The organism is Yoonia sediminilitoris (assembly GCF_003058085.1).
Lineage (GTDB): Bacteria > Pseudomonadota > Alphaproteobacteria > Rhodobacterales > Rhodobacteraceae > Yoonia > Yoonia sediminilitoris.
This window is the reverse complement of record NZ_QBUD01000008.1, coordinates 112,300-168,344: the sequence shown is the minus strand read 5'-3', so window position 1 is coordinate 168,344 and position 56,045 is coordinate 112,300. Positions and strand designations below refer to the sequence as shown.

Here is a 56,045-nt window from a genome sequence, read left to right as displayed (position 1 = left end):
TGCACCTCAGGCCATCGGGCTGCCATTTGTTCCGCAAACGAGGCTGGCAAATCGCGGGTCATCACGTTGATACTCAGTGAGGATTTTGTATTTGCACAGACGCTGGCAACTGTTGCAAGCAATTGATCCGCGAGTCGCGAATCTACTGCCAACGCGATGTTCAAATTATTTTCGCGTGGTTGCGGGCCGAAGGTACGCAAGGTGCCAAGAATATCGGTTGCTGCCTGTTTCACATAGGTGTCACGCTTGGGAAGGACTGGCGCATTCTCGATGCGTTGTTTGGCGAGAGAGACATCTTCGGCGCACACATCGCGCCAAATACTGCGTATTTTGTCCTCGGGTTGACCTGAAAACAGGGGCGTGAGCACAGCTTGAAGCTTGTCTTCAATTGGCTTGCGGATATCGGCGAACGCATTTTCATCCAAGTTATCAAGGCCATCAAAACGGATATCGGCACCGAAGCGCGGTCGAAAATCAACTTTCAATCCGATAGAGCGGCAGGGTAAATAGCAGTGCAGCCTGGAGGTGATGATCTTTCCGAACTTCCGGTAGCCCTCAAGCATTTCATCCGCCACATCGAGTCCCCTGGCCATCGAGAAATCGCGCACGCCATCATAAAGTTGTTCGAAACTTTCAATTTCTGCCTTCTTTTCGTCTGGCGTCAGCGTCGCTTCGACATTGGCGGTGGGCTTGAAACTACTGTCCTTGTGCGGTCCAAAGACAAGACCAACCGTAGTCGTCAGACACCCGGAAAAAAAGGCTTCGACACCGTATTCTTGAAGACGATAAACCGTCGTCCAATCGCGGCAACCAATTGGTTCGAAACGCTTAAGGTACTCAACGGCTTTCTCGGTGAGAAAGTTATTATGGTTAATATGAAAGGAAATGAAAATTGGCCGAATGTCATCGGGATAAGGGAAATCAAAATCACCGCGGCCATTTGCATGCATGAACCAGCCATTTGAGATCATCCAAGTCGGCTTGAGATAGTGGCGACCCGAGGCGTAATCTCGATCGACCGGAACGACAGAAACCGTGACAGGCTTTTCCCCTTTGATGCTGTTCTTTTCGTCGACGCGTGCCTGCAGACTGGTAAGTTTTTTGGTCAGAGCGGGGTCTTCGGATTGAAATGTTATATTTTGATGCCGGGCGACATTGGCAAAGGCGGCCAGTGTCTGCACGTAGTCTCCGGCATTCGACGACGTGCGGTCCCGGTCCAACAATTTATAATCCATTAGTCCGATTTGGACGCCGCAATGCTCAATACCTACTGGCGTGGCACGCGCGCCGTGTGACGTGCGGATCCAATCAAGTTGCGCATGGTCATTTTCGTCGAAGAAATCTCTAAGAGCTTCAGTTGAAGGCAGCTTTTCGACGATAGCCATGGCATCAGAGATACGCATGACCTTCATTAAGGATTGCGCCAATTGGAATGCGGTAGCGAAGTCGGACTGTTCCATGAGATTATCAGCTATACGAATGACCGTATCCGCTGCATCATCTTGACCACTGGCCAGCAGACAATCCGCGAATTCGATAGAGGCTAGCTCAGTGAGTTTTCTTTGGTCCTGCGTGGAAAAATACCCCAAGGCAGCCTTTTCAAAACCCGTTTTTGCCAGAAAAATGCCCATTATGATCGCGCCGATTGACTTCGTCTCTTCTCTCGACATCAAAGCCTGACCAAAAGTCTGCGCTTCAGAGAGGTGGCCGACGTCCAACATATGACGGACACCTGCAACCGACGCTGATTCGAATGATTGTCCTTTGAGAAGGCCCGTCGTCAGTGCACCAAAGCGATCCTTACGCAATTCATTGCGCTGACTGTGGTAAAGGTCCCTATGTTCGCGCGCTCGGTCGCGATCAAGCCTTACGCGCGCTAAGTCATCCTTTGTGCGTGCTAAGTTACCCTTTACGCGTGATAAATCCTCCCGCAGGCGCCGCTTGCTTGCCTTGCGCCCCAACAATCCAGGAAAAACCTTCATTTAAATCTGTCCTCTTGTGATTTGACTGTTTCTTGCTCGCTTTGTTTGAATTGCCTGATCGGGCCACTAGTACAAGGGCAGTCAGCGCCCTTTCACAACTTTGCGGTGAGTAATCGTTGTTTTTTGTCCAACTGGACTTGAGCTGGTGTATTTGCTCATCTTTGTCAACTGGGGTATGGGTGGCTGAGAAAGAGTCTTTTCGACGTTGGATTGTGCCCAAGAAAAAGCCGACATCGATTTTTGACCCTATCGAATAAGCGTGCAGCGGTTTGCATAGAATTTCGAATTACTTGCTGCGATGCCCCAGACAACATTGTCCCATGCGCGAGCGCTTTATTGGAGGCGACCGATAGCATCACTGTGCAGGGCGCTATTGGCCGCGCCAGTGACTTTGGCGGGGCTCGGCATTGTCTTAGGTTTCAAAACACTCACGCTTTTACGTCTTGCTTTGTGGTAAGGTTGCGCGCTGCTTGATCTGCTGTCCTTTGATGCAGATTGTATCGTAGTTTGCATCGCTCGCTACAATCGGCAGGGTTGGAACCTCCCGACGCCCAGACAAAGTCAGGGTAGATAATCCGTCGGGTCGACGCTCTTGAGCCCCCGACGTACTTCGAAATGCAACACGGGCCTGTCTGCGGCTTTGACCTTGGCAATGGATTGACCGCGCGAAACCTGATCGTCTTTTGACACGCTCACACTATCGATGTTGGTGTAGACGGTCAGCAGGCCATCACTGTGCTTGATCACGACGATGTTGATCCCGCTGGTATTGCTGGTCACGGCGGCGACGGTGCCCGCGTCTGCGGCTTTCACAGTGGCACCAGCAGGTGCTGCGATATCGATACCTTCGTTCTTGCCGGGCGCATAGGCGCCGATGATGCTGCCCTCGGCAGGGCGGACAAAGCGCGCGTTTGACGATGCAGGTGAGGCTGTGGGCGTTCCAAGGTCCGGTGCGGCTGGCACGGCTGCGGCAGGCAAGGGGGCTGATGGTACTTCGTTAGGCAGCGGTGTCGCCGCGCTTGGGGGCAGGGGGGTCACCGTGCCCTCGCCCGGTTGCGTCACATTTGCCGCCGGAACAATGGCCGCAGCGGGGGCAGATGCGCCGTCCTGGGGCACAAGCAGGAACTGTCCCTCACGCACTGTGAATTCAGAGTTCAGCCCGTTCCATTCCGCGATCGACTTGACCGGCACCTTGTAGAGCCGCGAGATCGAATAAACTGTTTCACCGCGTTTGACCTGATGGCGGATCGGCTCTGGTACCGCAGGGGCTGCCGCGACAGGTGCGGCAACCGGATCAAGTGGTGTGGCCGTGATCCGGCCGCTTGCGTCTGCGCGATCCAGCGCGCTGGTGGCCACGGCAGAAATATCCAGACCGGTCCCGCCCGCGACAGGCGTGGCATTCGCATCAGGCAGGGGATTGGGCAGGGCGATAATCTCGTCCCGGCGCAGAACCACATCGGGTTCAATCCCGTTATATGTGGCCAGTTCATTGGCATCGAGACCAAGGCGAATAGCAATGCCCCTGATCGTGTCGTCCCGCTGCGCAACGACAACCTGATAGGTGGGATAGGTGATGACCCCGCGTTCGTCAGGGCGCGGCCTGCCTGGCAGGTTTTGCACGGCGCGGCTGGTATCAAAGCCATTCACTGTATCACGCAAATCGAAATCGAAAGGTTCTTCGCATGCTGTGAGCGCTATCAGGGCTATACCCGTCACGACTGCACGCTGTGCCTTGGTCCGCCTGTGGGACATGTTACCGCTCCTCTTGCCAAGTCGCCCCTTGTTGCCGGGGTCGTACCATATTTTGTGGCAGTTTACTCCTGTCCGAGCCCTTCTAGCAAGGGTACAAAGCGCACAGGGCGAATTTCATCATATTCCAGGCCGGTTTCGGTGCGTGTCACGCGGATCAGGCTTTGCACCGTGTCTGACTGACCGACCGGCAGAACCATGATCCCGCCCACACGCAATTGCGCCAAAAGCGGGCCTGGAGGGTCCTCTGCGGCGGCTGTCACCAGAATACGGTCAAACGGCGACTGGTCTGGCAGCCCGTGGCTGCCGTCGGCGGTGAAGGTCGTGATATTGCTCAGGTCCTGCTCTTCGAAAATGCGTTTCGCGGACTGCACCAGCCCCTTGAAACGGTCAACAGTATAGACGCGGCGCGCGAGCTTGCTGAGGATCGCAGCCTGATAGCCAGACCCGGTGCCCACTTCCAGAACCTTGTCACGGGGGGTGATGTTCAGCGCCTGCGTCATCAACCCGACCACAGAAGGCTGGCTGATCGTCTGTCCGCAGGCGATGGGCAGGGGCATGTCCTCATAGGCACGCTCTGCAAACAAGCCTTTGACAAAGGCCGCCCTGTCAATCTTTTCCATAGCTGTCAGGACACGTGCGTCCGTGACCCCTTTGCTGCGCAACTGGTACAGGAATTGCATCTTGGTTGCCGCGTCATAAGTCACCCAAGCGTATCCTCAAGCGTTGCGACCATATCGTAATCGGTCAGATCAGCCCGCATCGGGGTGATAGAGATATAGCCGTCAAGGTTGGCCGCGGCATCGGTGCCCGGATCAGTGGGTTCATGCTGTGGCCCGCCCCGGACCCACAGAAAACGGCGGCCTGTTGGCGATGTCTGCGCTTCGGCCCGGAAGCGGGTATTCAGGCGGAACCCTTGGGTCGTTGCAGCTATCCCCTTAACCCGCGCGGCGGGCACCGGCGGAAAGTTCACATTGTAGAACGGCATATAGTTGGCCGTGTCCCACAAGTCATCGTGCATCAGCGCGCGCACGGTGCTGGCCCCATGTTCAACCGCTGCTTCAAAGGGGTTCTCCAAGGTGTTGTTGTCAGGTCCAAAAAACTGAGACAGCGCAATTGATTTGACGCCTTGCAATGCACCTTCGATAGCAGCACCGATGGTGCCGGAATAAAGCGTGTTTTCAGCGGCGTTGTTGCCTTTGTTGACCCCGGACAGGATCAGGTCGGGCGGCCCGTCGGGCATCACGTCATAAAGGCCCGCCATGATGCAGTCGGCCGGTGACCCTTCGGCGGCGAAACGACGTTCGTCCAGTTGCGCAATCATCGTAGGTCGGGTGTAGTTGATGCAATGGCCGACACCCGATTGTTCAAACGCCGGCGCAACCGTCCACACGCCACCGTCATCGCCTGCAATCTCTTGGGCGATCCGTTGCAGGACTTTCAGCCCCGGTGCGGCGATGCCGTCGTCGTTTGTAATCAAAATGCGCATGAAAGGCCCCTATGTCGTTATCCCGTTCCTAAGCGAGGGGCCAAAGGGCGGCAAGCGCGGCCCACATCATCGCATGAGGTTGCACAAAACCGTAGAAACTGGGCAACGGTACTGAGGTGCAAAGCCAAAAAATCAGTCGCTGCGCGCACTGGTGTTGCCGGATTAACCGATAATGTCGGGCAGCAAACGCGCCGCCTCTGTGGCGGGGTCCGTCAGGGCGCTGCGGTCCTCACCGGGATAAAACCGGGCGCGCACGGCAGTTGGCATTGGCTCAGGCGACAGGATGCTGACCTTGGGTCCGGTTTTGAGGCTTTCTGCCTGCCAACTGCGGGCCAACGCGATTTGCGCGCCCTTGGTTGCCCCGTAAGCCCCAAAGAATTGTTGGCCACCGCGCGGGTCGTCAAAGAATACGGCCTGCCCGGTCTGGCCCAACAGGGGGGCAACATAGCCGATCAGCCGTGCGGTGGCGTCGATATTGATGGAAACGGATTTGGCAAGGTCTTTGGGGCCAATATGACCCGCAGGGGCAAGTGGGGCTGCATGTATCGCCGTATGGAGCCACAGATCCAATGTGCCCCAGCGGTCATAGATGCCCCGGCACAACTGCTGCATGGCCGCGTCAACGGTGATATCCATCGGGGCAAGTGTCGCCTGACCACCGTTGGCTTGAATGGCATCGTCAAGCTCTTCCAACGCGCCTACGGTTTTGCCCACCGCGATGATGTGATGTGTCGGGGCCAACGCCTTGGCCAGTGCTGCCCCAAGTCCGCGCGATGCGCCTGTAATCAATGCTGTCTTTGTCATGTGCGCGTGATGTGCCGAACCGCCGCCAAGGTCAAGTGCGTTAGCGGGTTGCCACCGTGAGTTGATAGGTCGTCCCGCGGGCATCTGTCATTACAACCACGTCACTGCCAATCGCTGTGATCGTGATGCCAAAAACCTCGGACCCTTGGGTGACGCGCGCGACCTGCCCGCGGCCAGAGCGGAGGAGCGCCGCAGGGCCATCCTGCGCCTGCATCAGCCCGATCACAATCAGATTGCGTGGGTCAACCGCGTTGGGGATCGTCGCTTTTTCGGCCACGAGGGCCGGTGTCTGCTCTTCTGCCATTTCAGGAGTACCGGTTAGTTTCTCTTGCTTCAGGGGCGGCTTTGACAGGTATTCGCGGCCATGAAAAGAGCAATGCCAGACCGTCAGGGCCGGATTGCGATCACAATCTCGCGGGTCAGGCGGGGGTGTCTGCGATCAATGTGCCGTCTTCCCTGTAGACGGCGGTTTTGAGCGGCTTTTCCAGCAACGCCATCACAGCTTCGGACGGGCGGCAAAGTGCCACGCCTTTGGGTGTGCAGACAATCGGGCGGTTCACCAGTACCGGATGCGCGACCATGGCGACAAGCAAAGCATCATCACTGACAGCTGCATCCAGCAAGCCAAGTTCTGCGGCTGGTGATCTGCCGGTGCGCAATGCTTCGCGCGGCGTCAGGTCGGCTGCTGCAAAAAGCCCCTGCAATTGCGGGCGGGTCCAGCCAGCTTGCAGGTATTCAATGATCGTCGGTTCTGTTCCGCTGGCGCGAATAATGGCCAAGACATCGCGTGACTTGCTGCAATCGGGATTGTGATAGATGACGGTGGTCATATGCAGCGTGTGATGCGGCCCATCCTATTCGTGTTACTCTGCCGCTGTACGCGGCTGAAAGCCCTGTTCGATCATGTCGGACGGGGCCACCGGGTATTCGCCCGAGAAACAAGCGTCACAATAAGCGGGCGAAGCGTTGTTGCGGCCTTCCGCCTCGCCCACAGCCCGATAAAGACCGTTGAGCGAGATGAAGCGCAAGCTATCTACGCCCAGATGCTTGCGCATCTCATCTTCGGACATGGTTGCAGCCAGCAGCTTTTCGCGTTGGGGCGTATCGACGCCGTAGAAACAGGGCCAAGCCGTGGGTGGGCTGGCAATGCGGAAATGCACTTCGGCGGCACCGGCATCAAGGATCATTTCCTTGATCTTGCGGCTGGTGGTACCGCGCACAACGCTGTCGTCCACCAGAATGACTCTTTTATCCTTGATCAGTGCCCGGTTGACGTTCAGCTTCAGGCGCACACCCATGTTGCGGATCTGTTCGGTCGGTTCGATAAATGTCCGGCCCATGTAGTTGTTGCGGATGATCCCCATCGCATAGGGAATGCCTGATTGCAGCGAATAGCCGATGGCCGCAGGGGTGCCGCTGTCGGGGACCGGGCACACGATGTCCGCGTCAACAGCCGCTTCCTTGGCCAGTTCGCGCCCGATGTTTTCGCGGGTCTCATAGACTGACCGGCCACCCAGAATACTGTCGGGTCGGCTGAAATAGACATGTTCAAAGATGCAAAAGCGCGATTTTTTTGTTCGGAAGGGGAAGTGGCTTTCGACACCTTTGTCAGTGGCGACCACCATCTCACCGGCTTCGATTTCGCGGATGAATTCCGCTCCGATGATATCCAGCGCACATGTTTCCGACGCCAGCGCCCAGCCGTCGCCGATCTTGCCCAGTACAAGTGGGCGCACGCCCAATGGGTCGCGGCAACCGATCAGTTTGGTGCGTGTCATCGCCACGATGGAAAATGCACCTTCGACCTTGCGCAAGGCTTCTTCCATGCGGTCGGGGATTTGCCGGCCCATGGAGCGCGCCATCAGGTGGATGATGCATTCGCTGTCAGATGAGCTTTGAAAGATTGAACCGCGTTCGATCAGTTCGCGGCGCAGGGCGACGGCATTGGTGATATTCCCGTTGTGGGCAATGGCGGCCCCACCCATGGAAAACTCGCCAAAGAACGGCTGCACATCGCGCATCGCCGTTTGGCCCTTGTTACCCGCCGTGGAATAGCGGACGTGGCCGATCCCGATGCTGCCGGGCAGTTCTTCCATGGTATCGGCACTGGTGAAGTTGTCGCGCACCAACCCCATGCGGCGGGCCTGATTGAAGCCTGTTTTGGGGTCATGCGTGACAATCCCGCCTGCTTCCTGTCCGCGATGTTGCAGCGCATGCAGGCCAAGGGCCACGAAATTGGCCGCATCTGTCACGCCGACAACGCCAAAGACGCCGCATTCCTCCTTGAGCTTGTCATCGTCAAAGGGATGGGCGGGGGGCATCTGAGGGGACAAGAGGGCAGCTCCGAATCCAATGGGTCTGGTTGCCCCCGTCTTAGTGGGTCCGGGGGCGGGTGTCACGAAACTATCATGTTTCTTTTGGACAGCATGGTGTCGCAGGCAGCGGTCGGACCGGCGCTTTGGCCTTGTTCCTGTCCTTTCAGCGCCCAAGACCGAAGGGCGCTGTTCGGTGTTACTTTTTGCCTGCTCTGACTCGGACGCTGGGTTAGTCGGTCGCAGGTGTCTCTGGTGCTGCCGGCGCATCGGTTGGTGCGTCACAGCTGGCCATCATGTCCTCAAACCGTTGCTTGAGCCAGCCAAAGGCCTCTTCAGGGTCTTGCTCGTCAACCTGACCGGACAGTTCCGAAAAGGCGACCGCAGAGCGGCTGTCGTCGATGATCGCAACCTGTTGGTCGGCGAAGACATTGTCGTAGACAACAAAGGCAATCGCCACCAAGACAATGCCGCGCAACACACCAAAAAAGAACCCAAGCGCCTGATCAACGCCGCCCAATGCTGATTTCTGCACAACGCTGGAAAACAGCGGGGTAAAGATCGAGATCACGACAAGTGCAACAGCAAAGACCGCAGCAAAGGAAATGATCACGGCAATTTCGCAGTTGCCACCGATGAAATCCCCGAGGATCGGGACTTGCTTGATCAGTGGCTCAACCTGATCTGCAAACAGATAGGCCAGCACTGCGGCACCGATCCAGCCAAGGATCGCGAGCGCTTCGCGCACCAACCCGCGACTATAGGCCAGTATGCCTGACAAAATGATGATGCCAGCAACACCCGCATCGACCAGCGTAAAGCCTTCCATGGTTTATCTCCTGCCGTGAGCCTTAACGGGCCCCAAATACTTCTTCGACGAACCCGGCCAAATCTGTTGCATTACTTAGTGTCAGGCCGGCGACCGCTGGCTGTTTGGCCTGTTGCGGTATGATCGCTGTGGTAAAACCAAGTTTCTGCGCTTCTTTCAATCTATTTTCGGTCTGCACCACCGGACGCAACGCACCCGACAGGCTGATTTCCCCGAAAACAACCGCCTCTTTGGGCAGGGCTGCATCTTCGCGGGCGGATACCAAAGCCGCCGCCACGGCAAGGTCTGCGCCCGGCTCTGTGATACGCAAACCCCCTGCCACGTTGAGATAAACGTCCAATCCGGCAAAGGGCACACCGCACCGCGATTCGAGCACGGCAAGGATCATGGCCAGCCTGCCACCGTCCCACCCGACCACAGACCGGCGGGGTTGGCTGTGTGGCGAAGGTGCCACAAGTGCCTGTATCTCGCACAGCATGGGGCGCGACCCCTCAACGCCGGCAAACACCACCGACCCCGGCGCAGGGGTGCCGCGTTCGGACAAGAACAGGGCCGAGGGATTCTTGACCTCGGCCAGCCCTTTGCCAGTCATTTCAAAGACGCCGATTTCGTCGGCAGGGCCAAAACGGTTCTTGACCGAACGCAAGATGCGGAACTGGTGTCCGCGTTCGCCTTCGAAATAAAGCACCGTATCGACCATATGTTCGACGACGCGGGGGCCTGCAATCGCGCCCTCCTTGGTGACATGGCCCACCAGCACGACGGCCATGCCGTTGCGCTTGGCAAATGTCGTCAACTCATGCGCCGATGACCGCACCTGACTGACGCTGCCCGGTGCGGACTCTACCGTATCGGCCCACATGGTTTGAATGGAATCGATGATCGCAAGATCGGGTTTTTCGATATCAAGCGTGGTCATGATATCGCGCAGATTGGTTTCAGCGGCGAGCAGGACAGGACTCTTCTCAAGCCCCAGACGCCGCGCGCGCATTTGCACCTGTGCGTTCGACTCCTCACCCGAAATATAGATAACTTTCAGACCATTGCGGGCAAATCTTGCAGCGGCTTGCAGCAGCAATGTTGACTTGCCGATGCCCGGATCACCGCCGACCAGCAACGCAGAGGCTTTGACCAGCCCGCCGCCCAGCACGCGGTCCAGCTCGCCGACGCCTGCTTTTGTGCGCGGCGGTTCGGCCTCTTGCGTGTCCAGATCAGTCAGCGGAATCGTCTTGCCACGCATCCCGCCAAGGGTTTTCCCCTTGGGGCCGGTGGACAGCGCCTTGCTTTCGGTAATTGTATTCCACGCCTGACAGGCATCGCATTGCCCCGACCATTTCTTGTGCGCGGCGCCACATTCAGAGCAGGAAAAGGAAAGGTTCTTGGCCATGTTCACCTTTTGGACCAATGGCCGCCATTAGGCAATGGGTTGATCCGATTTTGCCGTTGGTGTGAGCGCCGAGATCGCGATGGATGCCAGAATACAAGCCGTGAACATGTAAAGCCCCCAGGCTGTTTCCACCTTACCAATGCCCACGCCCTTGGCCACAACGATATAAAGTGCAATCAGAAACACATCAGCCATGGCCAGTTTCCCCAGCCACGACAATATCGGTAAAACCTTGTCTTTCAACAGATTAAAATGGATCAGAGCCAGCCCGATTGTCTTGAGGTAGGGGGCAAAGAGCGCAAATGCCGTGACCAGCAGTGCCAGTGCGACGTCACTTTTCCACAGGCTTTGCATACCTGATATGACACTGATTTCGCTCAGCCCGAAAAGCGGCAGAAAACCCGCGCGCATCAGCGGCGCAAACCACGCCACCGGAAACAAGATCAAAAGGGCAAGATTGGCAAAACGTAGAATGTTGAACATGGATCGTCCCGAAAACATGCGCTTTGTTGGCTTAAGGCCAGAAAAATGCGACGGCTACTTGCCGTAGGTGCGCCGATTGTAGCGTGCGCCCAACTGGGTCAGCACTTCGTAGCCGATTGTTTTGGCTTGCTGAGCCAGATCATCGACGCCTTGCTGGGGCCCAAGCAAAGTAAGCCTGTCAGGGGTTTGGGCCAGATCGGTCACATCAATGGTCAGCAAATCCATCGACACGCGCCCAATCAGCGGGCAGGGGGTGTTGCCGTGGAACAGCGTGGCCTTGTCAGACAATATGCGGAAAATTCCGTCGGCATAGCCGCCCGACACGGTAGCCACCTTGGACGGGCGTGTGGCCTGCCAACTGTTGCCATACCCTACGACTTCGCCGGTTGCGACTTCGCGCACCTGAACAACCGGAAAATCCAGTTCGACGACAGGGTTTGCGTCGGCAAAGGGTGCGCCACCATAAAGTCCGATGCCGGGCCGTGTCAGATCAAAATGATAGTCAGGACCCAGCAGAATCCCGCCCGTCGCGGCCAGCGAACGGGGCGCACTTATCCCGTCCGTCATCTTTTTGAAGTTCTCAAGCTGATGCGGGTTCATCGGATGGTCGGGTTCATCGGAACAGGCCAGATGCGACATCACCAGCGTCGGGTTCTGGGCAAGGGCCAGTTCGGCGACGGCAGCCCATTCCTGCATTTCCATGCCCAGCCGGTTCATGCCGGTATCAAGCTGGATACCGAACGGGTGGCCGGGCAGAGCCTCGAAATGCAGGGTCAGCTGGTCAACGGAATTCAGCATCGGTGTCAGGTTCAGGTCACGAATCAACTCCGTGTCACCCTTCATATGGCCGGAAAAAACGTTGATCTGGGGCTTTGGGCCCAGTGCCTCGCGCAGGGGCACCGCCTCTTCGGCGACGGCGACAAAGAATTTGCGCGCACCCGCCTTGAACAGGGCCTTGGCCACATTCGCAGCGCCAAGCCCATAGCCGTTCGCCTTGACGACTGCCGCCGTCTTGCAGGCGGTCCTGTCATCCAGCGCGCGCCAATTGGCGACGACGGCATCAAGGTCAATTGTCAGACGTCCGGTTCCCATGCGCACCTTTTGGCAGGGGGCGCGGGATCGGGCAAGAGGTTAAAACGGGCGGGCCACGCAAAAGGATCAGAACTGCTGATCGTCGGCCTGCTGCCATGCCTTTGCAAGATTGCCGAAACGGGTAAATTCAGCGGTAAAGGCCAGTTCAACAGTGCCGATAGGGCCGTGCCGCTGTTTGCCAATGATGACCTCGGCCTTGCCATGCAGGTTGGACATCTTTTCCTGCCAGCTGGCGATGGCTTCCATGTTGGCATCGTCAGGCTTTTCTCGCTCGACGTAATATTCGCCGCGATAGACGAACATGACTACATCGGCGTCCTGCTCGATCGAGCCGGACTCACGCAGATCAGAAAGCTGCGGGCGCTTGTCCTCCCGGCTTTCGACCTGACGGGACAATTGCGACAGGGCGATCACCGGGATGTTCAATTCCTTGGCGATGGCCTTGAGCCCCATCGAGATTTCCCCGATTTCCTGCACCCGGTTGTCAGAGTTGCCGCGCACCAGCTGCAGATAGTCCACAATCAGCACGTCGAGCCCATGGGTCCGTTTGAGCCGCCGCGCACGGGCGGCAAGCTGGCTGATCGGGATAGCGGCGGTGTCGTCAATATACAGCGGGCAGGATTCCAGTTGCTTGGCGGCATCCACAAAGCGGCGGAACTCCGTTTCGGTCATGTCCCCTTGCCGGATTTTGTGCGACGAAATTTCAGAGGCTTCGGCCAAGACACGGCCAGCCAGCTGTTCGGCGCTCATTTCCAGCGAAAAGAACCCCACAACACCGCCGTCAACAGCCCCTTCGCTGCCATCCGCCAACTTGCCCTTCTGATAGGCCTTGGCGACGTTAAAGGCGATGTTGGTGGCAAGCGATGTTTTACCCATGGATGGGCGGCCGGCAAGGATCAACAGGTCGGATTTATGTAAACCGCCCAGCTTTTTGTCTAAATCGGCAAGGCCAGTGGATACGCCTGCCAGCCCGCCTTCGCGCTGGTAGGCCGTGTTGGCCACATTCACGGCTTCGGTCACTGCGCGCAGGAAACTTTGAAAACCCTGTTCGGTGGTCCCCTGTTCGGCAAGCGAATAAAGCGCCTGTTCGGCCTCGACGATCTGTTCTTTGGGCTCTGACTCGACATCAACCTTTGCAGCCTTGTCGGCAATCGACCGGCCCACCTGAATCAACTCGCGGCGGACAGACAGATCATAAATCATCTGGGCATAGTCGCGGGCTGCAAAGGCGGAAATTGCGGCACCGGCCAGTCGGGCCAGATAGGCAGGCCCGCCAAGCTCTTTAAGCCCCTCGTCATCCTCGAGGAAAGTTTTCAGTGTGACAGGGCTGGCAAGCGCGTTCTTTCCGATGCGGCTGGCGGCGGTCTCGAAAATGCGGGCATGGACCGGGTCGTAGAAATGCTTGGGGCCAACGATCGAGGCCACACGGTCAAAGATGTCGTTGTTGGTCAGGATCGCGCCCAACAGTTGCTGCTCGGCCTCGGTCGAGTGGGGCATCAGGTCGGTCGCGGTCGCTTCGACCCCGGTTGCGTTGAATGCAGAAATTTCGTTCATGTCTCTCTCACCTCAACTGCCGAACCCGACTGTGCCATAGCAGACTGCCCGCGCGTTCCGCTATCTTAGTATTATTGGGGATCGTCTGCGGGATAACTCTGTGTATAACCGGAACTGGGCTTTCAGGCTACCATATCTAGCATGTGATTTGGTAGATTTGCGCATATTTTGAAGAGCGTCAGGATTCGCACTTAAACTTGTACACAGGCCATGAAAAAATATTTCAGGCGGCTTTCCAGCCATCCGGATCATTCAGGTATGTTTCCACCGAGGCCAGAGTGGATGCGTCAAATGCTGCCCGGGCCTTCGCCTCGGCCAGAACATCCCACCAGGTACACAGATGTATGAGCTGGACGCCATGGTCTGCCAGCGTCTCATGAACGCCTTCAAAAATATCGTAGAAAAAGATCACGGCCGTGGCGTTGCATGTGGCGCCTGTGTCACGGATCGCATCGACAAACGACAGTTTTGATCCGCCGTCCGTGGTCAGGTCCTCCACCAGAAGGACCCGCTGCCCTTCCGTCATGACCCCCTCGATGCGGGCATTGCGCCCGTAGCCTTTGGGTTTCTTGCGCACATAACTCATCGGCAGGACCAGGCGTTCTGCCACGAGTGCGCCAAAGGGAATACCCGCCGTTTCGCCCCCCGCGATATTGTCAAAGGCTTCAAAACCAGCCTCGCGCATGATGGTCACACTGAGAAAATCCATCAAGGTCGCGCGGATGCGGGGGTAGCTGATCAGCTTGCGGCAATCCACATAAGTCGGGGCCTGTTTGCCCGAAGCATGGGTGAACGGCTCTTTGGCATTAAAATCAATGGCACCAATTTCAATCAGCATTCCCGCCGTGAGGCGGGCCATTTCTTCCTTGCTGGGAAATGAAGTTGGAATCATCGTAATACCTTATTGCTTCTTATGGCCAAAAATATCCCCCCCGGAGGGTCCGCATCATCAATCCGCGACCCGCCAGTGCAGGTCAAAAGCGGGATCAAACACTGTCACGGGACCGTCGGCGGTGGGTATCGAATCGGGATAGGAAACAGGATCCCCCTTCAAAAGGGTGATGGTCGCGTCATTCGGGGGCAGACCATAAAACTGCGGACCGTTGAGCGATGCGAAAGCCTCCAGCTTTTTCAGCTTGCCTGCGGCCTCGAACACTTCGGCAAGGCACGACATTGTGTTGGGGGCTGTAAAAATGCCTGCGCATCCGCAAGGCTGCAACTTGGCAGGGTCGGTATGGGGCGCGCTGTCGGTGCCCAGAAAAAAGCGTTTGTCACCGGAAATCGCGGCCTCGACCAGCGCCACCCGATGGGCCTCCCGCTTGGCAACGGGCAGACAATAGTAATGCGGCTTGATTCCCCCGGCGAGGATATCATTGCGGTTAATGATCAGATGGTGGGTGGTGATGGTTGCAGCCAGGTTCTTGCTGGTGTCGCGGACATAATCGACCGCATCCTGTGTGGTGACATGTTCCATCACGATCTTCAGGTCGGGGACCTTCTTGCGCAGCGGCTTGAGAACCTTGTCAATGAACACCGCTTCGCGATCAAAAATATCGATGTCTGAATTGGTCACTTCGCCATGCACACACAGGGGCATGCCGATATCCGCCATCTTCTCAAGCACGGCGCGAACCTTGTCAAAATCGGTCACGCCAGAGGCCGAGTTCGTCGTAGCCCCTGCAGGATAAAGCTTGACCGCGGTCGCAATGCCGTCCGCATGGGCCTGTGCCACGTCCGCAGGGTCGGTGTCCTCGGTCAGATAAAGGGTCATCAAAGGTGTGAAAACGGCACCATCCGGGACAGCGGCCATGATCCGTTCGCGGTAAGCCTGCGCCTGCTGTGCCGTGACAACGGGGGGCACCAGATTGGGCATGATTATCGCCCGGGCGAAATGGCGGGTTGTTTCAGGCAGAACCGCCTGAAGCATTGCGCCGTCGCGCAGATGCAGGTGCCAGTCGTCGGGGCGTCGAATTGTCAGTTCTGTGATGTTCTTATCGGGCATGTAGAAACCGTTACACCTTTGCGCGGCCGGAGGCCAGAGGTCCTGCGCGCCACTTGCAGATGTCGCGATGCGCCCCAATATCAAAAGATATGGTGGTTACGAAAAGGAGAACAGGATGCTTGGCTTTTTGATCGCCGCTGTGGCGGGCTATCTGACGCCGCAACTCGAAGATTCGGTCGGAGACCCGATCGTGAAAATGCTACGCCGATATATGGCGGTAGACCCCGGCGAAAAGAGGCTTGTGACGTTCATGGTGCTTCTTCTGGCGGTTGCGGTACTTGCCATTTTTGCGCACTCCGGATCACCCTTCTGGCTGATCCTTGGCGCCATTGTCGGATATTTCGGACCCCGCTTGTTCAATGCGGGCAAAAAACAGATCGACGCAGGCAATGGTAAACCGTGAGAGCCGCGCGCTAAAGTTCAAGCGATGGTTGTTCATTCAATCGACGCAGTGTGTCTTCAAAGAATGCCTGTTTGCCACGTAGCAACATGTAGGAACAGACCAGCTTGGCCAGTTTGCGGTGTCCTTGTTGCAAGAGGCTTGTGACGACTGCAGATGCGTAGCCCTCGTCATATTTCCGTGCACGCAGCAAATGGTTGAAACGGCAACGGTCCAGCTTGTGATCCATTGCAAGACTGATCATGACGTCGTGGATTTCCATCCGTTCGAAGGCCTGTTCAAGCTGTCCCCCCATGAACCGGCAGGGTAACAGGGTGACGTTGGGATTGCGAAACAGAACCGCATGCATCGCATCCAGCGATTGGAGCGGATCATAAGCGATAAACACGTCAGACGCTGCCTCGATCATATCTGGCGCGTATCCATAACGGGTGGAAAAGCTTTGGCGGCGCTGGTCGAAAAAGCGCTTGTCCCAACCGGTGATCGCAGGGTCCAGCGTGGCTTGGGGGCGCACGGCCAAAACAGTTGCACCGGGCGCGGCCACGGAAAATGCAGCTGCCGCATAGCCTGCGGCACCTGTGCCGTGAAACAAGATATGCTCGAAACCGTCAAAGAAGCCGTCGTCGCTTAACCGATCAAATAGATCATAGACTTCGCGATCACGAAACCAGCTGTTGCTTACTGAAAACAGGGCCAGATGAGACCAGCCATCGTTGCGCGCAAAGGCAAATCCGCGCGGTTCCGCATCCTTGTTGTGTGCGATGATTTGATCGACATTTTCAAATGTCACGAACAGTTTGTTGCCTGCTTCGAGAAACCCGGCAAAATGCGCCGGTCCGAGATGCTCGAAAAAGCCGTGTTCGTCACAGATGTCATCGATTTGCGAAAACCAGTCGTTTTTGTCGAGACCCTCAAGCGACGTCTCCAAAGTCAAGTGATTGAGTACCATGTTTACCATTTCTAATCAGGGCGCGTTGCCCGAAACTGTTGCCTTCCTAGTCAAGATTTGCGGCGAAATTACGCGCAGCAGGCCGCGGATTTGTTGCGGAAATTGCGTTAAAACCTAACGATTTCCCGGTTTTGTTCACGCTTTGAATTCAATGATGTCACAATAGGACCAGCGCTGCCATTCCTTGGTTAATTGTGAAGCCCCGATTGGTCCATGTCACCACGCGTTCCCGTTGGGGGGAAAACCATCTATGCTGCGTTGCTGCCAGTGGCTCTTAGCCTTTGGTCGCAAACCGCCACTGCGCGGCTTGACGCGAGCGCCGCAGGATGCAGCTATGCCTGCTAAGGAGAATTCTATGGTATTTGCTGATATTGATGCGGTTCAGTCCGCGCTGGCGAAACAAGACTATGTATGTGGGCGGGCCTTGGCGACGGTGGTCTTTCTGTCGCTGCGCTTGGGACGCCCCCTGTTTCTTGAAGGCGAGGCAGGGACAGGTAAAACCGAAATTGCCAAGGCCATCGCCGCCAGTCTGGGCCGGCGCCTGATTCGCCTGCAATGTTACGAAGGGCTGGATGCCGCATCCGCTGTCTATGAATGGAACTTTGCCGAGCAGATGATCGCCATCCGTGCCGCAGAAGCCGCAGGCGGTGCCGACCGCGATATTTTGAAGACGGAGCTCTTTACCGAGGAATACCTGATTGAACGCCCCTTGCTTGAGGCGATGCGCCCGCAAGACGGCGGTGCGCCGGTCTTGCTGATCGACGAGTTGGATCGCACCGATGCCCCGTTCGAGGCGTTTCTGCTGGAGGCGCTCAGCGATTTTCAGGTCACGATCCCTGAACTGGGCACCATCAAGGCACCGGAACCACCGATTGTCATACTGACATCAAACCGCACCCGCGAGGTGCATGATGCCCTGAAGCGCCGTTGTCTATACCACTGGGTGGATTATCCTGACTTCGAGCGCGAGATCGAAATTCTGCACGCCCGCGCGCCCGAAGCCTCTGAAGCCTTGTCGCGTGAAGTCGTGGCATTCGTTCAAAAACTGCGCACAGAGGACCTGTTCAAGAAACCAGGCGTGGCCGAAACCATCGACTGGGCGAAATGCCTGCTAGCGCTGGACGTTATCAACCTGTCGCCTGCCGTCATCGCCGATACGCTGGGCGCGATCCTGAAATATCAGGACGACATCCAGAAACTCGAAGGATCCGAAGCCAAACGGATTCTGGAAGAGGCGAAGGCAGGGCTGGAGACCGTCTAGTGGTTGAACTCGCTGCCCTTGAACTGCCCGACGATCCCAAGCTGGCGCAGAACATCACCCATTTCGCACGCGCCCTGCGCAAGGCAGGTCTGCCGATAGGGCCGGGCAGGATCATTGACGCGATCCGCGCGGTCGAGGCGACGGGTTTTACCGAACGCGCTGATTTTTACTGGACGCTGCACGCCTGTTTTGTGTCCAAGCCCGAAGAACGTGCAACCTTTGGCCAACTCTTTCGCCTCTATTGGCGCGATCCGCGTTATCTGGAACAGATGATGTCATTCATGTCACCCATGGTGCGCGGCGTCGCCGAGGAACGCACGGCACAGGCTGCCGAGAAACGCGCTGCAGAAGCATTGCTGGACGGGCAGGAACGTGACTTGCCGACACCCGAGGAAGATGGCGAAGAAGTTGAAATTTCGATTGACGCCTCGCAGACGATATCCACGCAGGAAAAGCTCCGTTCGCTTGATTTCGAGCAGATGAGCACGGCGGAAATGGCGGCTGCAAAACGTATTCTGGCCAGCCTGCGTCTGCCGGTGCCACCGATTCTGAGCAGGCGCACGCAAAACCTGCCCGGGCGTCTGCCCGATTGGCGCGCCACCATGCGCGGTGCCATGCGTCATGGCGGCGAAGTCACTGATTTTGCCACCAAACGCCGTCGCATCCGCTATCCCAATCTGGTGGTGCTGTGCGATATTTCGGGGTCCATGTCACAATATTCGCGCGCCGTTCTGCATTTTCTGCATGCTGTCGCCAACCGCGAGGGGCAGGGATGGGCGCAGGTGCATGCCTTTACCTTTGGCACGCGCCTGACCAACATCACCCGCCACCTGCGCACCCGTGATGTGGATGCGGCACTCAGCGCGGCGGGGTTAGAGGCGCAGGATTGGGAAGGCGGCACGCGCATCGCGGAATGTTTGGCCTCCTTCAACCGCGACTGGTCGCGCCGGGTGATGGGGCAGGGGGCTGTTGTGTTGCTGATCACTGACGGGCTGGACCGGGACACAACGGCCGATCTGGGCCGTGAGATGGAGCGCCTGAAACTGTCGTCGCGACAGTTGATCTGGCTGAACCCGTTGCTGCGCTGGGATGGGTTTGCGCCCAAAGCCAAGGGGATCATGGCGATGCTGCCGCACTGCTCCAGCTTCCGGGCTGGACATAATATCACCTCGCTTGAGGGTCTGGCCGATGCGCTGGCCCGCCCCCACGACAGCGGTCAAAAGGCGCGCCTGATGGCGATGATGCAGGGCTGAGGCATGTGCCGCTGGATCATACGACTGCGGGCTGGCCCCTTCTCCAACATCGTGATCTTGCCTATATGAATGGCGTGGCGGCGGTGAATGCACGCTGTCTTACAGGGATTGGAATGCAGTTATGACAGACATAATCACTGACCTGCCTGCCTTGGCGCTGGACTGGCATCGCGCCGGACGCGGCGTGGCGATTGCAACCGTTGTGCAGACTTGGGGGTCGGCCCCGCGTGCGGTGGGCAGCCAGTTGGTGATCACCGCCGATGGCGCGATGGAAGGATCCGTTTCGGGCGGGTGCGTGGAAGGGGCTGTGATCACAGAAGCCATTGACGCGCTTGAGGATGGTAAACCCCGTGTGCTGGAATTCGGCGTCAGCGACGATGAAGCCTTTGCCGTCGGGCTGGCCTGTGGCGGCGAAATCAAGGTTCTTGTCGAACCTGTCGGCACGGCCCTGCCAATTGCATTACTGGAAGAGCTGGTTGCGGCGCGGGCGCAGAAAACACCCGTGGCCTATGTCACCGATCTTGTTAACGGCAATCCCCGACTGGCCCCGCGCGACAGCTATCCTGACCGTTTCCGGCTGGACCGGTCCGGCGTTGAGGAGGACGGGCGCACCTTTGTGGCCGTCCACAATCCCCCGTTGCGGATGATTATCGTGGGGGCGGTGCATATTGCCCAATTCCTCGTCGTCATGGCGCGTGCCTGCGGCTATGCGCCCACGCTGATCGACCCGCGCGCTGCGTTCGGGTCACAAGACCGTTTTCCCGGCGAAACCATCCTTGAGGATTGGCCGGACGAGGCGATGGCAACGCTCAAACCCGATCACCGCACCGCCGTTGTCACCCTGACCCACGATCCCAAGCTGGACGACCCCGCAATTCAGGCGGTTTTGGCGTCAGAGGCTTTTTATCTGGGGTGTCTTGGGTCCAAAAGAACACACGCAAAGCGGGTCGCGCGGTTGGAAGAGGCAGGGTTTGATGCCGCACAGATTGCCCGGATACACGCCCCCGTCGGGCTGGATATCGGCGGTCGCAACCCTGCCGAAATTGCAGTCAGCATCATGGCCGAAGTGACCCAGTCCCTGCGGAAAGCCCGATGAAATTCGGTGGCGTCCCGGTGGGCGAGGCGGAAGGGACAATTCTGGCCCACTCTATAGCACTGGGCAAATCGCGACTGCGCAAAGGGCACCACCTGTCCGCGGATGATCTGCAAGCGCTCGCCGCCGCCGGGCATGAGATGATTACTGTCGCCCGGCTTGGGCCGGATGATTTGGATGAAGACCAGGCAGCCGCGACGCTTGCAGAGGCACTGGCGCAACCCGATCTGAGGCACAGCAATGCCGCCACGGGGCGCGTCAATCTTTTTGCGACCGGGCCGGGGGTAGCCGTGATTGACCGGGCTGCGATAGACCAGTTCAACGCCGTCAACCCGATGATAACAGTCGCAACAGTACCGCCCTTTCACAGGGTTGAGGACGGCGCAATGATCGCTACGGTCAAGGTGATTTCCTACGGCGTGCCGCAAATCGATGTGGCAAAGGCATGCGCGGCGGGAAAGGGCGCGCTGGGTTTGCTGCCGCCGCGATATCAAACCGCCACCCTGATCGAGACGCGCACCGACAAAACCCCCTCGTCAAAAGGACGCGCCGCTCTGCGCGGGCGGCTTGACCGGCTTGGCGTCGCTCTTGATGATCGGGTTGTCGTGGCGCACAAGACCGATGCATTGTCAGAAGCGATCAGGGCGGCGACAGGACAGGTGATCTTTGTGCTGACTGCCTCAGCCACGTCGGACCCCTGCGATGTGGGGCCCGAAGCATTGCGGCGGGCAGGGGGCACCGTGACCCAGTTCGGCATACCGGTTGATCCGGGAAACCTTTTGTTTCTGGGGGCATTGGGTGAGCGGCCCGTGATTGGCCTGCCCGGGTGCGCGCGTTCACCCGCGCTGAACGGGGCAGATTGGGTGCTGGAGCGCGTCATTTGCGGCCTCGACCTTGGCCCGACTGATTTTGCGGCAATGGGGGTGGGCGGCTTGCTCAAGGAAATTCCGACCCGGCCCAAGCCACGCGGCGATATATAACCGCTCCATAAAAAAATGCGCAGGAGAGCCTGCGCATTTCATTCATCCAGACATGCCGTGTGACTATTTGGGCAGCGGCCCAATCAGCATAACCATCTGGCGGCCTTCCATCTTGGGGAAGTTTTCGACGCGGCCGGTTTCCTTGGTATCCTCAGCGACGCGTTCCAGCAATTCGCGCCCCAGCTGCTGGTGCGCCATTTCACGTCCACGGAACCGCAGGGTGATCTTTACCTTGTCGCCGTTTTCGAGGAATTTGAAAACATTGCGCATTTTCACATCATAATCGTGCTGGTCGGTGTTCGGACGGAACTTGACCTCTTTGATTTCGATGATTTTTTGCTTCTTGCGCGCTTCGGCCTCTTTCTTCTGCGTCTCGTATTTGAACTTGCCGTAGTCCATGATCTTGCAGACCGGCGGCTTGGCGTTGGGCGAAATTTCGACGAGATCAAGTCCTGCCTCATCAGCCATCACCATGGCACGAGAAGGTGATACAACACCGACGTTTTCTCCGTCGGCGCCGATCAGGCGGATTTCATCTTCGCGAATGCGCTCGTTTACCCGGGGGCCGGTGTCGCGCTGCGGCGGCGCGTTGTGGGGTCTGCGTCCTATGATCTTTATCCTTGAATCACTGCGTGTTTACGGGCCCAAGTTAGACGGCTGTCCGCCCCGCTTCAACCCGGAAAACGGGCTGTATTTGGCTTGGTCTGGCGCTGCCCCGCGCTTTCCCTTGTTGGTGATGTCTTACATCCCTGTGGGCAGCCCCCCGAGGGGCTTTTATGGCCATGGAAAGGGTTTCTCAAATGAGAGCAATTGCGATTATTCTCATTGCCGCCGCGTTGGGCTATTTCGGGTATTATTATACCGTTGAGGGGCGCAGCCCGTCGGCGGCCATCGGTGAGCTGACCGGGGAAACAGCCCGTGCCGAGGCAGAAGCGCAAAGGGCCGCAGTATGACCCGCACACTACACATGAGCTCAATCGCGACCTGATACGCTGCTTTGGTAGCTATCGAGCTGTTTGATGAGTGCCTGACCATTCGGAACACCTTCACGTGCCGAGAATTCATCCCAAATCGCTCCGAATGGCATATCCTTGAACTCTTCCGTGACCGTTAGGCGCGTCGTGTAGTCCAGCGCGCTTTCCGCGGATTTCAGCGTGTCGAGAGGCATCAAGAGCGCACGCAGCAGGGCTTTTTGCATGTTGCGGGTGCCGATCACCCAAGCTGCGGTCCGGCTGATTGTGGCGTCGAAGAAATCGAGCCCGATGTGGGTGCAGCCCAGCAAATCTGCGCTGACAAGTTCCTGCGCCATTTGAAGGATATCGTCGTTCAGCAGGATGACGTGGTCGCTGTCCCAACGCATCGGTCGCGAGACATGAAGCAAAATTTCGTCAAGCGAGAGCGCAACCGAACTGAGTTTGTCAGCAATGTTCTCGGTCGGATGGAAATGGCCCATGTCCAGGCACAACAGGGTCCCTTTGCGGATCGCATAGCCCATGTAGAATTCATGACTGCCGACGGTGCAGGCCTCGACGCCAATCCCGAAGAGCTTGCTTTCCACCGCGTCCAACAGCTGTGCCTTGTCCTTGGGCGTGGCCAGCATGGCATCAAGCGATGCCTCCAGCCGCCTGCGCGCCGACATCCGGTCAATTGGCGTGTCCTTGTATCCGTCGGGCACCCAGATGTTGTTGACGCAGGGCGAGCCGAGCGCGACCCCCATCTGTGCCGCAATGTCGCGGGACCGCTTGCCATGTTCGATCCAGAAATCACGAATGCCATCGTCAGGATGACTGAGGGTCAAATTGTCGTCTGCTTTGGCATGCGCAAAGAACGTCGGGTTGAAATCCAGTCCGATGCCTTGCTCCCTGGCCCAATCAACCCACGGCGCGAAATGCCGAAATTCGATCTCGTCCCGGTCCGGGTTTTCATCCGTATCCAGATACATCGCGTGAAGGTTCAGGCGGTGCTTGCCCGGGATCAACGCATAGGCGAATTCCAGATCGGCCCGCAATTCGTCGGGTGTTCTGGCGCGGCCGGGATGGTTTCCGGTCGCCTGAATACCACCACCAGAACTGCCGGTTTTCGGTTCAAACCCGACGACGTCATCGCCTTGCCAGCAATGCATGGAAATCGGATTTTTTTTCAGGCGATCCATGGCGGCTTCGGTATCGACACCCCAGTCGGCAAATGCGGCTTTCGCTGTTTCATAGCTCATGGGTCTTTTCCTATCGCGTGAAGGCTTGGACGTTGCCTGCATCCACATTGATGATGTTGCCGGTCGACTTGGCAGACGTGTCTGCGGCAAAGAAGTAGCAGGCCTCGGCGACGTCTTCGGGGAGGACAGACCGTTTGAGCATGGACCGCTGGCGATACATCTCTTCCAGCCCGTCCTTGTCGGTGCCATAGGTGCCCGCGCGCTGTTCCAGCCAGTCACCCTCCCAGATCTTGGAGCCCCGCAGGACAGCATCGGGATTGACAACATTGACGCGGATGCCCGCCTCGGCGCCTTCCAGGGCCAGGCACCGTGCAAGATGTATTTCGGACGCTTTCGCGGTACAGTAGGCCGCAGCATTCGGCGAGGCGGCAAGACCGTTCTTGGATGCAACAAAGACGACCGAGCCGCCCATGTCCTGCACCCGCATCAGCTTGAATGCTTCGCGGCTGACCAGAAAGTAGCCGGTGGACAGGATATCCATGTTCTTGTTCCACAGCGCCAGAGAGGTTTCCTCGATCGGGGCAGAGGATGCGATTCCGGCGTTGGATACCAGAATGTCGACGCCGCCGAATTCGACCGAAGTCGCGGCAAAGGCCGCCGCGACAGCGTCTTCGCTGGTCACGTTCATGACAACACTTCGGACAACGTCGGCACCGAAACGGCCCGACAAACTGTCATTCGTCGAAGCCAGCGCATCCTCGTTGATGTCGGCCAGAACCACGCAGGCCCCTTCGCGCAAGTAGCGTTCCGCAGTCGCCGCACCGATGCCGCCCGCCCCTCCGGTGACAAGTGCCACCCGGCCTGCAAGCGACTTGGGTTTCGGCATGCGTTGCAGTTTTGCTTCTTCGAGCAACCAGTATTCGATGTCGAAGGCCTCTTGCTCGGGCAATCCCTGATATTCACTGACCGCCGAAGCTCCGCGCATCACGTTGATCGCGTTGACGTAGAATTCGCCGGAAATGCGGGCCGTTGCCTTGTCCTTGGCAAAGGTGATCATGCCAACGCCGGGCACCAGATAGACCACTGCATTCGGATCGCGCAGCGCCGGGCTGTCGTCATGTTTGCAGCGCTCGTAGTAGGCTGCATAGTCTTTGCGGTATGCGGCAATCTGGTCAGGCAGCCCGTCCATGACGGCGTCAATGTTACGGGTCGCGGGATTGAACGGTACCACCAGCGGGCGGATCTTCGTGCGCAGGAAATGATCGGGGCAGGATGTACCCAAGGCTGCCAGCGTCTCCATGTCCTTGGCATTGACGAACTCAAGCACCACGTCGCTGTCGTTGAAATGGCCGACCATGTGCTGATTACCGGACACGAACCCGCGGATCGCGGGCATAAGCCGGGCGGCGACCGCACGACGGTCACCGGCAGACAGGCTCTTGTGGATGGCTCCGCCAAAGGGTGCGACATCCTTGCTGCGCTCGGCCAGCCATTTTGTCGCGACGTTGATCACGTCAATGGTCTGGTCGTAGCACTCTTTTGCGGTGTCGCCCCAGGTGAAAAGACCATGGCTTTCGAGAACCACGCCGTCCGCATCCGGATTTTCGACACAAAACTTTTCGAGCCACAGACCAAGCTCATATCCGGGCTTCTTCCACGGCAGCCAGCCGATACGGTCACCGAAGATCTCTTTCGTAAGGTCTTTGGAGTTCTTTGACGCGGCGATCGCAATGATTGCATCGGCGTGGACGTGGTCCACATGTTTGCGCGGCACATAGGCGTGCAGTGGTGTATCGATTGAGGCCGCGCGCGGGTTCAGTTTGAAGGTGCAGTGCGGCAGGTAGCCGACCATCTCATCTTCGAAATCGACCCCGCGATAGAGCGGCTTCAGCGCCTGCAGCTTGTCCATATAGAGGGTGGCAAAACCGTCCATCTTGATCGAGCCGATGTCGCCGCCGGAACCCTTGACCCAGAGCACCTCAACCTGATCGCCGGATAACGGGTCGGTCTCCATCACCTTGGCAGAGGTGTTGCCACCTCCATAATTGGTCACACGCTTATCAGAGCCGAGGATGTTCGAGCGATAGAGCAGTAATTCCGATTCGCTCATCCCTTTTGCGACGTCATCATCCCAACGGCTATCAAGCAGCTGAGTTTCCAGTGATTTCAACATGTTCCCTCCCTGTGGACACTCTTCGCCCGTCAATACATTCGGCCCAAATACTGATCAGAGCGCGACACTTTGTCAATCATTGATAGTCAAAAGCAATCATAAAGCGACTCTATATGACAATATTTTACTGTTAATGATTGACATTTGATCCGCATCCCTGCAAGTTCGCATCGTAGGGGAGGACGTTGAATGCACGAAAAAGAGCGCCACACGATTATCTTGTCCGCAGTCGAGGAGCGCCCCGTGGTCACGGTTGTCGAACTGTGCAATCTGACTGGCGCATCCGAAGCCACAACCCGGCGCGATATCGCAACTCTGGATCAGGAAGGTCAGCTGCGGCGCGTGCGCGGCGGTGCAGAGGCGTTGAACCCGCCACAGTTTGTCGGTATTGCGGGTCGCCCCTTTTCAGTCAACGAAACCATGCGGATCAATGAGAAGCAGGCGATTGCTGCGGCTGCGGTCGATCTTTGCAGGGATGGCGACGCAATCATCATCAACGGAGGCACGACCACCTTTCAGATGGTCCACCCACTGGCCAGTCGCCGCTTGCAGGTCTTTACAAATTCGTTCCCGATTGCCGAGCACTTGCTCAAGCATTCCAAGAACACAATTTTGCTGTCGGGCGGCACGATCTATCGGGAACAGAACATCATCCTGTCGCCATTCGACAATGACGTGACCCGGAACTTTTGCGCCCGCCGCATGTTCATGGGCGCTCAGGGCCTTGGGCCCTTGGGGTTGATGGAGGCCGATCCGCTGCTGATCCAGGCAGAGCAAAAACTCATCGGGCAGGCCGACGAGCTTGTCGTACTGGCGGACAGCACGAAATTCGAGCAACGCTCCAGCCTCGTTCTTTGCCCGCTGAACCGGATCACGACGGTCATCACGGATGACCAGATATCAGACAAGGCGGCAGCCATGTTGGAGGCCGCAGAAGTGACGCTGATCGTCGCCCAATCGGGGGGCGCTCAGAGAAACGTGGCCTCGTAGGGGGCTTAAACCGCGAACGTACTTTAGGGAGGATTTCAATGAAACGTCGCACTTTTACAAAACTCACCACAGGCCTTGGCCTTGCAGCCAGCTTGTTTGGCACAACCGCCATGGCGCAGGACGACATGCGCATCGCACTGGTCGTGAAGGCCTTGGGGATTGGCTTTTTCGAGGCTGCCGCAGAGGGGGCTGAAGAGGCCGCCGCCGAACTGGGTGGCGTCGAGATCATCTATACCGGTCCGACCGACACCACCGCCGAGGGCCAAATCGAGGTCATCAACTCTCTGATAGCGCAGGGCGTTGACGCCATCGCCGTCTCGGCCAACGACACCGACGCACTTGTGCCGACCCTCAAGAAGGCAATGCAGCGTGGCATCACTGTCATTAGCTGGGATTCCGGCGTGGCCGAAGAAGGCCGCCAAATGCACCTGAACCCATCATCCAATGCCCTGATCGGCAATATGATCATCAAGCTCGCGGCGGATCATTTGCCCGATGGCGGTGATGTGGCCGTACTTTCGGCGACCACCACCTCGACGAACCAGAACATCTGGATCGAAGAGATGAACAAGGTGGTTGGCGACTATCCCGGCATCAACGTGGTCACAACGGTCTACGGCGACGACCTTGCCGACAAATCCTATCGTGAGGCCACCGGCCTGATGCAGTCCTATCCCGATCTCGATGCGATCATCGCACCGACATCCGTTGGTATCGTGGCTGCAGCGCAAGCCGTGGTCGACGCAGGCAAGGTCGGTGAGGTCAACGTAACCGGCCTTGGGCTTCCTTCCGAGATGGCCGGTGCCATTGAAAGCGGTGCTTCGCAGTCCTTTGCGATCTGGAACCCCATCGACTTGGGCTATTCGGCAACCATGATTGCCCATGCCTTGGCCTCGGGCGCAGCAACCGCCGAACCGGGTGCCGAAATCTCGATTGGCCGGGTCGGAACCATCACACTGGACGATTCTACGTCGGCAGCAATGGCCGATCCCTTTGTCTATGATGCTTCCAACATCGAGCAGTTCAAGTCGATCTTCTAATCGGTTCGAACATATCTCCGGCGCGAGCGTTTGATCCGCGCCGGACCCCCTTTTTCTTCCGAGCCCGAGACCTTTGATGCTGAAACAATCGGACACCATCCTTCCGGCCGAAGGCGAGACCGTGGACGACTCGGTCTTGGCACTTGATGGCATCACAAAGACCTTTCCGGGGGTCAAAGCCCTTGCAGAGGTTTCACTTCGCCTATTTCCGGGCAAAGTCACCGCCCTGGTCGGCGAGAACGGCGCAGGAAAATCCACGGTCGTGAAAATCCTGACTGGAATCTATCAGCCCGACGGCGGAACGATCCTTGTGAATGGCCAGCCGACTACGTTTCGGGTCCCGCAGGCAGCCGCAGACCACGGTGTGACCGCCATCCATCAAGAAACTGTCTTGTTCGACGAGCTTTCGGTCGCCGAGAATATATTTCTTGGCCATGCACCGCGTGGCAGCTTCGGCTTGATTGATCTCAAAACCATGAACAGCAAGGCGCGCCAGATCCTTGAAGAGATTGGCGCGCAGATCGACCCTGAACACAAACTCAAAGACCTTGGCATCGCGAACAAACACCTCGTGGCCATTGCCCGGGCGCTTTCTATAGACGCGCGCGTTGTCATTATGGACGAACCGACCGCAGCCCTGTCGCATAAGGAAATCGAGGAGCTTTATGAGCTTGTCGAACGTCTGAAGACCCAAGGCAAAGCCATCCTGTTCATCAGCCACAAGTTCGACGAGATTTTCCGCATTGCGGACAACTATACGGTCTTTCGGGACGGCCAGTTGATCGGGAATGGCGCGATTGCCGATGTCACCGAAGCAGAACTCGTCAAAATGATGGTTGGCAGGGACGTCAGTCAGATTTTTCCCAAACGCTCTGCAAACCCGGGCGAGGTCGTCCTGAAAGTCAGCGACTATGCCCATCCGACGGAATTCGATGGTATCGGCTTTACCCTGCGCAAGGGTGAAATCCTTGGCTTTTACGGTCTGGTTGGCGCGGGGCGGTCCGAGTTCATGCAGTCGCTGTTCGGCATCACCCGCGCCTCTGGCGGAACCGTCGAGATCGAAGGCGCCCCTGTGCAGATCAAGTCTCCTGCGGACGCCGTTGACAGTGGAATCGTCTACGTTCCCGAAGATCGTGGGAAACAAGGCGCTATCCTTGATTTGCCGATCTTTCAAAACGTCACCCTGCCATCGCTGGGGCGAATTTCAAGCAAGGGTTTTCTGAAACTGGCCGAGGAATTCAAGCTGGCCCGCGAATACACCGAAAGGCTCGATCTGCGGGCAGCATCGCTGGACACGCCTGTCGGCAACCTCTCGGGCGGCAACCAGCAAAAGGTCGTTATCGCCAAGTGGCTTGCGACAAAGCCCAAGGTCATTATTCTGGACGAGCCCACCAAGGGCGTTGATATCGGGTCCAAGGCGGCTGTGCACGAATTCATGGCGGAACTCGCGGCACAGGGTCTTGCCGTTGTTATGGTCAGCTCGGAAATCCCCGAGGTCCTTGGCATGTCCGACCGCGTTATCGTGATGCGCGAGGGACGGATCGCCGCTGAACTGGCCGGCGATGATCTGCAACCCGAAACACTTGTCCGCCACGCCGCTGGCATCTGAAGGAACATGTCATGCTGAAACGGTTCATCACATCGCGCGAGGCCCTTTTGATAGGCGCGATTATCCTGTTACTGGCCCTGATATCCTCGCGCTTTCCGGGCTTCATTGCGCCCGGCAACCTTGCCAATGTGTTCAACGACACCTCACCGCTGATCCTGTTGGCGATTGGCCAGATGATTGTCATCCTGACCAAATGCATCGACCTGAGCGTTGCGGCAAACGTGGCGCTTTCGGGTATGGTCGTCTCAATGGTCAACGTGGCGGCACCGGGCCTGCCCATCGCATTCATCCTCGTCATCGCCGTCGGCTTGGGCACGCTTCTGGGCATGTTCAACGGATTGCTTGTCTGGAAGCTAGCCATTCCGCCGATCGTCGTGACGCTTGGCACCATGACCATATTCCGGGGCATTATCTTCGTGATCTCCGACGGCAAATGGGTCAACAGCCATGAGATGAGCGATGCATTCAAGGCCTTCCCCCGGACCGAAATCCTTGGTCTGCCGGTTCTCGGATGGATCGCCATCATTGCCGTAGTCGGCTTTACAGTCGTCATGACCCGCACAACACTGGGGAGGGCGTTCTACGCTGCGGGCGGCAACCCCCATGCGGCGACCTATGCCGGCATCAATGTTGGAAAGACCCAGTTCTGGGCCTTCACGATCTCGGGCGCGTTGGCCGGACTGACGGGGTATCTCTGGGTGTCGCGGTTTGCGGTCTCCTACGTTGATATCGCCGGTGGGTTCGAATTGGACGTGGTCGCGGCCTGCGTCATCGGCGGTGTATCGATCATGGGTGGCATCGGGACCGTTGCGGGCGCTCTTCTGGGGGCCTTGTTTCTCGGCATCATCAAGAACGCGCTGCCGGTCGTTGACATCTCACCCTTCTGGCAACTGGCCATTTCAGGTGGTGCGATCATCATCGCCGTCGCGTTGAACGCACAGTCCAATCGCGAAAAGGGCCGCATTATCCTCAAGCGCGCGGAGCAGGCAACATGAGCACCACCGAACGTATTGTTCCCGACCGCCTGAGGTCCCCGCTGGAACAGAGGCTGAAAAGCTGGGAAAGCCTGCTGCTTTTGGTTGCTATCGGAATTTTCGTCGCCAACAGTTTCGCGTCGCCATACTTCCTCAATGCCTGGAACCTGAGCGACGCGACCTTCAATTTCACAGAGAAAGCAATGATTGCTTTCGCGATGGCACTGCTCATCATCTCGGGGGAAATCGATCTATCCGTGGCTTCGATCATCGCGCTTGCATCGACTGCGATGGGGGCGGCGGTTCAAATAGGCGTCGGCACACCCGGCCTTGTGATGATCGGCCTCGGGGTTGGTCTTTTGTGCGGGGCATTCAACGGTGTGCTGGTCACGCGCTTTGGCCTTCCGTCGATTGTTGTGACCATCGGCACCATGAGCCTCTTTCGCGGCATCAGCTTTATCGTTCTGGGCGATCAGGCATTCAAAGGGTACCCGGCCAGCTTTTCCTGGTTCGGTCAAGGCTATGTCTGGTGGGTGATCTCGTTCGAACTGGTCCTGTTTGCAATTATCGCGGTAATCTACGCCGTGCTGCTGCATAAAACCAATTTCGGCCGCGCGGTCTACGCGATTGGGAACAACTCCACCGGAGCAATGTTCTCGGGCATCCGTGTAAGCCGTGTGAAGTTCATCCTGTTCCTGCTAACCGGGCTTATGTCAGGAATAGCAGCGGTTTGCCTCACGGCACGTCTGGGCTCGACGCGTCCTTCGATTGCAACTGGCTGGGAGCTTGAGATCGTCACAATGGTCGTACTTGGTGGCGTCAGCATTCTGGGCGGATCCGGCACAATCATCGGTGTTGTGATTGCGGCCTTCGTGATGGGGCTGGTGACTTTCGGCCTTGGGCTTCTGAATGTGCCGGGCATCGTGATGTCGATCGTGATTGGCGCGCTTCTGATCGGGGTTATCGCATTGCCGCGCCTGTGGTCCATGTGGCGGGCACGTTGATGGAGAAATTCGCTTTCAAAATGCAGCTTAACCCGGGCTGCCGCGCGGAATACATCAAGCGCCATGACGAGATCTGGCCAGAGCTTCTCGCCCTACTGAAAGAAGCGGGCATATCGGATTATTCAATCCATTTGGATGCAGAGACGGACATCCTTTTCGGCGTTCTGAAGCGCGAGGATGGCCACACCATGGATGACTTGCCAGACCACCCTGTGATGCAGAAATGGTGGGCGCATATGGCTGACATCATGCAGACCCATCCCGACAACGAACCGGTTTCTGCACCATTGGAAACCGTCTTTCACATGCCATGATAGGCCATGTCGTCGTCGTCGACATCGGGAAAACCCATGCAAAACTTGTGCCGGTCGACAGCAAAAGCCTGTCCGAAATTGCGGTGCTCACCCGCCCCGCCTAGCGGGCCGGTTGCACATCGACGCGCATTGTTCTCGCAGTTTAAGACCCACCCTGAAATCCCATACCCGCCAGATCGTCACCTATCCGCTGTTTCGGGGCGCAAAGCTGACGGGGCGGACCGCCATGGATGTGACCTTGAGATAGAGCCAGGGCAAAGCGCTTCGACGGATTTGGCCTTGCGCCCCCTCTCATTGATTGCTGGCAAGCAACTGTCGGTCAGTGGAATCGCCGGAAGTCCGTTTGGATCGATTAAGGCGCTGATGGTATCGTCTTTAACGTGGCATATCCTTCTCTCTGCGATGGTTTCGCAAAGCCGACTTCAAGGATTGCCTCAATCTCACCTCTGGATTTCAATTTCAGTGCACAGCGTTTCGGCAACAACTTTTGTCTGGGTAACAAATTGATTTGTATGAATAAATATAGTGGAAAATTAAAGCGTTCCGCCTTTAACCCGAGGCATCAGACAAAGGCGAAACGCTCACAACACATAAACGTTGCACAGCGTTTCCTGAAAAGCTGTGAGAAAGGTTTTCGCGAAACGCTGTATTACTGCCATTTGTGAAAAAGGGACGATCCGCAACCAAGAATGGGGCCAATTCAATTATCTGCTTGGTGCGTTTGACACATAAGACAGGATTGGTCCTGCTTTGTGGACGCTCGCACACTCACAGGTGGATTGTGCCTAACCTTTCACCCGTTCTGCAAAGCTCATCGCGATGAAGGCGGGGGTGTCTTCACCCATGCCGACAATCTGGTGGCCGTTGTCGCGTCGGTCATTGCCGCGACCGCGTCCGCCACGCGTGCGCTCTTCGCGAGGTTTTTCGTTGCGCGCCGGTTTTTCAGCGGCTTTGGCTTCTTCAACTGCAGGTGCGGCCTCTTCTATGGCAGCCTCGGTCTTGGGTTCATTGCGGCGCGGTGTCCGCGTGCGTGTCCGGCGCGGTTTTTCCTCGGGTTCCGCCTTAGGCTCCGGCTTTTTGGCGCGGGCCGTGGTCATGCCTTCGGGCACCTCAAGACGTGGAATAGTCTGTTTGACCAGACGCTCTACATCTTCGAGGTTCTTTTCATCGCGTGGCACGCAAATCATGATCGCGGTGCCGGAACGGCCAGCCCGGCCTGTGCGCCCGATACGGTGCACGTAGTCTTCGGCATGGCTGGGAACATCGAAGTTGAAGACATGCGTGACAGCCGGAATATCAAGTCCGCGCGCGGCAACATCAGATGCCACAAGGAACCGCAGCTTGTCATCGCGAAAGCTTTCCAGCGTGCGTGTTCGGTGGCTTTGATCCAGATCGCCGTGAATAGGGGCGGCCTGATAGCCGTATTTATTCAATGACTTGGCAACGATATCCACGTCTGACTTGCGGTTGCAAAAGATGATCGCATTGGAACAATCTTCGCCCTCGGCATCAATCAGGGCCCGCAGCAGCGCGCGCTTCTCGGAAGGTTCCTTGCGTTTGTCAGACCCTTTGAAAGCCACGACACCCTGTTTGATATTCACGTTGGTTGTGGCCGCGCGGGCGACTTCGATCTTGGCCGGGTTCGAAAGGAAGGTATTGGTGATCCGTTCAATTTCGGGTGCCATCGTCGCGCTGAAAAACAGGGTCTGGCGGGTGAACGGTGTGCGTTTGAAGATTTCTTCGATATCGGGAATGAACCCCATGTCGAGCATCCGGTCCGCTTCGTCCACCACCATGATTTTCACATCGGTGAGGATCAGTTTGCCACGTTCCAAATGGTCAAGCAGGCGGCCCGGCGTTGCGATCAGCACATCAACACCCTTGTCGATGATCTTGTCCTGATCCTTGAAACTGGTGCCGCCGATCAGCAGAGCCTTGGTCAGTTTGGTATATTTGGCGTAAGCGTCGAAATTTTCGGCAACCTGCGCCGCCAGTTCCCGCGTCGGCGCCAGCACAAGCGAGCGGGGCATCCGCGCGCGGGCACGCCCACGACCCAGCAAGGTGATCATGGGCAAGGTGAAGGCAGCGGTTTTGCCAGTGCCGGTCTGGGCGATGCCCAAAACATCACGGCCTTCCAGCGCGGGGGCAATCGCGCCAGCCTGAATTGGGGTAGGGGTGTCGTAGCCTGTTTCGGCGACAGCTTTCAAAACCTTGGGATCAAGGCTTAGATCAGTGAACTTGGTCATGTACGTCCTAATGTTGCGGATCGGTCCGCATATGTGAAAGGACGCAATTTTTCCGAGCGTCCCGGCGTCGAAGGTCCTGTGAACCTTTGGCGTCAGTTAGCGTAAATCTCTGCAACCGTCAAGTTATGTGCCGTTAACCCCCTTTTTTCTCTGCCCTTTCGGCGGCCTGCCGCATCAGGGCAAATCGCCTGAAAATGGTTCCGTCATCGGTATTCAGTGCGTTTAGCAAATGCCGCACGAGCGGCCCGATGGCTGGCGCGTCATGGCTGTCTTGCCAAAGGGGGGCAAGCAACCCTGATTCCAGATCGCCGCGTAAGAGCGAGAAATCCTGCATCCCCATTGGCAGCGGTGTCTTGGCCCGTTTGCCCAACCCAAAGGGCTTTTGCGGCGCATGACCAGAATAGACCCGCTCTGCTTCGTAGAGTTTCATCAGTGAAAAGAAAATCTTGAGCGATTGTGCAAGCCTACGGTCGGCTTCGGTTTCGCCCACGTCGGCAAAGGTGATGACCGCGGATACCAGCCAGCGCAGGTCCAGATTGGCCAAGAGCCACTCTTGTTCTTCGGTCCATAGTCGCCGGAACAGGGCAGGCGCGTGGTCAGGGTGTGTGTGTTTGCGCAAATGCGCGACCAGCATACCGTGCAGCATCGCCAATTCGCTTTGCCCTGCCAATTCGCCCAGCAAAAAGTGTCGTTTCTTTGCAATACGGCTCAGCCCCTCTGGACGTGGCAGCGGCTGTTTGGGGAGCGGAATTTGCGCCAGTGCCTTAAAATCAATATCCAGTGGCGCCAGATCTTCGCCCGCATGCGGGGTCAGCCGTGACCGCCTGCGCTGATAGCGCGCAATCAATGCCCGAATGCCGCCGGGGAAGGTTTCCTTTTGGTTTGTCACTGCGGTCCTTCGGTTCCTTTGGGGGACTATTGTGCTGGTCTGGCAACCTTACTTCAAAGCTCTTGAAGATGCAGTTGCTAGTCAAGTGACAAGGTGGCCGTTGGGTGCAGGGCAGGGGCATAGCCTGCGCGCAAGACCGCGACAGTCGGCGAAGGAGTGAGGACAGTGACGTGCGTGCCGCTTGGTCTTGGAGTGGCCAAACCATAGCCGTCGGGGCTGTATAGGAGCATCCGGGGACCCACCAGCAGGTGGTGCCGCCCGCCATAAATGATGATCGTCCCGTCGGGCAGGCTGTCGCAGTTGGCTGTGCCGGTTTGCTGTTGGCGCCCGCCCTTGATGATGCGTGCGGCATGCAGCGCCTTGTCCAATTGCGGTGCCTTTGGCCGTGTGCCCGTTACGTGTTCCCACGCAGCGACATAGCGTTTGTAGGCGGACCGCCTGCAATAGCCACAGGGCCGATGACCTGCGGCAAAGGCAACCGCTTCATCCAGAAAGAACAGTTCAGTCCAGTTGCGCCCGGTCATGACGGGGCGCTTGCGCCCTTGCCAATCAAGCGTGCAGCAAATCCATGCGTGGTGGGTCCAGCGAGCAGTGCCGAGCGTTTTGTTCTCGCGGTGCAGGATACCGCGATTGCCGGTCATGGTCCCCCGCGCCGCGATCGCGACGATTTCGCCCGTGGGCAGGACGCGGTTTTGCAGCGGCATCAGCCCTCCTGCCTAGAGGTCAGACCATCATTTCCTTTGTCGCGCTCAGCGTCACGTCGGGGTAATCGCGGCCAACGCGGTCAATGTCCCATTGCAGGCGGGTCAGGTAAACGGTGTCGCCGTCGTTGTCGGTCGCGATATGCTGTTTGTTCGCAGCGGCGAATTTCTCGACCGCGTCTTTTTGCCCATGCACCCAGCGGGCAGAGGTGAACTGCGACCCCTCGAACCGGACGGGCAGCCCATATTCCATCTCGATCCGGCTCGCGAGCACCTCGAATTGCAGCGCACCCACGACCCCCACAATAAAACCAGAGCCGAATGTCGGTTTAAAGACTTTGGCGGCCCCTTCTTCGGCGAATTGCATCAACGCCTTTTCAAGGTGCTTGGCCTTCATCGGGTCGCCTGCGCGGCAGGCTTGCAGCAGTTCTGGTGCAAATGATGGAATACCCGACACACGGATCGCTTCGCCTTCGGTCAGCGTATCGCCAATGCGTAATTGGCCGTGGTTGGGAATCCCGATAATATCGCCAGCCCATCCTTCTTCGGCAAGTTCACGGTCGGCGGCAAGAAACAGGACAGGATTGGTGATCGCCATCTGCTTTTTTGACCGCACATGGGTCAGTTTCATGCCGCGTTCGAAATGCCCCGAGGCAAGGCGCACAAATGCCACGCGGTCACGGTGCTTGGGGTCCATGTTAGCCTGCACCTTGAAAACAAAGCCTGCGACTTTCTTTTCTTCTGGTGCGATTGATCGTGGTTGCGCGGTCTGCACCTGCGGTTCCGGCCCGTAGGTACCAATCCCGTCCATGAGCTCCTTAACTCCAAACGAGTTGATCGCAGAGCCGAACCAGATTGGCGTCATTGAGCCATTCAGCACGCTTTCGTGGTCGAGTTTTGGCAGCAGTTCCTTTGCCATCTCGATTTCCTCAAGGAACTTTTCCAGCAAATGCGCGGGCACATGTTCGGCCAGCTTGGGGTCGTCCAGACCGCTGATCGCGATGCTTTCGGCGATCTTGTTGCGGTCGGCCCGGTCCATCAGTTCCAGCCGGTCGCGCAGAATGTCGTAGGTCCCCATAAATTCGCGCCCCACCCCGATGGGCCATGCGGCGGGGGTTACGTCAATCGCAAGGTTTTCCTGAATTTCGTCAATGATCTCGAACGTATCACGGCTTTCGCGGTCCATCTTGTTACAGAAGGTAAGGATTGGCAGGTCCCGCAAGCGGCAGACTTCGAACAGCTTCTGGGTCTGGCTTTCTACGCCCTTGGCGCCGTCAATCACCATCACGGCGGCATCCACGGCAGTCAACGTGCGATATGTGTCTTCGGAAAAGTCGCTGTGGCCGGGTGTGTCGACCAGATTGAAACGGAAGTTTTCAAAATCAAACGACATGGCCGAGGCAGAAACGGAAATCCCCCGGTCTTTTTCCATCTGCATGAAGTCCGAGCGCGTGCGCCGCGCCTCGCCTTTGGCACGCACCTGTCCGGCCATCTGGATGGCGCCACCATAAAGCAGGAATTTTTCAGTCAAAGTCGTCTTGCCGGCATCGGGGTGCGAGATGATCGCAAAGGTCCGGCGGCGGGCAATTTCTGGCGGTAGGTCAGGGCGATTTGTCATGTGGGTTGTTTTATGGCGTCCGCGCGCAAAGGGCAATGCGCGGTATGGTTAACGATTGCTTTGGACCTATGGCGCAAGGTGGCCACAAACAAGGGGAGTCCGCGTGCGCTATTTGATCTTGATCGTAATGACTTTGCTTGCGGCCTGCGGGGGCGGCGGCGGTGGTAGTGACGACAGAACTGATAATAGCGGCGGCAGCCCGCCGCCGCCTGACCCGCGGATCGCGCGCATCGATTCGTATGACGCACTGCGCTTGGAGATATTGGGTGATCCGGATGCAGACATCGCGGGCTATCCTCTGACCGACCTGATCGTGCCCGAAACTTTGGGCCAAATGGCATTTGCCGGGTCCGTTTCGATCCGTGCTGAAACATCCGTGCGTCCATCGGTTCTGGCCGGTGATCTGGCACTGGAAGTTGATTTTGAGGACAACGCGATCACGGGCCAGATGACCCGCTTCTTTGGCACCGGACCGGACCGGGTGCTGCGTGATTTCACAGGGGTTGTGACCATCGAAAGTGGCACTGTTGGTGGCACGGTCGCAAACAGTTGGGACTTGAATTATAGTGGTGTATTGACAGCTCCGGGGCAGGCGGTGGCGCTGGATGGCACAGTGAACGGCACGTTTCTGGGTAATCCGCTGTCCGCCATGGCCGGGTCAGAGCTGGAGGCCCAGTTGGTTTACAACGGCAACGTCGTCGGCGGTGTAGTCACACTGTTTTCTGCTGCTGACCCCTAGCTGCATTAACAGGCTATTAAGCAAGATAAAGCAATGATGAGCCCGACAAGGGGTATCACATGCGCAGCATCAACTTGGCTGGATTTTTATTTATGGCTGCCTGTGGCGGATCAGGTGGTGACGATTACGCGGCCCCCGTGCCAGCGGCGATTGATCCATTTGCTGCTTTTGCAAGCGCATATCGGCAGGCCGATGCCTTACCCTTCACACCTGAAGTGCAACTCGTGGATCTGGGCAGCGCCCAGTATTTGGGGGAAATGCGGATTGATCTGCCACTGGTAAGCGGCGCCGATCCGGAGCCTTATCTGGGCCGTATGCGTATGGAGGTTGCGTTCGACGGATCCGCCGATCCGATAAGTGGAACAATCGACCGTTTCGCAGGGCCTGCGGGCGATCTGGCAGGGCGTTTGAACATCAAGGAAGGATTTGTTGATATCTCTTCAAATCCACGCATCGATCCGCGGTTGGATGCTGAATTCGAGGGCGCGCTCACCAAAGGGTCAGAGCGATATGAAGTGAACGGCGCTTTCTTCGGCGATATTTTCGGAGAAGATGGACGCAACATTGCCGGTCTTGTCTATGGCGGAACTATTGCAAGAGACGCCGAAAGCGATGTGTTCGACGGCAGTTTTGTGGTCGCTCATACGGATTGAAGCTGTTTGCGCCCGGATGTCGCGAAATTGGCAAACGCATCTTCCAGCCCGACCGTCTGTGCCGCGATCAGCCGATAGCGGTGTTTTTCATCCAACGTGGACAAAGGCAGGAAGCGCAGTATGCCTGATTTGCTGGGCACGACGAGAATGTCCACAAGTCTGCCGTGCTGGGTCATGAATGTCAGGCGGCTTTCGGGTTGGGAATCTGCCGCTGCCCCTAATCCCAGACTGCCAACCGGCACGGCATCTGTGGAAAACTGGTAGATATCGTCCATCACAAGCGCGTCAGAGCATGCCAGTGGATCACCGCGCGCTACGCCGTCGCAGACCCGGAAATCGGTGTTCGAAAAGAGATAGCAAACAGGCGACTGATCAAACATCTGAGATGATTAGACCTGATTGATGTGAATTCCAAGTCAATAAAAAGGAGAGGTTGCGGCGATCCGGGATTGCCGGATGCTGCGCAAAACCTGTTTCCGGTCCGGGCCGAAACAGTATAGGTCATGACAAAACAACCGATCAGGAGACGATTACATGGATTTGGGCATAAAAGGAAAGCGTGCGCTTGTTTGTGCATCTTCAAAAGGGCTTGGACGCGGCTGTGCTGCTGCACTGGCTGAAGCCGGGGTCGATCTGGTCCTCAATGCGCGCGGCGCAGATGCGTTGGAGGCCACGGCAGCAGATCTGCGGGCCAAATACGGTGTAACGGTTGAAACCGTTGCTTGCGATGTGGCAACGCAAGAAGGGCGCGATGCACTTTTGGCCGTGGCCAAGGACGTCGATATTCTGGTCAACAATGCTGGCGGCCCGCCCCCCGGCGTCTGGTCTGACTGGGATCGCGATGATTTCATCGCCGCACTGGATGCCAACATGCTGGCCCCGATCAGCCTGATGAAAGCGCTGTTGCCACATATGATCGACCAAGGCTGGGGCCGGGTGATCAACATCACGTCAGGCTCTGTCAAGGCGCCAATTCCGCAATTGGGTCTGTCCAACGCGGCACGGGCTGGCTTGACCGGATATGTGGCCGGCACGTCGCGGCAGGTTGCGCCTAACGGTGTAACGATCAACAACATGCTGCCCGGCATTCACGCGACGGATCGGGCAGTCAGCCTTGATACTGGCGTGTCAAAGGCCCAAGGCATTGATCTGGCAGCTGCTACGGCGCAGCGACAGGCCACCATTCCCGCCCGTCGCTACGGAACCGCCGAAGAGTTCGGGGCAATGTGTGCCTTTTTATGTTCGCAACATGCGGGGTTCATCGTCGGCCAGAACATCGTTCTGGATGGCGGCGCGATCAACGCCACGATCTAGTTGGCGGAAAAATACAGCCTCAAGGACGACCTGTTCAATCGGGATACTGTCAGCCTGCTGGCAGGCCATTTCGAAACGGCAGGCGTCTTTGCTGCGCACCCCTTTGTGGTCGATGTTATGGCCAAGATGCCTGCGTTGGAACTGAAAGCCCGCATCAATCTGATCGCTCAGGTGCTGGCGCGTCACTTGCCGCAGGATTTCAGTGCGGCGGCTGATGCGATCAGTGCCGCCCTACCGCCGCCGCTTGATCCGGCGAAGAACGATGATGATTTCGGTCATTTCATTTATGCGCCTCTGGGTGTATTTGTTGAAAATCATGGGCTTGAGCGAGATTTTGACCGCAGTCTTGACCTGATCGAAGCTCTGACCCAGAGGTTTTCGATGGAATTTTCGATCCGTGCTTTTATGAACCAACGGCAAGATGCCACGCTGGAGCGGATGCTTGATTGGGTCAGGCACGACAGCTACCATGTGCGCCGTCTTGTCAGCGAAGGCACGCGGCCCCGCCTGCCTTGGGGGCAAAATGTGGGTTTGGCCATTGCCGACAGTCTGCCGTTTCTGGACCAGCTTCATGCGGATTCTACCCGTTTTGTGACCCGCTCTGTCGCGAACCATCTGAACGATATCAGCAAGACCGCGGCAGACGCGTGCATTGACCGCTTGGTGGCGTGGCAGGCAGCGGGCATGCAGCAAAAGAAAGAGCTTGACTGGATGCGCCGCCATGCGCTGCGTGGATTGCTCAAGGCGGGCAATGCCCGTGCGATGCAGCATTTGGGCTATCATCCTGATGTGGCACTTGAGATCGCGGATTTTGCGATCTCGCCGGACCTGATCAGGCGCGGTGATCGTGCTGCGGTATCGCTGACCCTGACAACGCAGGATGATGCACCTTTGATGGTTGATTATGTCATTGATTTCGTCAAAGCCAACGGCAAGACCGCGCCAAGGGTGTTTAAGCTTAAGACCCTGACGGCCAAGGCTGGTGACCCCCTGACCGTGCAAAAATCCCATTATTTCAAGGATGATGCGACTACTTTTGTTCTTTATTCCGGCGCGCATCGCATCCATCTTCAGGTGAATGGTCGTATTGTTGCAACACGGCCATTTACGCTGACCTGACCTTGCCTCTGTCGCACAGGCTTGCTAGGTGCGCCAAACCTAATCGTTTCTGTCAGGGATAAAGAGACCGACATGCAAATCCCCCGTCTTGAGATCAGGGATATCGTCAAAAGCTTTGACGGTCGCGTGATCGTTGACCATCTGAACCTGACGGTGATGCCCGGGCAGGTGACCTGCCTGCTGGGGCCGTCAGGGTGCGGAAAATCGACGACCCTGCGGATCATCGCGGGGGTCGAGATGCAAGATAGCGGCACCATTCATGTGGATGGCCAACTGGTCTGCGATACGGTCCATAGGGTGCCGCCAGAGGGCCGCTCGATCGGGTTGATGTTTCAGGATTTCGCCTTGTTCCCGCATTTGACTGTGGCGCAAAATGTGGCGTTTGGATTGCACGGGAAAGACAATCGACCGCGCGTCGAAAGTCTGCTGACGCGGGTCGGGATGTTGCGGTATATCGACTCCTATCCACATCAATTATCTGGCGGTGAACAGCAACGCGTTGCGCTGGCCCGTGCCTTGGCCCCCAAGCCCAAGATCATGCTGATGGACGAGCCTTTTTCGGGCCTCGACGATCGCCTGCGCGATGAAATCCGCGATGAGACGCTTGAGATTCTCAAGGACGAGGGCACGGCTGTCCTGCTCGTCACCCACGAGCCGGGAGAAGCCATGCGGATGGCCGATGAAATCGCCCTGATGCGCGATGGCCAGATTGTCCAGCGTGGTGCCCCCTATAATATATACAATGCACCTGTTGATCTGCAGGCCGCGGCATTTTTTAGCGATATTAATGTGATACATGGCAATGTTCAGGGTGCGCTGACAGACACGCCATTTGGTCAGTTTCTGGCACCCGGCGTGCCGGACGGGACAGATGTTGACATCGCGATCAGGCCGCAACACCTCAAGATTGACTTTGATCGGGGCGGGCGCGGCCCCAGTCCGACCGCGCAGGACGGGACAGCCGCGCGCGGTGTTGTGCAACGCGCCCGCTTTATGGGGGCGTCAAGTCTGATCGAGTTCAGAATGGATTTTGACGGGTCCGTCCTGCGCGCGACCGTCCCGTCGGTGTTCTTGCCAAAGCCGGGCACGCCATTGTGGATCATGATCCGGCGGGACAGGTGTTTTGTGTTTCCTCACAAGGGGATGGGTTAAAACCCATATTACGCAAGATTGTCTGGTGCAATTCTGAACGGAATTTTCCTGATCCCACGCTTTCAAACTGTAAGATGGATCTTGATCCATCCTACTTTAGGCGTGCGGCCCGTCCGCCGCGCCGCTTTGCGACTTGCCCCGCACGGTTCGGCAGGTCTGCCATGATCGCCTTGCGGGCCTCTGGCGTCATTTGTGACCAGCCTCCGATTTCATCTATCGACCGCAGACAACCGGTACAAAGTCGGCTGGCTGGATGAATGACGCAGATCTTGATGCAGGGGCTTTCGATTTCGTCCCGCTGCCAGATGTCATCCGTGTTGCTCATTCGCTCTCCTTCAAATGCCCTAGTCGGTCGAGCAATCCTTGCAGGATATAACCTGCGGCGACGTGGTCGATGACTTCGCCACGTCGTTTTCGTGACGTATCCGCCTCAAGCAGCGCGCGCTCTGCTGCGACCGTCGAAAGCCGTTCATCCCAGAACGTGATCGGCAGGGGCGTCAGCCGTTCGAGATTGCGCGCGAAGGCCCGTGTGGCCTGGCAGCGCGGTCCTTCTGAGCCGTCCATATTCATCGGAAGCCCCAAAACGATGCCCTTGATCAGCCGCGCTGTTGTGATCTCCAGCAACTTGGCGGCGTCCACCCCGAACTTTTTGCGTTTGATTGTGCTGATCGGGGTCGCAATCGACCGCATACTGTCAGAGACAGCCACACCAATGGTCACGGTCCCCAGATCAAGTCCCGCAAGTGCGCCGAAGTCAGGCAGCGTTTGTGCGAACTGTTCGGGCGTATCGCAGATCATTCGGTCAGACCGGATTGGCGCGCCGCATCCGTCAGCACGGCCATTGCTTCGGGACTTGACCCAAAGACATCCTGCGCCTCGGTCCAGACTGCACGGGCGTTGTCGACCCGTCCCAGCACACCGTAGGCAGAGATCAGACGCGCCCAATCCTGCGCCGAGCCGCCTTGCGTGGCCAGCCTGTCAGCCAGCCGTTCAACCATACCGCCAATCATGGCGCTGCGCTCGTCTTCGGTCATGTCCTGCGCGTTGGCGACATCTTCGGCGGATGGTCCGCGCACTTCAGGCAACGTATAGGTTATCCCCGCCCGAAAGGCGGCATCTTCGATCTGGGCGCGGGTTGCTGTCACATAGCGGTCATCAACAGCCCCGTTTGCAACGATGTCACGCCAGATGCGAAACGCCAGATCGGGCCGGTCAGTCTGGTTGAACAATTCCCCGAGATAGAAACGGGCCGCCACATTCACATCGTCATGTTCAAGAATATCGCGTATCAACCGTTCGGCTTCGGGCGAAACGACACCACCGGCGGCTGCCACCAGCATATCCAGCAGGCGCGTCTTGTCGCTGATCAGAACGCCATCGCCCTTGATTTCAATCACCCGGCTCTGCGCGGTGATTGCCGCGGGCAGATTGCGCAATTCGGCCTCATGAAAGGCCAGCAAAGTCCAGGCTTGCAAATCGTCCGGGCGAGTCGGGGCAATCGCGCGCAGTTGTTCAACCGCTTCGAGGTATTCGGCATCCGGGTTGCCGGGGAAGGGTGGGCGTGCCACCGCTTGCAATTCCGCCTGGCTGGGGCGGTTGTCACGCATCTCGGCGCTGGCTTCCAACCGGGCTTTGAGCGGCATGTCACCGTAGCCCGGCGCCCCCAATTGCCAGTAAACACCCATACTGACAACAATGATTGTCACCCCGGTCAGAGCGACCAGCGGTTTGGATGTGCGGCTGCTGTATTGGCCACTTGTCGTCTTCTTGTTGGCGGCAAGCAATCTGCGCGCGATTTCGGTGCGCGCCCGCTCTGCTTCGTCTGCTGCCAGCACGTCGCGGGCCACGTCACGGTCAATTTCGTTAAGTTGCGCGCGGTAGACGGCCAGATCGGGGTTCTCGTCGCGCGGTTGGCGCGCTTGCAGCATGGGTCGGACCACGAAGGAGGCCACCAGAAGCGTAAGAACAAGACAGATCAACCAAAAGAGCATTGCATTTCCCGAGTTTTGCGTTGTGCTGACATAACCATCCGGACCTTGGCTGAAAAGCCCCTGTGCGGCTTTGTGCGTCACACTTGCGTGCGCCATGTCGCAAATCGAATTGGGATCGCCGCAGCGGGTCTTCAAAATTGCGCGGGATCGCTGCAAAAGAGGGGAGCAATCAGGCCGCTGACGAAGGATTCGCGCATGAAAAATTATTCCGCCTTTGCCATTGCGCGCGAGGCTTTGCGCCAGCACACAGGGTGGCAGCGTGCTTGGGCCAAGCGTCCGCCGAAATCCAGATATGATGTGATTATCGTGGGCGCGGGCGGTCATGGTCTGGCCACGGCTTACTATCTGGGCAAGAATTTCGGCATCACCAATGTGGCGATCCTTGAAAAAGGCTGGTTGGGCGGTGGCAATACCGGCCGGAACACAACGATCATTCGCTCGAATTATTTGCAGGACCCATCCGCGGCGATCTATGAAAAATCCCGCAGTCTTTATGAAACGCTCAGTCAGGATCTGAACTACAACATCATGTTCAGCCCGCGCGGCGTGATCATGCTGGCCCAGACCCAGCATGAAATCAGAGGCTATCAGCGCACAGCCCAAGCCAACGCCCTGCAAGGCGTACAGACCGAATGGATTGGCCCTGCCCGCGTCAAGGAATTATGCCCGATCATGAATATCGACGGGCCGCGGTATCCGGTGCTGGGTGGTCTGTGGCAGGCCCGTGGCGGAACCGCCCGCCATGATGCGGTGGCCTGGGGCTTTGCACGGGCCTGTTCGGACATGGGCATGGACATCATCCAGCAGTGCGAAGTGACCGGAGTGCGCCGCGAGGGTGGCAAGGTCGTTGGCGTTGATACCAGTCAGGGAGCCATTGACTGTGACAAGCTTGGCATGGTCGTTGCAGGCCATTCCGGTGTGCTGGCCAAGATGGCCGGTTTCCGGCTGCCGATTGAATCTGTTGCCTTGCAAGCCCTGGTGTCAGAGCCGATCAAACCCTGCATGGATGTCGTGGTCATGGCCAATACCGTGCATGGTTACCTGTCCCAATCCGATAAGGGCGAAATGGTCATCGGCGGCGGGACTGACGGCTATAACAACTACACGCAGCGTGGGTCTTTCCATCATGTCGAAGAAACCGTTCGGGCGCTGATCGAAACATTCCCCATGCTGTCGCGTCTGAAAATGCTGCGCCAATGGGGTGGGATCGTCGACGTTACGGGTGACAGGTCGCCGATCTTGTCGAAAACCCCGGTTGAAGGGGTGTTTGTGAACTGCGGCTGGGGGACTGGCGGGTTCAAGGCTACTCCCGGCTCTGGCTGGGCGATGGCCGAACTGATGGCAAATGGGCAATCTCCACTGACCGATGAATTCAGCATGTTCCGTTTCCGCGAAGGCAAGTTTATCGACGAAAGCGTAGCGGCAGGGGTGGCACATTGATGTCAGTCGTTAAAATGCGCGCTGTCGGGATCATCATAAGCAGACTGCTCTGGCAGACTGAAGTCGTCGTCACCGACACGACCGATGGCCAATTCGATCAGCGTGTAGACGATCGCGGTGCACAGCGTTCCGCCCAATATGATCAGCATAAAATCCATGAAGCGACCGTAGACACTGCATTACAGAATGTCCGGACGGCGAACGTTGGCCCACATAAATCGGCGGATTTGGCCGTATTTGGCCGAAATCGTCGGTGGATTCTTGCTAATGTTTCCATTTTGGGAACATCTGCTTTGATGGGGATATCCAAAAAGGAGACCCCATCATGGACGATTACACAAACGCAAGAAGCAAGACGGGCAGTGGCTCGGGCATTGGTTTCGTTATTGCCGCAGTCATTGTCGTGTTGGTTCTGCTTTACGCGCTATTCGCGGGCGGGTCGGCTGACCCCAATGCGGACCCGACGGCATCGGATGCTGCCGATACTGCGCCAGTGGCAACCGATGTTGCACCTGCCGCGCCTGCTGTCCCGGCGGGCGAATAAGACCACTCATCACTCTACCCACCCACTTGGCGGGCGCAGCAATGCGTCCGCCTTTGGCGTGTTTGCAACTGACAGAACCGAGGCCACCGCATGCTGATCCTGCACTGCCCCTATTGCGGCGTTGATGCCGATGAAACCGATCTGCACGCAGGGGGCGAGGCGCATCTAAAGCGCTTTGGGCCGGACAGCGGGGATGAAGAGTTCGAGAACTACCTCTTTATGCGCGAAAACCCCAAGGGTGTGCATTTTGAACGCTGGCGGCATGCATATGGCTGTGGCAAATGGTTTCTGGCGGCCCGCTGCACCGCCACGCTCGAGGTGTTCGGCACGTATAGCGCCCAGACAACAGAGCCGCCGCAAGACATCAAAGATGCGATCAGCGCGAAACGTCCCGGCTGGGCATGGGGGGATCTGTCATGAGCACACGGCTAGCTAATGAGGGGCGTTTGTTGAACAAAGGCAAGGCCTTGTCATTCACCTTTAACGGAAAAAATCTGCGCGGTTATGAAGGTGATACGCTCGCGTCGGCCCTCTTGGCCAACGATCAGATGTTGATGGGGCGCTCTTTCAAGTATCACCGTCCGCGCAGCGTTGTTGCCAGCGGTGCGGAAGAACCCAACGGCCTTGTGAATATGGGTAAGGGAGGGCGTTTCGAGCCGAACCAGCGCGTCACCACCACCGAACTGTTTGAAGGGCTTATCGCCGCATCGCAGAACCATTGGCCCAGCCTTGAATTTGATGTGGGGGCCATCAACACGCATTTGTCCCGCTTCTTGCCTGCGGGCTTCTATTACAAGATGTTCATTCATCCGCGCCCCTTGTGGAAGCACGTCTATGAACCGTTCATTCGCCAGTCAGCCGGACTGGGCAAAGCGCCCAAGGACCGCGACGCGGACAGCTACGAACATTTTCACTGCCACGTGGATGTGCTGATCGTGGGTGGCGGCATTGCCGGACTGGCTGCTGCCGTGGCCGCCGGTGAACGCGGCGCGCGGGTGATGCTGCTCGAACAGACTGCCCACTGGGGCGGACGGGCTGTTGTCGATGGTGCCGTGATAGACGGGCTGCCTGCTGAAGAGTGGGTTGAAAAGACCCTGCAAGCGCTTGAAAAAATGGAGAATGTCTCTCTGCGCAGTCGTTGCATGGGTGCAGGCGTGTATGACCATGGATATGCCTTGGCCTATGAGCGTTTGACAGATCATGCCCCTGACACAAACAGCCTGCGCCACCGGTTGTGGCGGATCAGGGCCAAGCAGATTGTCACGGCGACAGGCGCAATTGAACGCCCCTTGTCTTTTGCTGGCAATGATGTGCCTGGTGTGATGCTGGCCGCTGCGGTGCGCGATTATGTGGTGAACTACGGTGTGTCAGTCGGGGATCGAACGGTTGTCGTGACCAACAATGACGACGCATATCGCACTGCCATTACCTTGCTGGAGGCGGGTCTTGCCGTGCCTGTCATTATTGACGCCCGTACGCAGGCGGCAGGGCCGCTGATTGACCAGGCCCGCGCGCTTGGGATCAGGGTCGAGACGGGCAAAGCCATCGCCAAGGTCAAAGGCGGCAAGCGCGTTACCGGTGTGGCGATTTGCGCCCAGGCGGGTGAAGGCAGTGTGCTGGAAGAGGTCGCTTGTGACTGCGTGGCCATGTCCGGTGGTTGGTCGCCGGTTGTGCATCTTTGGTCCCATTGCGGGGGCAAGCTGATGTGGGATGCCGATCAGGTCATGTTCCGCCCGGACCCCGAAAAACCACCCACAGGTGACAAGGGTCAGCCTTTTGTCAGCACCGCGGGCATCGCCAACGGGCATCTTTTCACGGCCGAGGTAGTGGGCGATGGCTGGGCCGCTGGCCGGGCAGCTGCGAAAGCTGCGGGTCATATGAAAAAGGGTGCGCAGGCCCCCTTGGGTGAAGATCAGGAAGAAGGACCGATTTCGCCGGTTTGGCTGATGCCGCAAGGCGCGAATTACGCACTGCGGTCCAAGGCGTGGCTGGATTTCCAGAACGACGTGAAAGTGTCCGACGTGCAACTGGCCGCGCAGGAAGGCTTTGAAAGCGTCGAACATGCCAAGCGATATACAACGCTTGGGATGGCGACAGATCAGGGAAAATTAAGCAATATCAATGGACTTGCTGTTCTTGCTCAATCGTTGAATGCAGATATTCCGAACGTGGGCACAACCACATTCCGCCCGCCCTATACCCCGATATCGCTTGGGGCGATTGGTGGTGCAGCGGCCAATGACCTGTTTCAGCCGGTCCGCAAAACACCCATTTCCGATTGGAGCAATGACAACGGTGCCGACAATGAACCTGTCGGCCACTGGCGCAGGCCATATGCCTATGTGCGTGACGGCGAAAGCGTCGAGGATGCCGTCCATCGCGAGGTCAGGAACACCCGCGAAAACCTAGGGCTGCTTGATGCCTCGACCCTTGGCAAATTGATCGTCAAAGGGCCGGACGCAGGCAAGTTTCTGGACATGATGTACACCAACATGATGTCGACGCTGCCGGTTGGCAAATGCCGCTATGGGCTGATGTGTTCCGAAAATGGCTTCTTGATGGATGATGGTGTTGTGGCTCGGATGTCTGAAGACACATGGCTGTGCCACACGACCACTGGCGGGGCAGAGCATATCCATGCCCATATGGAAGACTGGCTACAATGCGAGTGGTGGGATTGGCAGGTTTACGTTGCCAATGTGACCGAACAGTATGCGCAGATTGCCGTTGTTGGCCCCAATGCCCGCAAGCTGCTGGAAAAGCTGGGCGGCATGGATGTGTCAGCCGAGGTGCTGCCCTTCATGCAATGGCGCGAGGGCCAGATCGGCGGCTTTGATGCGCGCGTTTTCCGCATCAGTTTCTCGGGCGAACTCAGTTACGAAATCGCCGTCCCGGCGGGGCAAGGCGCCGCCTTCTGGACGACCCTTATGGAAGCGGGCGAGGAATTCGGCATCATGCCCTACGGAACCGAGACCCTGCATATTCTGCGGGCCGAAAAGGGCTTTATCATGATCGGGGACGAAACCGATGGCACCGTCATTCCCCAAGACCTGAACCTTGGGTGGGCCCTGTCCAAAAAGAAAGAGGACTACCTTGGCAAGCGTGCGCATCTGCGTAGCCATATGGCGGACCCGCACCGTTGGAAACTGGTCGGGCTGGAAACGCTGGACGGCTCTGTGTTGCCGGACGGGGCCTATGCCATTGCAGACGGTACCAACGAAAATGGGCAGGTGAACACCCAAGGGCGCGTCACCTCGACCTATTATTCCGCCAACCTTGAACGGGGCATTGCGATGGGTCTTGTGCGCAACGGGCCGGACCGTATGGGCGAGGTCATTGAATTCAACAAGGTTGATGGCACCACAGTAAAGGCCAAAATCGTTGATCCGGTGGTCTATGACAAAGAAGGGGCAAAGCAGAATGTCTGATGCAGTGAGTGCCCTGCAAGGGCGTGTGGCCACGGGGGATGTCACGATCGCCGATGCCGGTTTGCAGGGCATGATCACCCTGCGCTGTGATCTGTCCGCCAAGAGCCTGAAAGCGGCCTGCAAAACGATGGGTCTGGCGATTCCCGAACGGGGGCAGATCAGCAGGTCTGGTGACAAGGCCCTTTGCTGGATGTCGCCGGATGAACTTTTGATGCTGGTGCCTTACGCCGATGTTGCGGGCAGCCTTGCATCGGTTGAGCAGGGGATGAAAGGCCAGCACTATCTGGCCGAGAATGTTTCGGACGCGCGCGCGCTGATCCATATCGACGGGCCATTTGCCCGCGATGTCATTGCCAAGCTGGCACCTGTTGATCTGCATCCTGATAGTTTTAAACCCGGCATGGTGCGACGCACTCATCTGGGCCAGATCGCAGCCGCCTTCTGGATGCGCGATGACGGTGCCTTTGAGCTGATCTGTTTCAGGTCCGTGGCAGCGTATGCTTTTGATCTGCTCGCGGCCTCTGCCAAGGCGGGGCCGGTCAGTGACGTACGGGCCAGCTAGGGTCCTGACCCTAGGCGCCGCGCCATTGTGCGGCGTTTTAACATGATCCTAAACTTTAGTCCGTATTGGTGGCATAACAAGAACAATATGGATTGAGGTTGAACATGATCGAATTGATCTTTGTCGCCTGTCTGGCGGCGTCTCCGACGCAGTGCAATGACCAAAGTCTACTGTTTACGGATGTTACCCCGATGGCCTGCATGATGGGTGCGCAGCCGCAACTTGCCAAATGGTCATCGCAGCGACCGGGTTACACGATCAAAAGCTGGACATGCCGGGTGGTGAACCTGGCCCAGAAAGACGTTTGAAGCGCGCCGCGCCATGATGTGTGGCCGCTTTGCGCGGCCACTCCTTTGTCAGGCCAGTGATGGCCCTACAGCCCGTACTGTTCGCGGGCATAGTCGCCCAGCCCGACCAGATCGAGTTTGGCCAGCGGCGCGAGGAACGTCACCTGAATGACGCCCGGTGCGCGCCCGATTTCAATGGCCCCGTTCACGGTGGCTCGATTGCGCACTTCAGCTACCGTCATATCCAGCAGTTGCGCCGCCCGCGAAAGCCCGTTTTCGATGGCGTCATTCAGGTTGGCCGCCGTGCCGACAACCGAAATGGGGGCCAGTGGTTCAATCTGCGACAAACCCCATTTTGCGGCAAGGCGCTGCCCTTTGGCCTTCTCATCGTCGGTAAAGGGTTTTGCCAAGGGCGGCAGGTCCTCTTCCAGCGGGAACAGGACAGGGCCGTCCAGCGGGTAGTTCTTGACCACTTCGACTTGCAAGGTCACGCTGCCTGACACATCCATCGTATGTCCGGCGATTTCTCCGTCACCCTGACCAGCATGCATATCGCCCATGTAAACGCCCGCGCCGGGCACCTTGACAGGGGCCACAAGAATGGCACCTGCGCGCACGGCATCAATATCCATATGGCCATCGGTCTTGTGTGCGGCCAACTGTTCGGGGGTAATGCCATAGTCGTGCGGCGCACCCACAAGAAATGCCCCGAAATCACCGGCGTTATGGCTGTCGGGCATCGGCATCGACGGGCAGGTGCCAAGCTGACCCATAAAAGGGCGCATCCGCACAAGTGTTCCCGGCATGTCAGACGGGGCATAATTCAGGATCGAATGCTGGTGACTTTCATCGGGCAGGGCGGCGTAGTGGTCGGCGTCTTTCGCGATGGTTTCAGCAGCCTCTTGCGGCAGGGTCAGCCCCACAGTACGGGTGTCATCAAAAGTGACAGTGTAGCCGTGCACAATTTCAAAGGGTTTGACGGCATTTCCGCAGGCGTCGCATTTGACTGAATCCTGACCGACCCCTTCGATATGGGTCTCGGGCCAGACGGTATCGCAGACCGGGCAGCGTGCGGCGACATAAGGGTCCCCCAGACAAAAGCCTTCGGGCGAACTGTCATGGCCGGATGCGGTCGCGGTCGAGGTCACGGTAATGTCGCGGATGCGCATGGCCACCCCGTCGCCGACCTCTGCGCCTTCAATGAACACGGGTTTTGTGACCTCGTGACCGCCGCGCAGGCTGGGTGTAATCATCGGGCCCCAGCAGCCCGGTGCCGTGTTCGCGATGATCGTCCCGCCATTTTCAAGTGGACCAAGCATCGGTTCATGCGGGTCCAATACGCTGTTGGTGAATTCCTGCACGACGATGCTGCGCCGCGTGGTTGGGTTTGTCTTGCTTCCGTCCGCCATTGGTATTCTCCCTGCTGATTTGCTGATTTCCCGTTAGGGTAGTTTGATCACCCTGTTACGCAAGCCGCATTGTATCCAGAACAGGATTATTGGCCAAAGGCGACTGCCGGATCGCACATCGCGCAGTCAGTGAACACTTGACCTTGCCGGTTGATGTGACATGTAACAACACATCCTTTCCGCAACTCAGAAAGATAAAAAAATGGCTTTTACACTTCCCGATCTTCCCTATGCCCACGATGCGCTTGCGTCGAAAGGCATGTCCGCCGAGACCCTCGAATACCACCATGATCTGCACCACAACGCCTATGTCACGAACGGCAACAAGGCGATTGAAGGCACAGATTGGGAAGGTAAATCTCTTGAAGAGATCATCATCGGCACCTACGACAAGACCGCCGTTGCCCAGAATGGCATTTTCAACAACATCAGCCAGCTTTGGAACCACAACCAGTTTTGGGAAATGATGGGCCCCGGCGATGCAGGCATGCCCGGCGAGCTTGAAAAGGCGATCACCGAAAGCTTTGGCTCAGTTGATGAGTTCAAATCGCAGTTCAGCGCGGCAGGTGCGGGTCAATTCGGCTCTGGCTGGTGCTGGCTGGTCAAGAACGGTGACGGATCATTGGCCGTCACCAAGACCGAAAACGGCGTGAACCCCCTGTGCTTTGGCCAGACGGCCCTGCTGGGCTGCGATGTGTGGGAACATTCCTATTATATCGACTTCCGCAACAAGCGCCCCGCCTACCTGACCAACTTCCTGGATAATCTGGTAAACTGGGAAAACGTGTCATCGCGTCTCTGATCCATTTGCCATAGACAAATGCCAAGGCCCGTGGGACATCTCGCGGGCCTTTTTACGTGGAGCATCCCCATGGCCGGACCGACATTGCCAGAGATTGAAACTGCGGCGGCGTCGCTGCGCGGTGCGGTGATCGCAACACCGGTTTTGCCTTTGGCCTCTGCGCGCTGGGATGGCATCTTGCCCGACTGTGCCAGCGTCACGCTCAAGCTGGAACTGTTCCAGCAGGCGGGGTCCTTCAAGGCGCGGGGTGTGTTGCTGGGCATACGCCAACTCAGCGATGCGCAGCGCGCGCGCGGGGTCGTCGCAGCCAGCGGTGGCAATCATGCGCTGGCGGTGTCGTGGGCGGCCAAGGCTGCCGGTGTCGATGCGTTGATCGCGATGCCGCGCGCAACGGACCCGTCCCGGATCGCCGGGTGCAAGGCGCTGGGGGCAACAGTCACGTTGCACGATGATATGGCCGCGGCCTTTGATGCGATGAATGCTGCCGCAGATGCGGGGCGGGCACTGCTGCATCCGTTCGAGGCCCCGCATATGACACTTGGGGCGGCTACCTGCGGGTTTGAGTATATTTCCCAGGCCCCCCACGTGGACACTTATGTCGTGCCCATTGGCGGCGGTGGCCTGATCAGCGGGATGGCAGCGGCAGTCAAGCAGATGAAACCCGATGCGCAGGTGATCGGTGTTGAACCCTATGGCGCTGACAGCATGTTTCGCAGCTTTGTGGCGGGCGAGCCTGTCCGTCTGGAACAGGTGGCGACCATCGCTGACAGCCTTGGGTCGCCTTTGGCAATGCCCTATTCCTACAGCGTCGCCCGCACCCATGTAGACGAGATTGTGCGGATAGAGGATGCGCAGATGCTGGGCGCGATGGATCACTTTCAAAACATTCTGAGGATCACAGCCGAACCCGCCTGCGCCGCATCGCTTGCTGCCATCCTTGGCCCCTTACGCGACCAGCTTGCGGGGCGGCATGTGGGGATCATTGCCTGCGGGTCAAATATCGGGCTTGATCGCTACACCAGATTGATGGCCAATGCGTGACGCGACAAAGGGTGTGTTGGCCATGGTCATGGCCTGCACGATCTGGGGGCTTTCGCCCTTGTATTTCGCACAATTGAAACATGTGCCTGCGATTGAAATCCTATGCTACCGCGCTGTCTGGTCGTCTCTCTTTTTCGCGGCGATATTAGCGTTTCAGGGCCGGTTGGCGCTGGTTGGGCAGGCGGTCCGGGGCGGTCAGGTCTGGGTCATTGCCTGTGCGGCCGCGCTGATTTCATTCAACTGGCTGGTCTATATCTTTGCGATTCAGACGGGGCAGGGGATAGAGGCGTCGCTTGGCTATTACGTCTATCCGCTGGTCGCGGTCTTGCTGGGATGGGCAGGTTTTTCCGAACGGTTGCAGCGCATGCAATGGCTTGCCGTGTTGCTTGCGGGCAGCGCAGTTCTGGTTCTGACGATCGGGTTGGGCGTACCGCCATGGATCGCATTGGGGCTGGCGGCATCGTTCAGTCTTTATGGCGTAATCAAAAAGCAACTGCCGCTGGGTCCAGTCGTATCTGTCACAGCCGAGGTCCTGCTACTGGCCCCTTTTGCCGCGTTGCTTTTGTGGCTGACCGGCGATGTGGGGGCCTTGTCGTGGGACACGCATCTGCTGCTGGCGCTTTCCGGGCCTTTGACCGCCACACCATTGATCCTGTTCAGCTTTGCGGCCCGCCGGATTGCCATGGCGACCGTTGGTGTGGTGCAATATGTAAACCCGACCCTGCAGTTTGGCTGCGCGGTCCTTGTCTTCGGCGAGCCGTTCAGCAAATGGCACGCGATCGCATTCCCGATGATCTGGGCGGCACTTCTAGTCTATTCCGTGTCGGCGATCCGTCAGGACAGGGCCGCGCGCAAAGCAGTTTCCAGCGATGTCACGTCAGGGACGGTTGTCACATAGGCAAGAATATCATCTCCGGCAAACCCTTGATCTACCACATGGTCAAGCAGGGCCACCAACGGGTCCCAGAACCCGTCGATATTGAGCAGATAGATCGGCTTGGCATGCAGACCCAACTGACGCCATGTCAGCACTTCAAAGAATTCATCCAGCGATCCCGCACCCCCCGGTAAAACGACAACTGCGTCGGCGTTCATGAACATCACTTTCTTTCGCTCGTGCATCGTCTCGGTGATGATGAATGTATCCAGATCGCGTTTGCCGACTTCGCGGTCAAAAAGATGAGTCGGAATCACCCCAAAGGTGGCCCCTCCGGCCTTTTGGACAGCGTTGGCAACACGCCCCATAAGCCCGACATCTCCTGCACCATAGACCAACCGCCATCCGTTTGTTGCCAGCATAGCGCCGGTCTCGTCTGCTGATTTGGCATAATGCGCGGCACGGCCGTCCCGTGAGCCGCAATAGACACATACCGATCTCATCACGTGCGACATAGTTAACCCTTTATGAAGACTTCGCTTTGACCGTTTATGATGGGGTTGCTATGATGCTGCAACCGGATGGTTCGGGGAAATGTCGCACGCGTGTGCGAAGGGGTGCGTATCGGTGTCGGACACTGGGGAAACACAAGCAATATCACAGGGTGTGCGGCTCGCATTGGGGGCAGTAGCCGCTGTTCTGATCGCGGCGGCTGGCTATTTCTTTTTTCCGGTCGAGACGCCCGCGCCATCTGCACCGATGACGGTTGCGGCACCCGCAGCGGTTGACCCGCCTGCAACGCCCCCTGCACCTGTTGCCATCGCGGAAGCGCCGGATGCGGAAGCGGAGAAACCTGCGCCGCCAGTCTTTGATACGTTCCGGGTCGAGCCCGACGGGTCAATGGTTGTGGCGGGGCGCGCGGAACCATCGCAGATTGTCGACATCATGTTGGCCGATAGCGCGATTGACCGTGTTACGAGTGATATGTCAGGCAGTTTTGTGTCCTTTCCAGTGGCAAGCCCCTCTGAAGCTCCGCGCACCCTGTCGCTGATTGCCGACCCTGATGGCGCGGCGATCCGGTCAGAGGTCAGCTATATCGTGTCACCGATTGCGCCACCCAGATCGGTGCTGGCAGATGCGCCCGGTGCTACCGTTGCGCCATCAGCGGCACCCGCACCGGCGATGCCGGGCAACGATGACACAGCCGACGTACCTGTTGCGATTGTCGAAGCTGCGCAAGCGCCAGTGACCAACAGCGCGCCAACCTTGCCGACGGTCTTGCAGGCGGATGGCGCGGGCATTCGTGTGGTGCAATCGGCTCCGAAAGCGCCCGCTACGGCTGACGACCCCGATGTGGC

57 protein-coding genes (2 of these 57 only partly in view) are annotated in these 56,045 nt (G+C 57.8%); 27 read left to right on the top strand and 30 right to left on the bottom strand.

Annotated elements, in window-relative coordinates; all coding sequences use genetic code 11:
* From C8N45_RS15305 to pyrC, 15 genes are all read right to left on the bottom strand, one after another.
* Positions 1-1,982: the 5' portion of a glycosyltransferase gene (locus C8N45_RS15305; RefSeq protein ID WP_108387125.1), read on the bottom strand. Its footprint begins 652 nt before the window's first position; the window shows 1,982 of its 2,634 coding nt (coding positions 1-1,982); it begins with the start codon at positions 1,980-1,982; the stop codon falls past the left edge of the window.
* 561 nt (positions 1,983-2,543) lie between these two features.
* A complete protein-coding gene (locus C8N45_RS15300; RefSeq protein ID WP_108387124.1) occupies positions 2,544-3,734 on the bottom strand; it encodes a M23 family metallopeptidase in 1,191 nt (396 codons plus the stop codon).
* Positions 3,735-3,796: 62 nt separating this feature from the next.
* Entirely contained in the window at positions 3,797-4,438 is a 642-nt protein-coding gene (locus C8N45_RS15295; RefSeq protein WP_108387123.1) for a protein-L-isoaspartate(D-aspartate) O-methyltransferase, read from the bottom strand.
* Complete coding sequence (surE, locus tag C8N45_RS15290; protein WP_108387122.1) at positions 4,435-5,220, bottom strand: 5'/3'-nucleotidase SurE; 786 nt, start codon at positions 5,218-5,220, stop codon at positions 4,435-4,437. The genes C8N45_RS15295 and surE overlap by 4 nt, the downstream gene beginning before the upstream one ends.
* Before the next feature lie 162 nt (positions 5,221-5,382).
* Positions 5,383-6,024, bottom strand: coding sequence for an SDR family NAD(P)-dependent oxidoreductase (locus C8N45_RS15285; protein ID WP_108387121.1), 642 nt, complete (start codon positions 6,022-6,024; stop codon positions 5,383-5,385).
* A gap of 40 nt (positions 6,025-6,064) precedes the next feature.
* Positions 6,065-6,328: a hypothetical protein gene (locus tag C8N45_RS15280; RefSeq protein ID WP_108387120.1), complete on the bottom strand. Its 264-nt coding sequence runs from the start codon at positions 6,326-6,328 to the stop codon at positions 6,065-6,067.
* 115 nt (positions 6,329-6,443) lie between these two features.
* Positions 6,444-6,854, bottom strand: coding sequence for an arsenate reductase (glutaredoxin) (arsC, locus tag C8N45_RS15275; RefSeq protein ID WP_108387119.1), 411 nt, complete (start codon positions 6,852-6,854; stop codon positions 6,444-6,446).
* A gap of 33 nt (positions 6,855-6,887) precedes the next feature.
* Positions 6,888-8,345 carry an amidophosphoribosyltransferase gene (gene purF, locus C8N45_RS15270; protein ID WP_108387118.1) on the bottom strand — a complete coding sequence of 486 codons (1,458 nt, stop codon included), beginning with the start codon at positions 8,343-8,345 and terminating at the stop codon, positions 6,888-6,890.
* A 223-nt stretch (positions 8,346-8,568) separates the two neighbouring features.
* Positions 8,569-9,165, bottom strand: a complete 597-nt coding sequence (locus C8N45_RS15265) for a CvpA family protein (RefSeq protein WP_108387117.1) — start codon at positions 9,163-9,165, stop codon at positions 8,569-8,571.
* A 22-nt stretch (positions 9,166-9,187) separates the two neighbouring features.
* Positions 9,188-10,552, bottom strand: coding sequence for a DNA repair protein RadA (gene radA, locus C8N45_RS15260; RefSeq protein ID WP_108387116.1), 1,365 nt, complete (start codon positions 10,550-10,552; stop codon positions 9,188-9,190).
* A 27-nt stretch (positions 10,553-10,579) separates the two neighbouring features.
* A complete protein-coding gene (locus C8N45_RS15255) occupies positions 10,580-11,026 on the bottom strand; it encodes a paraquat-inducible protein A (RefSeq protein ID WP_108387148.1) in 447 nt (148 codons plus the stop codon).
* Between the two features lie 63 nt (positions 11,027-11,089).
* Positions 11,090-12,127: an alanine racemase gene (gene alr / locus C8N45_RS15250; RefSeq protein WP_108387115.1), complete on the bottom strand. Its 1,038-nt coding sequence runs from the start codon at positions 12,125-12,127 to the stop codon at positions 11,090-11,092.
* A 66-nt stretch (positions 12,128-12,193) separates the two neighbouring features.
* Positions 12,194-13,681 carry a replicative DNA helicase gene (locus tag C8N45_RS15245; RefSeq protein ID WP_108387114.1) on the bottom strand — a complete coding sequence of 496 codons (1,488 nt, stop codon included), beginning with the start codon at positions 13,679-13,681 and terminating at the stop codon, positions 12,194-12,196.
* 223 nt (positions 13,682-13,904) lie between these two features.
* Positions 13,905-14,573 carry an orotate phosphoribosyltransferase gene (locus tag C8N45_RS15240; RefSeq protein ID WP_108387113.1) on the bottom strand — a complete coding sequence of 223 codons (669 nt, stop codon included), beginning with the start codon at positions 14,571-14,573 and terminating at the stop codon, positions 13,905-13,907.
* Between the two features lie 57 nt (positions 14,574-14,630).
* Complete coding sequence (gene pyrC / locus C8N45_RS15235) at positions 14,631-15,683, bottom strand: dihydroorotase (protein WP_108387112.1); 1,053 nt, start codon at positions 15,681-15,683, stop codon at positions 14,631-14,633.
* Positions 15,684-15,798: 115 nt separating this feature from the next.
* On the opposite strand from pyrC, the gene C8N45_RS15230 reads away from it, so the two are divergent.
* Positions 15,799-16,086, top strand: coding sequence for a hypothetical protein (locus C8N45_RS15230; protein WP_133175992.1), 288 nt, complete (start codon positions 15,799-15,801; stop codon positions 16,084-16,086).
* A 10-nt stretch (positions 16,087-16,096) separates the two neighbouring features.
* Here the strand turns inward: C8N45_RS15230 and C8N45_RS15225 are convergent, their stop codons facing one another.
* Positions 16,097-17,032 carry a phosphoadenosine phosphosulfate reductase gene (locus tag C8N45_RS15225; RefSeq protein ID WP_108387110.1) on the bottom strand — a complete coding sequence of 312 codons (936 nt, stop codon included), beginning with the start codon at positions 17,030-17,032 and terminating at the stop codon, positions 16,097-16,099.
* A 355-nt stretch (positions 17,033-17,387) separates the two neighbouring features.
* On the opposite strand from C8N45_RS15225, the gene C8N45_RS15220 reads away from it, so the two are divergent.
* The 4 genes from C8N45_RS15220 to C8N45_RS15205 all read left to right on the top strand — a co-directional run bounded on the left by C8N45_RS15220 (position 17,388) and on the right by C8N45_RS15205 (position 21,619).
* A complete protein-coding gene (locus tag C8N45_RS15220; protein ID WP_108387109.1) occupies positions 17,388-18,293 on the top strand; it encodes an AAA family ATPase in 906 nt (301 codons plus the stop codon).
* The gene (locus C8N45_RS15215; protein WP_108387108.1) at positions 18,293-19,546 is read left to right on the top strand and encodes a vWA domain-containing protein; all 1,254 of its coding nucleotides are present in this window, start codon (positions 18,293-18,295) and stop codon (positions 19,544-19,546) included. Before C8N45_RS15220 ends, C8N45_RS15215 begins: the two co-directional genes overlap by 1 nt.
* Before the next feature lie 121 nt (positions 19,547-19,667).
* On the top strand, positions 19,668-20,642 hold the full coding sequence (locus tag C8N45_RS15210) for an XdhC family protein (RefSeq protein WP_108387107.1): 975 nt from the start codon (positions 19,668-19,670) through the stop codon (positions 20,640-20,642).
* Complete coding sequence (locus C8N45_RS15205) at positions 20,639-21,619, top strand: molybdopterin-binding protein (RefSeq protein ID WP_108387106.1); 981 nt, start codon at positions 20,639-20,641, stop codon at positions 21,617-21,619. The genes C8N45_RS15210 and C8N45_RS15205 overlap by 4 nt, the downstream gene beginning before the upstream one ends.
* A gap of 63 nt (positions 21,620-21,682) precedes the next feature.
* Here the strand turns inward: C8N45_RS15205 and infC are convergent, their stop codons facing one another.
* The gene (gene infC / locus C8N45_RS15200) at positions 21,683-22,228 is read right to left on the bottom strand and encodes a translation initiation factor IF-3 (protein WP_108387105.1); all 546 of its coding nucleotides are present in this window, start codon (positions 22,226-22,228) and stop codon (positions 21,683-21,685) included.
* Positions 22,229-22,419: 191 nt separating this feature from the next.
* Between infC and C8N45_RS23280 the strand changes: the two genes are divergently transcribed.
* On the top strand, positions 22,420-22,572 hold the full coding sequence (locus C8N45_RS23280) for a hypothetical protein (RefSeq protein ID WP_168769493.1): 153 nt from the start codon (positions 22,420-22,422) through the stop codon (positions 22,570-22,572).
* A 20-nt stretch (positions 22,573-22,592) separates the two neighbouring features.
* Here C8N45_RS23280 and C8N45_RS15195 read toward each other — a convergent pair whose 3' ends face one another.
* Both C8N45_RS15195 and C8N45_RS15190 read right to left on the bottom strand, forming a co-directional pair.
* Positions 22,593-23,831 carry an L-rhamnose isomerase gene (locus C8N45_RS15195; RefSeq protein ID WP_108387104.1) on the bottom strand — a complete coding sequence of 413 codons (1,239 nt, stop codon included), beginning with the start codon at positions 23,829-23,831 and terminating at the stop codon, positions 22,593-22,595.
* Positions 23,832-23,841: 10 nt separating this feature from the next.
* Positions 23,842-25,944, bottom strand: a complete 2,103-nt coding sequence (locus tag C8N45_RS15190; RefSeq protein ID WP_108387103.1) for a bifunctional rhamnulose-1-phosphate aldolase/short-chain dehydrogenase — start codon at positions 25,942-25,944, stop codon at positions 23,842-23,844.
* Positions 25,945-26,133: 189 nt separating this feature from the next.
* Here C8N45_RS15190 and C8N45_RS15185 point away from each other — a divergent pair, with 189 nt between their 5' ends.
* The 6 genes from C8N45_RS15185 to rhaM all read left to right on the top strand — a co-directional run bounded on the left by C8N45_RS15185 (position 26,134) and on the right by rhaM (position 31,875).
* Entirely contained in the window at positions 26,134-26,934 is an 801-nt protein-coding gene (locus C8N45_RS15185) for a DeoR/GlpR family DNA-binding transcription regulator (RefSeq protein ID WP_108387102.1), read from the top strand.
* A gap of 38 nt (positions 26,935-26,972) precedes the next feature.
* Positions 26,973-27,974 (top strand): rhamnose ABC transporter substrate-binding protein, encoded by a 1,002-nt coding sequence (rhaS, locus tag C8N45_RS15180; RefSeq protein ID WP_108387101.1) that lies wholly within the window; start codon positions 26,973-26,975, stop codon positions 27,972-27,974.
* A 76-nt stretch (positions 27,975-28,050) separates the two neighbouring features.
* Positions 28,051-29,583: a sugar ABC transporter ATP-binding protein gene (locus C8N45_RS15175; protein ID WP_108387100.1), complete on the top strand. Its 1,533-nt coding sequence runs from the start codon at positions 28,051-28,053 to the stop codon at positions 29,581-29,583.
* A gap of 11 nt (positions 29,584-29,594) precedes the next feature.
* On the top strand, positions 29,595-30,578 hold the full coding sequence (locus tag C8N45_RS15170) for an ABC transporter permease (protein ID WP_108387099.1): 984 nt from the start codon (positions 29,595-29,597) through the stop codon (positions 30,576-30,578).
* On the top strand, positions 30,575-31,561 hold the full coding sequence (locus tag C8N45_RS15165; protein ID WP_108387098.1) for an ABC transporter permease: 987 nt from the start codon (positions 30,575-30,577) through the stop codon (positions 31,559-31,561). Before C8N45_RS15170 ends, C8N45_RS15165 begins: the two co-directional genes overlap by 4 nt.
* Positions 31,561-31,875 (top strand): L-rhamnose mutarotase, encoded by a 315-nt coding sequence (rhaM, locus tag C8N45_RS15160; RefSeq protein ID WP_181868949.1) that lies wholly within the window; start codon positions 31,561-31,563, stop codon positions 31,873-31,875. Before C8N45_RS15165 ends, rhaM begins: the two co-directional genes overlap by 1 nt.
* Positions 31,876-32,660: 785 nt before the next feature.
* Here the strand turns inward: rhaM and C8N45_RS15155 are convergent.
* From C8N45_RS15155 to C8N45_RS15140, 4 genes are all read right to left on the bottom strand, one after another.
* Positions 32,661-34,121, bottom strand: coding sequence for a DEAD/DEAH box helicase (locus C8N45_RS15155; RefSeq protein ID WP_108387097.1), 1,461 nt, complete (start codon positions 34,119-34,121; stop codon positions 32,661-32,663).
* A gap of 133 nt (positions 34,122-34,254) precedes the next feature.
* Positions 34,255-35,010, bottom strand: a complete 756-nt coding sequence (locus tag C8N45_RS15150; RefSeq protein WP_108387096.1) for a hypothetical protein — start codon at positions 35,008-35,010, stop codon at positions 34,255-34,257.
* Between the two features lie 77 nt (positions 35,011-35,087).
* Positions 35,088-35,714, bottom strand: coding sequence for a hypothetical protein (locus C8N45_RS15145; RefSeq protein WP_108387095.1), 627 nt, complete (start codon positions 35,712-35,714; stop codon positions 35,088-35,090).
* Positions 35,715-35,733: 19 nt separating this feature from the next.
* Positions 35,734-37,329, bottom strand: a complete 1,596-nt coding sequence (locus C8N45_RS15140; RefSeq protein WP_108387094.1) for a peptide chain release factor 3 — start codon at positions 37,327-37,329, stop codon at positions 35,734-35,736.
* 103 nt (positions 37,330-37,432) lie between these two features.
* Here C8N45_RS15140 and C8N45_RS15135 point away from each other — a divergent pair, with 103 nt between their 5' ends.
* The gene (locus tag C8N45_RS15135; RefSeq protein ID WP_108387093.1) at positions 37,433-38,068 is read left to right on the top strand and encodes a hypothetical protein; all 636 of its coding nucleotides are present in this window, start codon (positions 37,433-37,435) and stop codon (positions 38,066-38,068) included.
* 59 nt (positions 38,069-38,127) lie between these two features.
* Positions 38,128-38,721 carry a hypothetical protein gene (locus tag C8N45_RS15130; protein WP_108387092.1) on the top strand — a complete coding sequence of 198 codons (594 nt, stop codon included), beginning with the start codon at positions 38,128-38,130 and terminating at the stop codon, positions 38,719-38,721.
* On the opposite strand, the gene C8N45_RS15125 is transcribed toward C8N45_RS15130, so the two are convergent.
* The gene (locus C8N45_RS15125) at positions 38,709-39,101 is read right to left on the bottom strand and encodes a hypothetical protein (RefSeq protein ID WP_108387091.1); all 393 of its coding nucleotides are present in this window, start codon (positions 39,099-39,101) and stop codon (positions 38,709-38,711) included. The two genes, C8N45_RS15130 and C8N45_RS15125, sit on opposite strands and share 13 nt — an antisense overlap.
* Before the next feature lie 154 nt (positions 39,102-39,255).
* Here C8N45_RS15125 and C8N45_RS15120 point away from each other — a divergent pair, with 154 nt between their 5' ends.
* The 3 genes from C8N45_RS15120 to C8N45_RS15110 all read left to right on the top strand — a co-directional run bounded on the left by C8N45_RS15120 (position 39,256) and on the right by C8N45_RS15110 (position 42,306).
* On the top strand, positions 39,256-40,035 hold the full coding sequence (locus C8N45_RS15120) for an SDR family oxidoreductase (RefSeq protein ID WP_108387090.1): 780 nt from the start codon (positions 39,256-39,258) through the stop codon (positions 40,033-40,035).
* Positions 40,036-41,154: a YhaZ family DNA alkylation repair protein gene (locus C8N45_RS15115; protein ID WP_108387089.1), complete on the top strand. Its 1,119-nt coding sequence runs from the start codon at positions 40,036-40,038 to the stop codon at positions 41,152-41,154.
* Between the two features lie 72 nt (positions 41,155-41,226).
* Positions 41,227-42,306 (top strand): ABC transporter ATP-binding protein, encoded by a 1,080-nt coding sequence (locus tag C8N45_RS15110; RefSeq protein WP_108387088.1) that lies wholly within the window; start codon positions 41,227-41,229, stop codon positions 42,304-42,306.
* A gap of 91 nt (positions 42,307-42,397) precedes the next feature.
* On the opposite strand, the gene C8N45_RS15105 is transcribed toward C8N45_RS15110, so the two are convergent.
* From C8N45_RS15105 to ccmI, 3 genes are read right to left on the bottom strand one after another with little or no spacing between them, the layout of a single operon-like run.
* Positions 42,398-42,631: a DUF1289 domain-containing protein gene (locus C8N45_RS15105; protein ID WP_108387087.1), complete on the bottom strand. Its 234-nt coding sequence runs from the start codon at positions 42,629-42,631 to the stop codon at positions 42,398-42,400.
* The gene (gene ruvX, locus C8N45_RS15100) at positions 42,628-43,104 is read right to left on the bottom strand and encodes a Holliday junction resolvase RuvX (protein WP_108387086.1); all 477 of its coding nucleotides are present in this window, start codon (positions 43,102-43,104) and stop codon (positions 42,628-42,630) included. The genes C8N45_RS15105 and ruvX overlap by 4 nt, the downstream gene beginning before the upstream one ends.
* Positions 43,101-44,297, bottom strand: a complete 1,197-nt coding sequence (gene ccmI, locus C8N45_RS15095; RefSeq protein WP_108387146.1) for a c-type cytochrome biogenesis protein CcmI — start codon at positions 44,295-44,297, stop codon at positions 43,101-43,103. The genes ruvX and ccmI overlap by 4 nt, the downstream gene beginning before the upstream one ends.
* A 195-nt stretch (positions 44,298-44,492) precedes the next feature.
* Between ccmI and C8N45_RS15090 the strand changes: the two genes are divergently transcribed.
* A complete protein-coding gene (locus C8N45_RS15090) occupies positions 44,493-45,737 on the top strand; it encodes a sarcosine oxidase subunit beta family protein (RefSeq protein WP_108387085.1) in 1,245 nt (414 codons plus the stop codon).
* A 2-nt stretch (positions 45,738-45,739) separates the two neighbouring features.
* Here the strand turns inward: C8N45_RS15090 and C8N45_RS23275 are convergent, their stop codons facing one another.
* Positions 45,740-45,895 carry a hypothetical protein gene (locus tag C8N45_RS23275; protein ID WP_168769492.1) on the bottom strand — a complete coding sequence of 52 codons (156 nt, stop codon included), beginning with the start codon at positions 45,893-45,895 and terminating at the stop codon, positions 45,740-45,742.
* Positions 45,896-46,062: 167 nt separating this feature from the next.
* On the opposite strand from C8N45_RS23275, the gene C8N45_RS15085 reads away from it, so the two are divergent.
* The 5 genes from C8N45_RS15085 (at position 46,063) to C8N45_RS15065 (ending at position 50,579) form a co-directional block, all read left to right on the top strand.
* Entirely contained in the window at positions 46,063-46,281 is a 219-nt protein-coding gene (locus C8N45_RS15085) for a hypothetical protein (protein ID WP_108387084.1), read from the top strand.
* A 90-nt stretch (positions 46,282-46,371) separates the two neighbouring features.
* Positions 46,372-46,701: a sarcosine oxidase subunit delta gene (locus tag C8N45_RS15080; RefSeq protein WP_108387083.1), complete on the top strand. Its 330-nt coding sequence runs from the start codon at positions 46,372-46,374 to the stop codon at positions 46,699-46,701.
* Complete coding sequence (locus C8N45_RS15075; protein ID WP_108387082.1) at positions 46,698-49,709, top strand: sarcosine oxidase subunit alpha family protein; 3,012 nt, start codon at positions 46,698-46,700, stop codon at positions 49,707-49,709. The genes C8N45_RS15080 and C8N45_RS15075 overlap by 4 nt, the downstream gene beginning before the upstream one ends.
* Positions 49,702-50,271 (top strand): sarcosine oxidase subunit gamma, encoded by a 570-nt coding sequence (locus C8N45_RS15070; RefSeq protein WP_108387081.1) that lies wholly within the window; start codon positions 49,702-49,704, stop codon positions 50,269-50,271. The genes C8N45_RS15075 and C8N45_RS15070 overlap by 8 nt, the downstream gene beginning before the upstream one ends.
* A gap of 104 nt (positions 50,272-50,375) precedes the next feature.
* Positions 50,376-50,579, top strand: coding sequence for a hypothetical protein (locus C8N45_RS15065; RefSeq protein WP_108387080.1), 204 nt, complete (start codon positions 50,376-50,378; stop codon positions 50,577-50,579).
* A 65-nt stretch (positions 50,580-50,644) separates the two neighbouring features.
* On the opposite strand, the gene C8N45_RS15060 is transcribed toward C8N45_RS15065, so the two are convergent.
* Positions 50,645-51,967, bottom strand: a complete 1,323-nt coding sequence (locus C8N45_RS15060; RefSeq protein WP_108387079.1) for an acetamidase/formamidase family protein — start codon at positions 51,965-51,967, stop codon at positions 50,645-50,647.
* A 202-nt stretch (positions 51,968-52,169) separates the two neighbouring features.
* On the opposite strand from C8N45_RS15060, the gene C8N45_RS15055 reads away from it, so the two are divergent.
* The 3 genes from C8N45_RS15055 to rarD all read left to right on the top strand — a co-directional run bounded on the left by C8N45_RS15055 (position 52,170) and on the right by rarD (position 54,708).
* Entirely contained in the window at positions 52,170-52,769 is a 600-nt protein-coding gene (locus C8N45_RS15055) for a superoxide dismutase (protein ID WP_108387078.1), read from the top strand.
* A 69-nt stretch (positions 52,770-52,838) separates the two neighbouring features.
* Positions 52,839-53,810, top strand: coding sequence for a threonine ammonia-lyase (locus tag C8N45_RS15050; RefSeq protein WP_108387077.1), 972 nt, complete (start codon positions 52,839-52,841; stop codon positions 53,808-53,810).
* Positions 53,803-54,708, top strand: a complete 906-nt coding sequence (rarD, locus tag C8N45_RS15045) for an EamA family transporter RarD (RefSeq protein ID WP_108387076.1) — start codon at positions 53,803-53,805, stop codon at positions 54,706-54,708. Before C8N45_RS15050 ends, rarD begins: the two co-directional genes overlap by 8 nt.
* Here rarD and C8N45_RS15040 read toward each other — a convergent pair.
* Positions 54,645-55,202: an LOG family protein gene (locus C8N45_RS15040; protein WP_181868948.1), complete on the bottom strand. Its 558-nt coding sequence runs from the start codon at positions 55,200-55,202 to the stop codon at positions 54,645-54,647. The two genes, rarD and C8N45_RS15040, sit on opposite strands and share 64 nt — an antisense overlap.
* Before the next feature lie 112 nt (positions 55,203-55,314).
* On the opposite strand from C8N45_RS15040, the gene C8N45_RS15035 reads away from it, so the two are divergent.
* On the top strand, positions 55,315-56,045 hold the 5' portion of the coding sequence (locus C8N45_RS15035; protein WP_245882685.1) for a LysM peptidoglycan-binding domain-containing protein. Its footprint extends 469 nt past the window's final position; 731 of the gene's 1,200 nt are visible here — the first part of the coding sequence; it begins with the start codon at positions 55,315-55,317; its stop codon lies beyond the right edge, outside the window.

Excerpts from the sequence above, each read along its gene's own strand:
- C8N45_RS15050 (WP_108387077.1), top strand. The coding sequence starts at position 52,839 with ATGGCCGGACCGACATTGCCAGAGATTGAAACTGCGGCGGCGTCGCTG.
- C8N45_RS15080 (WP_108387083.1), top strand. The coding sequence starts at position 46,372 with ATGCTGATCCTGCACTGCCCCTATTGCGGCGTTGATGCCGATGAAACC.
- C8N45_RS15120 (WP_108387090.1), top strand. The coding sequence starts at position 39,256 with ATGGATTTGGGCATAAAAGGAAAGCGTGCGCTTGTTTGTGCATCTTCA.
- C8N45_RS15110 (WP_108387088.1), top strand. The coding sequence starts at position 41,227 with ATGCAAATCCCCCGTCTTGAGATCAGGGATATCGTCAAAAGCTTTGAC.
- radA (WP_108387116.1), bottom strand. The coding sequence starts at position 10,552 with ATGGCCAAGAACCTTTCCTTTTCCTGCTCTGAATGTGGCGCCGCGCAC.
- C8N45_RS15220 (WP_108387109.1), top strand. The coding sequence starts at position 17,388 with ATGGTATTTGCTGATATTGATGCGGTTCAGTCCGCGCTGGCGAAACAA.
- purF (WP_108387118.1), bottom strand. The coding sequence starts at position 8,345 with ATGCCCCCCGCCCATCCCTTTGACGATGACAAGCTCAAGGAGGAATGC.
- C8N45_RS15300 (WP_108387124.1), bottom strand. The coding sequence starts at position 3,734 with ATGTCCCACAGGCGGACCAAGGCACAGCGTGCAGTCGTGACGGGTATA.
- rhaM (WP_181868949.1), top strand. The coding sequence starts at position 31,561 with ATGGAGAAATTCGCTTTCAAAATGCAGCTTAACCCGGGCTGCCGCGCG.
- C8N45_RS15205 (WP_108387106.1), top strand. The coding sequence starts at position 20,639 with ATGAAATTCGGTGGCGTCCCGGTGGGCGAGGCGGAAGGGACAATTCTG.
- C8N45_RS15090 (WP_108387085.1), top strand. The coding sequence starts at position 44,493 with ATGAAAAATTATTCCGCCTTTGCCATTGCGCGCGAGGCTTTGCGCCAG.
- C8N45_RS15195 (WP_108387104.1), bottom strand. The coding sequence starts at position 23,831 with ATGAGCTATGAAACAGCGAAAGCCGCATTTGCCGACTGGGGTGTCGAT.
- C8N45_RS15075 (WP_108387082.1), top strand. The coding sequence starts at position 46,698 with ATGAGCACACGGCTAGCTAATGAGGGGCGTTTGTTGAACAAAGGCAAG.
- C8N45_RS15065 (WP_108387080.1), top strand. The coding sequence starts at position 50,376 with ATGATCGAATTGATCTTTGTCGCCTGTCTGGCGGCGTCTCCGACGCAG.
- ccmI (WP_108387146.1), bottom strand. The coding sequence starts at position 44,297 with ATGCTCTTTTGGTTGATCTGTCTTGTTCTTACGCTTCTGGTGGCCTCC.
- pyrC (WP_108387112.1), bottom strand. The coding sequence starts at position 15,683 with ATGCCCGATAAGAACATCACAGAACTGACAATTCGACGCCCCGACGAC.
- C8N45_RS15125 (WP_108387091.1), bottom strand. The coding sequence starts at position 39,101 with ATGTTTGATCAGTCGCCTGTTTGCTATCTCTTTTCGAACACCGATTTC.
- C8N45_RS15070 (WP_108387081.1), top strand. The coding sequence starts at position 49,702 with ATGTCTGATGCAGTGAGTGCCCTGCAAGGGCGTGTGGCCACGGGGGAT.
- C8N45_RS15190 (WP_108387103.1), bottom strand. The coding sequence starts at position 25,944 with ATGTTGAAATCACTGGAAACTCAGCTGCTTGATAGCCGTTGGGATGAT.
- C8N45_RS15210 (WP_108387107.1), top strand. The coding sequence starts at position 19,668 with ATGACAGACATAATCACTGACCTGCCTGCCTTGGCGCTGGACTGGCAT.
- C8N45_RS15155 (WP_108387097.1), bottom strand. The coding sequence starts at position 34,121 with ATGACCAAGTTCACTGATCTAAGCCTTGATCCCAAGGTTTTGAAAGCT.
- C8N45_RS15165 (WP_108387098.1), top strand. The coding sequence starts at position 30,575 with ATGAGCACCACCGAACGTATTGTTCCCGACCGCCTGAGGTCCCCGCTG.
- C8N45_RS15170 (WP_108387099.1), top strand. The coding sequence starts at position 29,595 with ATGCTGAAACGGTTCATCACATCGCGCGAGGCCCTTTTGATAGGCGCG.
- C8N45_RS15185 (WP_108387102.1), top strand. The coding sequence starts at position 26,134 with ATGCACGAAAAAGAGCGCCACACGATTATCTTGTCCGCAGTCGAGGAG.
- C8N45_RS23280 (WP_168769493.1), top strand. The coding sequence starts at position 22,420 with ATGAGAGCAATTGCGATTATTCTCATTGCCGCCGCGTTGGGCTATTTC.
- C8N45_RS15285 (WP_108387121.1), bottom strand. The coding sequence starts at position 6,024 with ATGACAAAGACAGCATTGATTACAGGCGCATCGCGCGGACTTGGGGCA.
- C8N45_RS15130 (WP_108387092.1), top strand. The coding sequence starts at position 38,128 with ATGCGCAGCATCAACTTGGCTGGATTTTTATTTATGGCTGCCTGTGGC.
- C8N45_RS15280 (WP_108387120.1), bottom strand. The coding sequence starts at position 6,328 with ATGGCAGAAGAGCAGACACCGGCCCTCGTGGCCGAAAAAGCGACGATC.
- C8N45_RS15145 (WP_108387095.1), bottom strand. The coding sequence starts at position 35,714 with ATGCCGCTGCAAAACCGCGTCCTGCCCACGGGCGAAATCGTCGCGATC.
- C8N45_RS15175 (WP_108387100.1), top strand. The coding sequence starts at position 28,051 with ATGCTGAAACAATCGGACACCATCCTTCCGGCCGAAGGCGAGACCGTG.
- C8N45_RS15040 (WP_181868948.1), bottom strand. The coding sequence starts at position 55,202 with ATGTCGCACGTGATGAGATCGGTATGTGTCTATTGCGGCTCACGGGAC.
- C8N45_RS15230 (WP_133175992.1), top strand. The coding sequence starts at position 15,799 with ATGCTTGGCTTTTTGATCGCCGCTGTGGCGGGCTATCTGACGCCGCAA.
- C8N45_RS15055 (WP_108387078.1), top strand. The coding sequence starts at position 52,170 with ATGGCTTTTACACTTCCCGATCTTCCCTATGCCCACGATGCGCTTGCG.
- surE (WP_108387122.1), bottom strand. The coding sequence starts at position 5,220 with ATGCGCATTTTGATTACAAACGACGACGGCATCGCCGCACCGGGGCTG.
- ruvX (WP_108387086.1), bottom strand. The coding sequence starts at position 43,104 with ATGATCTGCGATACGCCCGAACAGTTCGCACAAACGCTGCCTGACTTC.
- C8N45_RS15105 (WP_108387087.1), bottom strand. The coding sequence starts at position 42,631 with ATGAGCAACACGGATGACATCTGGCAGCGGGACGAAATCGAAAGCCCC.
- rarD (WP_108387076.1), top strand. The coding sequence starts at position 53,803 with ATGCGTGACGCGACAAAGGGTGTGTTGGCCATGGTCATGGCCTGCACG.
- C8N45_RS15085 (WP_108387084.1), top strand. The coding sequence starts at position 46,063 with ATGGACGATTACACAAACGCAAGAAGCAAGACGGGCAGTGGCTCGGGC.
- C8N45_RS15265 (WP_108387117.1), bottom strand. The coding sequence starts at position 9,165 with ATGGAAGGCTTTACGCTGGTCGATGCGGGTGTTGCTGGCATCATCATT.
- rhaS (WP_108387101.1), top strand. The coding sequence starts at position 26,973 with ATGAAACGTCGCACTTTTACAAAACTCACCACAGGCCTTGGCCTTGCA.
- arsC (WP_108387119.1), bottom strand. The coding sequence starts at position 6,854 with ATGACCACCGTCATCTATCACAATCCCGATTGCAGCAAGTCACGCGAT.
- C8N45_RS15140 (WP_108387094.1), bottom strand. The coding sequence starts at position 37,329 with ATGACAAATCGCCCTGACCTACCGCCAGAAATTGCCCGCCGCCGGACC.
- C8N45_RS15245 (WP_108387114.1), bottom strand. The coding sequence starts at position 13,681 with ATGAACGAAATTTCTGCATTCAACGCAACCGGGGTCGAAGCGACCGCG.
- alr (WP_108387115.1), bottom strand. The coding sequence starts at position 12,127 with ATGGGAACCGGACGTCTGACAATTGACCTTGATGCCGTCGTCGCCAAT.
- C8N45_RS15060 (WP_108387079.1), bottom strand. The coding sequence starts at position 51,967 with ATGGCGGACGGAAGCAAGACAAACCCAACCACGCGGCGCAGCATCGTC.
- C8N45_RS15240 (WP_108387113.1), bottom strand. The coding sequence starts at position 14,573 with ATGATTCCAACTTCATTTCCCAGCAAGGAAGAAATGGCCCGCCTCACG.
- C8N45_RS23275 (WP_168769492.1), bottom strand. The coding sequence starts at position 45,895 with ATGGATTTTATGCTGATCATATTGGGCGGAACGCTGTGCACCGCGATC.
- C8N45_RS15225 (WP_108387110.1), bottom strand. The coding sequence starts at position 17,032 with ATGGTACTCAATCACTTGACTTTGGAGACGTCGCTTGAGGGTCTCGAC.